This window comes from Streptomyces sp. NPDC003247, assembly GCF_042888135.1.
Taxonomy (GTDB): domain Bacteria; phylum Actinomycetota; class Actinomycetes; order Streptomycetales; family Streptomycetaceae; genus Streptomyces.
Map to the genome: position 1 here is coordinate 115,343 of NZ_JBIAPF010000009.1, position 56,652 is coordinate 171,994.

Below are 56,652 nucleotides of genomic sequence, written 5' to 3' on the forward strand. Positions count from 1 at the left end.
GGGCGACGAACGCGTCCGCCGGCCGCTGCCACACCTCCAGCGGCGTACCGGACTGGGCGATGTGCCCCTCCCGCATCACCACGACCCGGTCGGCCAGCGCGAACGCCTCGCCCTGGTCGTGGGTGACCGCCAGCACGGTGGTGCCCAACCGCCCGAACAGCTCCCGCAGTTCGACGACCAGCCGCTCCCGCAGCGACCGGTCGAGCTGCCCGAGCGGCTCGTCCAGCATCAGCAGCCGGGGCCGGGGCGCGAGCGCCCGGGCCAGCGCGACCCGCTGCTGCTCACCGCCGGAGAGCGCGGCGACGGCCCGGCGGGCGGCCCCCGGCAGCCCCACGAGATCGAGCAGCTCCGCCACCCGCTCCCGCTGCTGCCGCCCGGGGACGCCGTGCATCCGCAGCCCGAAGGCCACGTTGCCGCCCACGTCCCGCTGCGGGAAGAGCTGGTGGTCCTGGAACATCAGCCCGAGCTCCCGCCGGTGCGCGGGCACGCCCGTCTGGTCGCGCCCGTCGAGCAGCACCCGCCCGGCGTCGAGGGGCTGGAGCCCGGCCACCGCCCGCAGCAGGGTCGACTTGCCGCTGCCGCTCGGCCCCAGCACACACACCACCTCGTGCTCGGCGACGGCGAGGTCGACGGCGTCCAGCACCGGCCGCCCGCCGCCGAACCGCACGGTCGCACCTTCGAGCCGCAGCAGCATCTAGAACTCCCCCGTCCGGTCGGTCCGCAGCCGCTCCAGCACCAGCAGGGCCACCGCGCACACCAGCATCAGAATTGTCGAAAGGGCCATCGCCTGCCCGTAGTTGAGCTCACCGGCCCGGCCCAGCAGCCGCGCCACGGCGACCGGCAGCGTCGGGTTGTCGGGCCGTGCGATGAACACCGTCGCCCCGAACTCCCCGAGCGACACCGCGAAGGCGAACCCGGCCGCGACGAGCAGCGCACGCCGCACCATCGGCAGGTCCACCTCCCGCCACACCCGCCACGGCGACGCCCCCAGCACCGCCGCCGCCTCCCGCAGCCGTACATCCACCGCGCGCAGCACCGGCAGCATGGTCCGTACGACGAAGGGGACGCCGACCAGCGCCTGGGCCAGCGGCACCAGGATCCAGGTGCCGCGCAGGTCCAGCGGGGGCTCGTCCAGCGCGATCAGGAACCCGAAGCCGACGGTCACCGCGGAGACGCCGAGCGGCAGCATCAGCAGCGCGTCGAACCCGCGGACGAGGCGTCCGGCGTCCCGGCGGGTCAGCGCGGCGGCCGCCAGCCCGCCGATCACCACGGCGATCGCGGTGGCGGCGAGCGCGTACTGGAGGGAGTTGCCGATCGCGTCGATCGGCGGAACGAGGAAGACATGGCCGTCGTCGCCGGTCAGCGCCCGGTAGTAGGCGAAGTCCGGCGCGTCCAGCGAGCGCTGGACCAGGACCGCCAGCGGCAGCAGGATCAGCACGACGACGGTGGCCAGGACGCCGGCCAGCAGCGTCCACTGCCCGGCCCCGCGGGGCCGCCGCGCCGTCAGGGAGGCGTCCACCAGCCGCAGCGCGCTCTCCCGCCGCCGTACGGTCCAGGCGTGCACGGCGAGGACCGCGCCGACGGCGGTGAACTGGACGATCGTGAGGACGGCCGCCGTGGACAGCTCGAACAGCTCCGACGTCTGCCGGTAGATCTCGACCTCCAGGGTCGAGAAGGCGGGCCCGCCGAGGATCTGCACCACGCCGAAGGAGGTGAAGGTGAACAGGAACACCATGAGCGCGGCCGCGGCCACGGCGGGCCCGAGGGCCGGGAGGGTCACCCGGCGCCACGCCCGCCACGGCGACGCGCCCAGCATCCGCGCCGCCTCCTCCTGCCGCGGGTCGAGCTGCGCCCACAGCCCGCCCACCGTCCGCACCACGACCGCGTAGTTGAAGAAGACGTGCGCGGCCAGGATCGCCCACACCGTGGTGTCCAGCCGTACGCCCCACAGCTCGTCGAGGAGTCCGCCGCGCCCGACGAGCGCCAGGAAGGCCGTCCCTACGACGACCGTCGGCAGCACGAACGGGACGGTGACGACGGCCCGCAGGACCTGCTTGCCGGGGAAGGAGAGACGGGCGAAGACGTAGGTGGCGGGCAGGGCGACCAGCAGGGTGAGCGCGGTGGAGGCGAGCGCCTGCCAGGTGGTGAACCACAGCACGTGCCGGATGCCGGGGTCCCCGAGCACGTCGAGCAGGCGCCCGGCGTGCCACGTCCCGTCGGAGCCGAGCCCCCGCGCGACGATCGCGGCGACGGGGTAGGCGAAGAAGACCCCGAAGAACGCGACGGGCAGGGCCATGAGCCCGAGCCGCGCCGCGCTCCCGGAACGGCCCGTGCGGGCCGCCGGGCCGCCCGCCTTCGTCACTTCAGTACGAGTGAGGTCCACGACTTGACCCACTGGTCGCGGTGGGCGGCGATGTCCGCCGGGGCCATGGTCTCGGGGTCCTCGGCGGCGGGCCCGTACGCGGTGAACTCGGCGGGCACGGCCGCGCCCTTCAGCACCGGGTAGACGAACATGTTGAGCGGCATGTCCTCCTGGAAGCGCTTCGAGATCAGGAAGTCGATCAGCGCCTTGCCGCCCGCGCTGTTGGCCGCGTTGCTCAGCAGTCCCGCGAACTCGACCTGCCGGAAGCAGGTGCCGGTCGCGACACCGGTCGGGGCGGTGGTCGGCCGGGGGTCCGCGTAGATCACCTCGGCGGGCGGCGAGGAGGCGTAGGAGACCACGAGCGGCCGGTCGCCGCCGGCCTTCTTCCCGCCGGCCGAACCGGAGAACTCCTCGTTGTAGGCCTGCTCCCAGCCGTCGACCACCTTCACGCCGTTGGCCTTCAGCTTCTTCCAGTAGGCCTGCCAGCCGTCGTCGCCGTACCTGGCCGCTGTGCCGAGGAGGAAGCCGAGGCCGGGCGAGGAGGTGGAGGCGTTCTCGGTGACGAGGAGGTTCTTGTAGGCGGGCTTCGTCAGGTCGTCGAAGGAGGTGGGCGGGGCCAGCTTGTGGTCGGCGAAGTACTCCTTGTCGTAGTTGACGCAGATGTCGCCGTAGTCGACGGGCGTGACCCGGTGCTTGTCGCCGTCGAGCCGGTAGGCGGCGTCGACCTGGTCGAGCCCCTTCGCCTCGTACGGCTGGAAGAGGCCGTTGTCGAGGGCGCGGGACAGGAGCGTGTTGTCGACGCCGAAGAAGACGTCGCCCTGCGGGTTGTCCTTGGTGAGGACGGCCTTGTTCACGGCCTGCCCGGCGTCGCCGTCGGTGAGGACCTTCACCTGGTAGCCGGACTGCTTCTCGAACTCCGCGAGCACGTCCTTGGAGACGGCCCACGAGTCATGGCTGATCAGGGTGACGGTGGTGGAGCCGGAGCCGGACGCGGAATCGTCCGACGATCCGCACGCCGACAGCGTGACGAGGCCGAGGCCGAGGCCGACGGCCGCGGCGACGAACGTCCTGGTGTGCACTGGTTTTCCTCCTGGGGTTGACCAGGAAGAGACGCGGCCCCGCCCGGCGGACCCGGGCGGGGCACAACAGCTTGAGCGGTGACCGAACTTCCTACCCAGAATGACCTGGGCGAGGTTCAGAGGGTCTGCGGCCTGGTGCCGCACTCTCAGCGCTGTGGCGCTCCCCTGTCGGAATATGAAGATGTCGTCAGATCTACAGATGTCGGATGATGTGAAGATGTCGTACGGCGCTCAGACTACCGCTCGGTGGCCGCGAGCTGACCGCAGGCCCCGTCGATCTCCTGGCCCCGGGTGTCCCGGACGGTCACCGGCACCCCGTGCGCGGCGATGGCCTCGACGAACGCCTTCTCGTCCTCGGGCCGGGACGCGGTCCACTTCGAGCCGGGCGTCGGGTTGAGGGGGATCAGGTTGACGTGCACCGGTCGGCCCCTGAGGAGGCGTCCGAGGCGGTCACCGCGCCAGGCCTGGTCGTTGATGTCACGGATCAGGGCGTACTCGATGGACAGCCGCCGGCCGGACTTCTCGGCGTACTCGAACCCGGCGTCGAGCACCTCGCGCACCTTCCACCGGGTGTTCACCGGGACGAGGGTGTCGCGCAGCTCGTCGTCCGGGGCGTGCAGCGAGATGGCGAGCCGGCACTTGAAGCCCTCGTCGGCGAACCGGTGGATGGCCGGCACCAGCCCGACGGTCGACACGGTGATCCCGCGCTGCGACAGCCCGAGCCCGTCCGGTGTGGGATCGGTCAGGGCGCGGACGGCGCCGACGACCCGCTTGTAGTTGGCGAGGGGCTCGCCCATACCCATGAAGACGATGTTGGACAGCCGGGCCGGCCCTCCGGGGACCTCCCCGTCCCGCAGGGCCCGCATCCCGTCGACGATCTGGTGCACGATCTCGGCGGTCGACAGGTTCCGGTCGAGCCCGGCCTGCCCGGTCGCACAGAACGGGCAGTTCATCCCGCACCCCGCCTGCGAGCTGATGCACATGGTCACCCGGTCCGGGTAGCGCATCAGCACCGACTCCACGAGCGTGCCGTCGAAGAGCCGCCACAGGGTCTTGCGGGTGGTGCCCTGGTCGGTCGACAGATGCCGCACGACCGTCATCAGCTCCGGCAGCAGCGCCTCGCGCAGCTTCTCGCGGGCCCCCGCGGGGATGTCGGTCCACTCCGCCGGGTCGTGCGCGTACCGCGCGAAGTAGTGCTGCGACAACTGCTTCGCCCGGAACGGCTTCTCACCGATCCCCGCCACCGCCTCCTTCCGCTCGGCGGGCGAGAGGTCGGCGAGGTGCCGCGGCGGCTTCTTGGCTCCGCGGGGGGCGACGAAAGTGAGTTCTCCGGGCTTAGGCATGGCCTTACCAGTGTCGCAGATCGACTCGGGTGCCCCGGCTCGCCGTCGTGGCACCCCGCCCCGGGCCGTGACGACGGCGAGCCCCCGTCCGCCGGGGACGGGGGCTCGCTCGACGCGGGTGGGCGGGTTCCGTCAGGACGATCCCACGAAGAGCACCAGCAGCAGCCACACCACCGGAGCCGTGGGCAGCAGGGAGTCCAGACGGTCCATGATGCCGCCGTGGCCCGGGAGCAGGGTGCCCATGTCCTTGATGCCGAGGTCCCGCTTGATCATCGACTCGCCGAGGTCGCCGAGCGTGGCACTGGCGGCGACCGCGAGGCCGAGCAGCAGGCCCTGCCACCAGGTGCCGCCGTCGATGAGGAACTGCATGCACAGCGCACCCGCGACCATCGCGAACGACACCGCGCCCAGCAGGCCCTCGCGGGTCTTGCCGGGGCTGATGCGCGGGGCGAGCTTGTGCCGGCCGAAGCGCCAGCCGACCGCGTACGCGCCGGTGTCGCTGACCACCGTCAGGAGCAGGAACGTCAGCACGCGCTGCGCCCCGTCCTCGGCCGTGAGCATCATGGCGACGAAGGTGGCCAGGAACGGCACGTAGAAGGCCGCGAAGAGACCGGCCGTGACGTCCTTGAGGTAGCCCTCCGGCGGTTCCGTCATCCGCCAGACGAGAACCGCGAGAGCGGTCAGGGCCATGGCAAGCCAGGCGCCCTCGGCCCCCCGGACGTACCCGGCGACGACCATCGCCGCACCACCGAGCGCCAGCGGCACCAGGGGCGCCTTGATGCCCTTGCGCTCCTGGAGCCGGCTGGTGAGCTCCCACAGGCCCACCACCACGGCGATCGTTATGACGCCGATGAAGACGGCCTTCACCACGAACAGCGAGGCGACGATCACCGCGCCGAGCCCGACGCCCACCCCTATCGCCGCACCCAGGTCCCGGCCCGCGCTCTTCTTCTGCGGGGCGGGCGCCGGCTGCGGGGCGTCGGGCATGGGATCCGGATTCTGCGACACCGCCGCAGGGGGCAGCGCCGACGGGGTCTCGTCGCGGAACGGCTCGTTGCGGAACGTCTCCTCGCGGAACCCCCCGCCGGGGGGCATCCCGCCGGGGAACGTCCCGCCCGGGGGCGGCGTCCCCCCGCGGTACGGCTCACCGTGAGTCGCCTCACCGGGAACCGCACCGCCGCGGAACGTCTCGTCCCGGAACAGGGGGCCACCCCTCCGAGCGGCCCCCCGGTCGTCATCCTGGTGTCCGTCGTCGGCGGGGACGTCGGGGACGATGGGCATGGGGCGAGTCTGCTGCGCCTCAGGCGCATCGTACGCGGGACCCGCCGGGGAAGCCCCCTGGACAGGGCCCTGGTGAGTGGGCCCCCAGTACCCGGTCGGTGAACCGGCGTGCGGCGGAGCGCCCCAGGAAGAGTCGTTCATCAGACCTCGAGCAGCTCCGATTCCTTGTGCTTGAGGAGCTCGTCCACCTGGGCGACGTACTTCGCGGTGGTGTCGTCGAGCTCCTTCTCCGCACGGCGGCCCTCGTCCTCGCCGACCTCGCCGTCCTTGACGAGCTTGTCGATCGCGTCCTTGGCCTTGCGGCGGACGGAGCGGATGGACACCTTGGCGTCCTCGCCCTTGCCCTTGGCGACCTTGATGTAGTCGCGGCGGCGCTCCTCGGTGAGCTCGGGGAACACCACGCGGATGATGTTGCCGTCGTTGCTCGGGTTGACGCCCAGGTCGGAGTCGCGGATCGCCTGCTCGATGTTGCGCAGCGCGCTCTTGTCGAACGGGGTCACGACCGCCATGCGCGGCTCCGGCACGGAGAACGAAGCCAGCTGGTTGATCGGCGTCGGCGCGCCGTAGTAGTCGGCCACGATCTTGTTGAACATCGCCGGGTGCGCACGGCCGGTGCGGATCGCGGCGAAGTCCTCCTTGGCGACCACGACGGCCTTCTCCATCTTCTCCTCGGCCTCGAGGAGGGTCTCTTCGATCACCACTTGCTCCTGCGTGTCTTGAGTAGGCCCGGCTGCGGTTCCCTGTCGGTGGCGGCGGCCGGCTGCGTCGCGTCTTCTTCCTGCACGGTTCCCGACCGGCAGGACATTGTCCATCCCCCGACCAGGCTCCGTCCCCCGGTCAGGTGTTGTCGTACGAACCGGGGTCCTCGACCGTGGGACCGGGAGGTCCTGCGGTCAGGCCCGGCTGACTTCGTCACCCACCAGCGTGCCGATCTTCTCACCCTTGACGGCCCGCGCGATATTGCCCTCGGCGAGAAGCTCGAAGACGACGATCGGGAGCTTGTTGTCGCGGCACAGCGTGACCGCGGTGGCGTCGGCGACCTTCAGCTCACGGGTGATGACCTCGCCGTAACCGAGGGCGTCGAACTTGACCGCCTCCGGGTTGGTCTTCGGGTCGGAGTCGTAGACGCCGTCCACGCCGTTCTTGCCCATCAGCAGCGCCTCGGCGTCGATCTCCAGGGCGCGCTGCGCGGCGGTGGTGTCGGTGGAGAAGTACGGCATGCCCATGCCCGCGCCGAAGATGACCACGCGGCCCTTCTCCAGGTGGCGCACGGCCCGCAGCGGGATGTACGGCTCGGCGACCTGGCCCATCGTGATCGCGGTCTGGACCCGGCTGTCGATGCCCTCCTTCTCCAGGAAGTCCTGGAGGGCGAGGCAGTTCATCACGGTGCCGAGCATGCCCATGTAGTCCGAGCGGGCCCGGTCCATGCCGCGCACCTGGAGTTCGGCGCCGCGGAAGAAGTTGCCGCCGCCGATGACGACCGCGATCTGCGCGCCGTCGCGCACGACGGCCGCGATCTCGCGGGCGATCTTGTGCACCACGTCGGGATCCACTCCCAGGCCGCCACCGCCGGAGAATGCCTCCCCGGACAGCTTCAGCAGGAACCGGCCGCGTACCTTGCCGTCGTCGCTCTTCTGGGCCTTGGTGGTCATGGGAGATCCCGCCTCTTTCACGTGGTGCACATACGAAGAAGGCCATTGCCGGTGGGATGTCGTTCGCAACCCGTGCGCGGCAATGGCCTCCTCGTCAGATCTGCTGTCGTCCGTCACACGTCCCGTGACGACGTACGCGGACGACTGCTGCCGACCCTATAGGGGCCGGGCGTCCGTCGCGGTACGGACTCAGATGCCGACCTTGATGCGCGCGAAGCGCTTCAGGCTGACACCGGCCTCGTCCAGGACCTTCTGGACCGACTTCTTGTTGTCGAGCGCGTACGGCTGGCCGAGCAGCGTGGCGTCCTTGAAGAAGCCGTTGAGGCGACCCTCGACGATCTTGGCGATCGCGGCCTCGGGCTTGCCCTCGGCGCGGGTGGTCTCCTCGGCGATGCGACGCTCGGACTCGACGACCTCGGCCGGCACGTCCTCCTTGGAGAGGTACTTCGGCGCGAAGGCGGCGATGTGCTGGGCGACGCCCTTGGCGACCTCGGCGTTCGGCTTGTCCAGCTCGACGAGGACACCGATCTGCGGGGGCAGGTCGGGCATCGTACGGTGCATGTACGCGATCACGTAACCGTCGGTGAACTGCGCGAAGCGGTCCAGGACGATCTTCTCACCGAGGTTGGCGTTGGCCTCGTCCACGAACGCCTGGACGGTCTTGCCGGCCTCGATCTCGGAGGCGAGCAGGGCCTCGATGTCGGCCGGGGAGGTCTTGGCGACGTGCTCGGCGATCGCGGTGGCGACGCTCTGGAACTTCTCGCCCTTGGCGACGAAGTCCGTCTCGCACTTCAGCTCCACCAGGACACCGGAGGAGTTGTCGTCGGCGATGATCGAGACCACGGCGCCGTTCTCGGCGGAGCGGCCCTCGCGCTTGGCGACGCCCTTCTGGCCCTTGATGCGGAGCGCCTCGACGGCCTTGTCGACCTGGCCCTCGGCCTCGTCCAGCGCCTTCTTGCAGTCCATCATGCCGGCGCCGGTGAGCTCACGGAGCTTCTTGACGTCGGCGGCGGTGTAGTTCGCCATGAGTCTGTGAATCTTTCTCGAAGTCTGGAAGATCGGAGATCTGCACGGTCTGCGATCTACATGGAGATGTAGATCTCCGACTCTGCGCTGACCTACGGGTGAACGGCGGGAGCGGATCTCATGTCACCACTCCCGCCGTCGACGCTGACTGGACGGTCAGGCCTGCTCGCCCTCGGCGGCCGGAGCCTCGGCGGCGGGCGCCTCGGCGGCGGGGGCCTCGGCAGCCGGGGCCTCAGCAGCCGGGGCCTCAGCGGCGGGCGCCTCGGCGGCCGGAGCCTCGTCGGCCTTCTTCTCACCCTCGAGCAGGTCGCGCTCCCACTCGGCGAGCGGCTCGCCCGCGGCCTTCTCACCCTTGTCGCCGGTGGCGACGCCGGAACGGGCGATGAGGCCCTCGGCGACGGCGTCGGCGATCACACGGGTGAGCAGGGTGACGGAGCGGATCGCGTCGTCGTTGCCCGGGATCTTGTAGTCGACCTCGTCGGGGTCGCAGTTGGTGTCGAGGATGGCGACGACCGGAATGTTGAGCTTCCGGGCCTCACCGACCGCGATGTGCTCCTTCTTGGTGTCCACGATCCAGACGGCGCTCGGGACCTTGGACATCTCGCGGATACCGCCGAGGGTCTTCTCCAGCTTGGCCTTCTCGCGGGAGAGGACCAGGAGCTCCTTCTTCGTCAGACCGGACGCGGCGACGTCCTCGAAGTCGATGAGCTCGAGCTCCTTGAGGCGCTGCAGACGCTTGTAGACGGTCGAGAAGTTGGTGAGCATGCCGCCCAGCCAGCGCTGGTTGACGTAGGGCATGCCGACGCGGGTGGCCTGCTCGGCGATGGCCTCCTGCGCCTGCTTCTTCGTACCGACGAACATGACCGTGCCGCCGTGGGCGACGGTCTCCTTGACGAACTCGTAGGCGCGGTCGATGTACGACAGCGACTGGAGCAGGTCGATGATGTAGATGCCGTTGCGCTCGGTGAAGATGAAGCGCTTCATCTTCGGGTTCCAGCGACGGGTCTGGTGACCGAAGTGGACGCCGCTCTCCAGCAGCTCCCGCATCGTGACGACGGCCATGGCCGTTCTCCTTGGGTTTCTCGGTTGTGCCGCAAGAGCCGGACGGCTCCCGCGCCTGACGCCCGCAGTGCGCCGAGCCACGAAGGACCGAGGGGCGCGAGTACCGGCGGACCGACCGTGTCGGCCCTGGTACCGGGGCGTGCGAAGTCGACCCGGTGACCCGGATCGCCAGAAGAAGTGTACGGGACCCGGGGGGCACCGGGTGACGCCGCCGTCCACAAGCGGAAGGTTGTCCACAGGTTCCAGCCGTGATCGGCCCGGTCACGAGACCCTTTCCGCATGCACCCGAAGCGATGTACGGCCCTACTGCTGGGACTCCTGATCACCGTGGCGGCCCCCGTGGCCTGGGCGAATCCGCCCCCACCACCGCCCGCCACCCCTCCCCCGCCGGCCCCGGCCCCGCCCATCGGCCGGTCCTGGCCGGTAGGCACACGCCCCACGGTGGTACGCGGCTGGGAACCCCCGGCAACGGCGTACACCCGCGGCCACCGAGGCGTGGACCTCACGACGGCACCCGGCGCACCGGTGCGCGCCGCGGCGACCGGCCGCGTGTCGTACGCGGGCCGCGTCGCCGGGCGGGGCGTGGTCTCCGTGGAACTGACGGGCACAGACCTGCGCACCACCTACGAACCGGTGCGGGCATCGGTCACCAGGGGCGACGAGGTGGTGGCGGGCGAGGTCATCGGCACCGTGGAACCCACTGGCTCGCACTGCACGACGCCATGCCTGCACTGGGGACTGCTGAGGGGCCAGACCTATCTGAACCCGCTCACACTGCTGCCGCCAGGACTGCTGAGAAAGAGTCCGCCGCGACTGCTGCCGGTGGCGGGGGTACCGCTTCCGTAGGGGCGGGCATGCGGAGCGGGTCGGGGGCGGGGCTTGGGGCGGGCGGGATGGGAGGGGGGTGGGGGGAGGGGAGGGGAGGGGGGAGGGGCCCGATGGCGGGGACGGGTGCGGTGGCCCCACCGCGAGGTCGCCCCCGCCACCCTGCCCGGCCGGACTCAGCCGGTGACCCCCCGCAGCACCATCGCGACCGCCGCGTCCGTGATCACCGCGGGATCTTCCGCGGCTCCCAGCTCGATCCGGCGCACGGCCGCGTCCACGATGCCCTGGAGCAGCATCGCCGCCAGCCGGGGTTCCGCGTGCCCCATCTCGCCCAGTGCTTCGACGATCATCGCGACGAGTCCGCCGTGGGCGGCGCGGATCTTCTCCCGCGCCCCCGCGTCCAGCTCGCTCGCCGAGATCGCCACGACGGCCCGGTGCCGCCGGTCGCCGACCAGCGCCAGCTGCCGCCGTACGTACGCCTCGACCTTGGCCGCCGGCGTGTCGGCCGCGGCCATCGCCGCCTCGACCTCCGCCGCCCACACGGGGAAGTCGACCTCGCACAGTTCCTCGACCACGGCGGCGCGGGACCGGAAGTACTCGTACACGGACGAACGGGCGAGCCCCGTCCGCTCGGCTAGGGCGGGGAAGGTCAGCGCCTCCGTCCCGCCCTCGGACAGCAGCGAGCGGGCCGCGTCCAGCAGGGCGGCTCGCTGCATCGACCGGTGCTCGGCCACGGAGGCCGCTCGAATCCTTGGCACGTCGACCACTTTACGGACGCCGCACCGCCGACGGGAGTGACTCCGCTCCCACTTCCGTCGTCCGGCCAGGTCAACGACCGAAGCTCGCCAGTTTCGCGCGCAGCTGGAGCACCGATTTGGTGTGGATCTGACTGACCCGGCTCTCGGTCACCCCCAGCACGTTGCCGATCTCGGCGAGGGTCAGCCCTTCGTAGTAGTAGAGCGTGACCACCGTCTTCTCGCGGTCGGGCAGCGTGTTGATCGCCCGTGCCAGGAATCTGCGCAGTTCCCGGTCCTCGGCCACCTCCACGGGGTTGTCCGCGGCGGTGTCCTCCAGCGTGTCCATGACGCTGAGACCGTCCCCGCTCTCGCCCCCGACGTGCAGCAGCTCCTCGAGCGCCACCACGTTGGCCAGCGACAGCTGGCTGAACACCGTGTGCAGTTCATCGACCGCGATGCCCATCTCGGCGGCGACCTCGCACTCGGTCGGCGTCCGCCGCAGCCGCGCCTCCAGCGTCGCGTACGCCCGTTCCACGTTGCGGGCCTTCTGCCGCACGGACCTCGGGATCCAGTCCAGCGCCCGCAGCTCGTCGATCATCGCGCCCCGGATCCGGGTGATCGCGTACGTCTCGAACTTGATCTCCCGGTCGATGTCGAACTTCTCGATCGCGTCGATCAGCCCGAACACTCCGGACGACACGAAGTCCGCCTGCTCCACATTGGGCGGCAGGCCTACGCTGACCCGGCCGGCGACGTACTTCACCAGGGGCGAGTAGTGCAGGATCAGCTGCTCCCTCAGCCGGTCGTCCCCCGTCGCCTTGTACGAGCGCCACAGCTCCTCGAGCGTCGAGGGAGCGGGCGGCCGCGCGCTGCCACCGTCGCGGGCGGCTGGGGGGATCGCCGCCCGGTCGGACCCGGAGGTGTGCTGGGGCATTCGTCGCCTTGTGCCGTTCTGCCGTGACGTACGGGGGGTCGGAGGGGTACGGGGTGAGCTGTCGTCGTTGCTCCGTGTGCTGTCGTCTGGTGCCGGGTGGTGCCGAGTGGTGCCGTCCTGCGGGAAGTGGGCAGTGGGTGCCGTTCTGTGCCGGAATCCTTGTGAGCGTAGCGTGACTGGAGTGTCGCGGTGCGCGAAGAAGCGGGTCGGCCCTGTCCGCGGAGGCGTCGCCGCGGGCGGCGGGCCGGGGCGGTACGGTCGCCGCGGGTGACGGCCGGGACGCGTCAACTGCGGTCGTTTGCAAGGGGTTCGGCGTTCCCCCGGACGGCCGAACCCGTCGGTCAACACGGGTGTCGTCCTCCTCGGACGGAGAGCATCGCCTGGCGTGTCAACTTCCAGCTGTCGCCATGTCGTTCGACGTAGCCGAGTGCCCTGAGTTCGTACAGTCTCGCGATCGCGTCGTCCGGGGTGGTCCAGGCCTCGCGGGCGATCTCGTCGGCCGTCGCGGCCCGGTGGCCGGGGAGGGCGGCCAGGACCCGTCGGGCACCGGCGTGCAGGAGGTCGCGCGGCAGCACCGGCCCGCGCCGCTCCGGCGCCAGCTCGCCCATGTCACCGACCAGCTCGACGACCTCCGCGGCGTCGGTGACCAGCACCGCTTCCTGCCGCAGGAGCTCGTGCACTCCCGCGGACAGGGCGCTGGTGGCGGGTCCGGGCACCCCCATCGTGTGCCGGCCGAGCCGCAGGGCCGCCCGTGCGGTGACCAGCGAGCCGCTGCGGTGGGCGGCCTCGACCACCACCGTGCCGCGGGTGAGCGCGGCGATCACCCGGTTGCGCTGGACGAACCTGCTCGGTGTCGGGTGGTCGCCCGGCGGCAGTTCTCCCACGACCAGCCCCTGTGCCGCGATCCTGCCGATCAGTTCCGTGTGGCCGCGCGGGTAGGGCCGGTCGACCCCGCAGGCGAGGACGGCCACGGTGGCGCCGCCCGCGCCGAGGGCGCCCCGGTGGGCGGCGCCGTCGACGCCGTACGCGCCGCCGGAGACCACCACCCAGCCGCGTTCGGCGAGACCGGCGGCGAGGGTGACGGCCATGTGGGCGCCGTACTCGGTGCAGGCGCGGGCGCCGACGACCGCGACCGAGCGCAGCGCCCACATCCGCAGGCTGGGCCCGCCGCGGACCCACAGACCGAGGGGACGGGCGTCCCCGAGGTCGTCCAGGGGCCGGGGCCACTCGATGTCCCCCGGGCAGACGAACCGCACGCCCGCGTCCCGTGCGACGGCCAGGTCGCGCTCCGGTTCGGCCCGCGTGGCCCGCGCCAGGAGTCCGGCCCATTTGCGCGCCGTGACCCCGGGCAGGGGCTCTCCGCCGTCCCGCAGCCGCCGGGCCACCTCGGCGGCTCCGCGCTCGCGCACCCACCGCCCGCCGGTCTCGTCCCCGGGCTCGACGACCCGGGCCAGGAAGACCCGGGCGAGCCGCTCCTCGTCCGGGTCGCCGGCGCCGGTCACGTCAGGGCCCCCAGCGCCATCGGCACCCCGCGTGGCACGCCCGTGCGCAGTTGGAGCGCCAGGGCGACGTCCACGGCGTCGGGCCGGTCATGGCCGACGAGGTCGGCGACGGTCCAGGCGACGCGCAGGACCCGGTCCAGGCCACGGGCGGTGAGCACGCCGCGCTCCAGGTTCCGTTCCGCCTCGTCCATCGCCCCGGCCGCGGGTCGGAACCGGCTGCGCAGCTCCCGTCCGGGCACTTCGCTGTTGGTCCGCCAGGGGGTGCCGTCGAGCCGGGCCGTCGCACGCTGCCGGGCGGCTCGCACGCGGTCGGCGACGGTCGCCGTGGACTCGCCGCCGGGACCTCGGTGGGCGAGCTCCGCCCTGCCGACCGGGTCCACCTCGACGCGGAGGTCGACGCGGTCGAGCAGCGGGCCGGAGAGCCGGGCCTGGTAGCGGCGGACCGCCGAGGGCGGGCACTCGCACAGGGTGTCCCGCTGGGAGAAGCGACCGCAGGGGCAGGGGTTGGCCGCGAGCACCATCAGGAACCGCGCGGGGAACCGGACCACGCCGGCGCTGCGCGCGATCACGACGTGTCCCGCCTCGAGGGGCTGGCGCAGGGCGTCGAGGGCCCGGCTGCTGAATTCCGGGGTCTCGTCCAGGAAGAGCACCCCTCGGTGCGCCATGGAGACGGCGCCCGGGCGGGCGATGTTCGCGCCGCCTCCGACGAGTGCCTGCATGGTGGCGGAGTGGTGCGGGGCGCAGTAGGGGGGAACGTCGATGAGGGGCTTGCCGGGCGGCAGGAGCCCTGCCACCGAGTGGACCGCCGTGACCTCCAGGGACTCCTCCCGGGTGAGCCGGGGCAGTACGGCGGGGAGGCGTTCGGCGAGCATCGTCTTGCCCGCGCCCGGGGGTCCTTCGAGGAACAGGTGGTGTCCGCCGGCCGCGGCGACCTCCACGGCCGTCCGTGCCGAGCGCTGGCCCACGACGTCGGCGAGGTCGAGTCCTTGGTCGTGCCCGCCCGCGCCGAGCATGCCGGTGGCCGCTGCCGTGCCGGGCATCCGCAGGCCGGCCAGGAGCGGGTCCGGCCGGTCCGGGTCGTCCCGTTCCTCGTCCGGTACGGGCTCGTCGGCCAGGACGGCGATCAGCTGCCGCAGACTGCGTACCCCGAGCACGGAGACCCCTGGCACCAGCGATGCCTCGGCGGCGGCGCACTCCGGCACGACCACCTGCTCGTAGCCGGCCTCGGCGGCGGCCAGCACGGCGGGCAGCACGCCTCGCACCGGCCGTACGCGTCCGTCGAGCCCCAGTTCCCCGATCATCACGATGTCGGCGAGCACGCGGGGGTCGATCCGTTCGCTGGCGCCGAGCACGGCGCTGGCGATGGCGAGGTCGAATCCGCTGCCGCCCTTGGGTACCGAGGCGGGGCTGAGTCCGACGGTGAGTTTCTTCTGCGGCCACTCGGCTCCCGAGTTCACCACCGCCGCCCGCACCCGGTCCCGGCTCTCGCTCAGGCTCTTGTCCGGCAGCCCGACCAGGGTGAAGGCGGCCACTCCGGGCTCCAGGTCCGCCTGGACCTCGACCACGACCCCTTCGACGCCCACCAGCGCGACCGAGCACGTCCGTGCGAATCCCATCTCAGGCCACCCCCCGCGCGTGCTCGACGACGGGGGCTCCGCGGTCCGGCAGGACGACGCCGACCAGGTCGATGCGGACGCCGCCCGGTGGCGCTCCCCTGTGTGCCTGGATCCAGCGTTCGGCGAGGCCGCGCAGGCGCCGGGCCTTCGTGGGTGTCAGGGCCGCCATGGGGTGCTGGAAGCCGCCGCCCCTGCGGGTCTTGACCTCGCAGACGACCAGGACGTCGCCGTCCCGCGCGACGATGTCGATCTCTCCGGTCCTGCCGCAGCGCCAGTTGCGTTCCAGGACCGTCATCCCGGCCTCGGTCAGCCGTCGGGCGGCCAGTTCCTCGCCGTACCTGCCGAGCGCTCCGCGCGCCAGTTCCGTGCTCATGTGGGCACCACCTCCGGTGCCCACGTTCACGCATCCGCGACGAAGAGATGGATCTTGGTGTGCAACTCGGCGACTGTGGAAAACCCTGTCACCCACATGAGTGAGCAGCCCACCCGTACGGGGGAGCCCGTCACCCGCCCGGAAGCTCCAGGTCGCTCTTGTTCAGCTCCTCGATATTCACGTCCTTGAACGTGAGGACGCGTACCTGTTTCACGAACCGGGCCGGCCGGTACATGTCCCACACCCAGGCGTCCGCCATCGACACCTCGAAGAACACCTCGCCCTGGACCGAGTGCACCTGCATCTCGTAGTCGTTGGTCAGGTAGAAACGCCGCTCGGTCTCGATCACGTATTTGAACAGACCGACGACGTCGCGGTACTCCCGGTAGAGCTTCAGCTCCATCTCGGTCTCGTACTTCTCGAGGTCCTCGGCGCTCATGGCATGTTCCCCTTCAGCCGTGCGATCTCCCCATTGTGCGCCCGTCCCATGAGCCGTCAGACGATTTCCGTGTCGAGGGTTTCGGGGCGGGCCGGGGGACCTTCGTCGAGCAGCCGCTGCAGCAGCTCGGCGAGTCTGGTCGGATACACCGTCTCATGTGTCCGGGCGAGTTCCCGACACGTCCACCAGCGCGCTCCGGCGACGCTGCGCCGCTCCAGCTCGGTCAGGGCGGTGGCCCTGGTCACCGTCACGGCCGTACGGGCCAGGTAGTACCACTCGTCCTGGTCCCAGCGGCGGCCCGCGAACGGGAAGGAGCACCTGCGCCGCCACACCACCGGGCCGAGGTCGACGTCGGTGATGCCCGTCTCCTCGGCGAGTTCCCTCAGCGCGGCCTCTTCACGGGTCTCGTCGCCCTCCACTCCACCGCCGGGCGTGAACCACCAGTCGTCGGCCGGATCGTCCGGCTCGTGGCCGTGCAGCAGCAGGATGCGGTCCTCGGGGTCGAGCAGGACCACCCGGGCGACCCTGCGCAGCCCGCCCTCGTACGAGTCGGTGCTCGCGCGGCTCGTCTCAGCGGTCACCGGCTGACTCCGGCGGACTCCGGGCGGGAACGACGGGTGACGCGCTGGGCGATCGGGCCGTACGCGCCGCCGCCGAGGACGAGGGCCGCGCCGACGACGATCAGCCAGCCGATCGTGCTCAGCGGGCCCTGCCGGGACAGCGCGCCGAGCGGCTCGAAGCCGGTCGGGCGCTCGAGCATGCCCTCCATGGGCCAGACGACGGCGTCGACGCGGGCCTTGACGGCACCGCGCGCGACCGTGCCGGCGGCCGCGTCCGTGAGATGGGCGGTGGAGTCCAGTGAGCCCTGGCGCTCGTCGCCGAGCAGGAACAGCCGGCCCTCGGGGACCTCCACGCTGGCGAAGTTCTTGATCTCGGCGGGGCTGCCCTCGGGCAGATAGGACTCCTCGATCTGCCGGCCGTTGACGGTGAGCTTGCCGTCGGTGCAGCAGGAGACCGTGTCACCGCCGACCGCGACGACGCGCTTGACCACGGGCGCGTTGTCCGCCCAGGTCTTGTCGGTGAAGACCACGACGTCCCCGCGCCGCACCTCGTCGCCGTCCACCACCTGGGCCAGCACCCGGTCCCCGGCGTCGATCGTGGGGGCCATGGAACTGGTGGGCACGGTGTACGGCCGGTAGGTCAGCGCGGCCCACCCGAATCCGGCGAGGAACAGCACGAGGCCCAGCGCGACCGCCGCACCGGACAGACGCTGTCCGGTCCGGCTGCCCACCGGGCCACTGCTGGTGCCGCCGCCGCTGTGCGGGGCCGTACGTGTCGTGCTCTCGCCGCCCATGGATCCGCACCCTACCCGGCGGTACCGAGCCGGGTCAGCCGTTCGCCCCCGGCCGTGGCCACAAGCTTGGGAAAGGGTTTGCCGAGCGGGTACGGCGGGGCGGGCGACGGGTCAGCGGATACGACGGGACGGGCGACGGGTCAGCGGGTCCCGGACGCCTGTGCGCGCCGGCGCCGCCACAGCGCCAGCGGGACGACGCCGGCGAGGGCGAGGCCCTCCGGAGCGACCGTCAGGGCGGTGGAGGCAGCCGACCGGGCGTCGAGTCCGCTCTGGTCGAAGGTGTCCGGCACGGGCAGCGTGCCCCAGCGGTTGATGGGCCAGGCCTTGACGACGGCGCGGCCGACGACCTCGTCGACGGGGACCATGCCGTGGTGCTTGTCGGACTGGTTGTAGCGGGAGTCCCGCGAGTTCTGGCGGTGGTCGCCCATGACCCAGATGTAGCCCTCGGGGACCTTCACCGTGAACTGGCCGCCCTGGTCGTCCATGCTGCACGGCGTGTTGCCGGGGTACACGTACGGCTCGTCCAGCGCCTTGCCGTTGACCTTCAGCGGGCCGGTCTTGCTACAGGAGACGGTGTCGCCGCCGACGCCGATCACCCGCTTGATCAGGTCCTTCTCCTCCGCGGACGGCATCAGGCCGATCCAGCTGAGGACGGTCTGCACGGCGTTCGGTTCGAGGGTGGGCTCGCCCGCCAGCCAGTTGTCCGGGTCGTGGAAGACCACGACCTCGCCGCGCTCGGGCTCGGAACCGAACCACGGCGTCAGCTTGTCGACCAGGACGCGGTCACCCTCCTGGAGGGTGTTCTGCATCGAGTCGGAGGGGATCGAGAACGCCTGGACCAGGAAGGTCTTGATCAGCAGGGCGAGAACGAGGGCGATGCCGATGAGGATCGGCAGTTCCTTCCAGAAGGAACGCGGTTTCTTCGCCTGGGGTGCCCCGTCGTCCGGCCCCGGCCCGGTCGTGCGGGGCGGCCCGTCGCCGGGTCCGTCGCCTCCGGCCGCCGGGCCGTCATTGTCCGAGGTCACGATGTCGTCGGACACCGGGTCGGCCGCGTCCACGGGACGTCCGCGGTGCTCCTCGCCGTCGTGCCCGGACCGTGCGCCAACCGCCACATCCCCCACGCCAACTCCTCACTCTGTGCCGCTGCCTGCCCCAGGTACGACGCAGGCCCACCACTCCCATAACGAGCGGGAGTTCCGCAGGGCTCGGGAGTCGGATCGTTCCGTTCGGATCGTCGGGATCAACCCTATGCGACGTCTGGGAGGACGCCGCCGTCCCGGCGACCGCGTCGGTCACCGAAGAGAAGGTTTGCGGTTCCTTGAGGGTGTTCCAGTGGCCCAGCGGCCAGGCGATGACCATGGCCCGCCCGACCACCTCGTCCTCGGAGACGGTGCCGCCGTAGTCGGTGTTCTGGTGGGCGCGGGAGTCCGCGGAGTTGTCCCGGTGGTCGCCCATCACCCACAGCCGCCCCTGGGGGACGGTGATGTCGAACGAGGTGCCGGAGGGGGCGTTGCCGGGGTAGAGGTAGTCCCCCTCGTTCAGGGGAACGCCGTTGACGGTGACCCGCCCTTGCGTGTCACAGCACTTGACGCGGTCGCCGCCGACGCCGACGACCCGCTTGATGAGGTCCTTCTCGTCGTCGGACGGCAGCAGGCCGATGAAGGTGAGGGCCTCCTTGACCTGTTTGACGCCGACGGGGTCGTCCTTCTTGGTGGTGGTCTGCTCGTCGTTGAGCCAGCCACCGGGGTCCTTGAAGACGACGACGTCGCCGCGCTCCGGCTTGGAGCCGAACCACGGCGTGAACTTGTCGACCAGGACGCGGTCGCCGATCCGGATGGTCTGCTCCATCGAGCCGGACGGGATCACGAAGGCCTGCACGAGGAACGTCTTCAGCACCAGGGCGATGAGGACGGCGACCCCGACGAGGAGCGGGATCTCCCGGACGGCGCCGCGCCTGCGCTTGCGCTTGACCTTGCGCTGGAGCTTGCGCCGCTCCGCGCGGGTGCGGCCGGCCGAGGCGCCGGAGGCGCGCCGGGCTCCGGTGGGCAGGAGGTTGTCCGCGGGGCTGCTGGGGACGCCGCGGGGCTTGCCGCGGTTACCCATGGGCGTCCGCCCTGTCCGCCGGGGTACCCGCCGCGACGGTACGGGCGCCTGCCGCTTCCGTACGGGTGAACGCCTCTTCCGTACGGGTGACCACCGCGTCCGTACGCGTGACCACCGCGCCCGCAGGGGTGATCGCCGCACCCTTATGGGTGACCACCGCGTCCGCAGAGGTGATCACCGCACCCGTACGAGTGACCACCGCACCCGCAGAGGTGACCGCTACGCCCGCAGGGGTGACCGCCGTGTCCGTCGACGCACCCGTCGCCGCGGGCACGCGCGCGTAGGCGTCCGGGCGGTGCAGACGGGTGACGTCGAGGAGGGACCGCATGATCCAGTCGGCGCGGCCGATCACGTCGTCGACGGGGATCATGCCGCCGCCCGGTGAGCCCAGGTGGTCGCGGGAGTCGCTGGAGGCACTGCGGTGGTCGCCGAGGACGAACAGGGTGCCGTCGGGCACCTCCACGTCGAAGGGCACCGTGGACGGGCTGTCGCCCGGATACAGGTACGTCGACTCGTCGACCGGCCGGCCGTTCACCTGGATCCTCCCCTCGTCGTCGCAGCAGACCACGTGGTCTCCCCCCACACCCACAACGCGTTTGACGTAGTCGGCGTCCCCGAAATACCCGGTGCCGTCGAACACCACCACGTCACCGCGGCGCGGCTCCGCACCGAAACGGTACGCCAACCTATTTACGAGAACGCGGTCGCCGATCCTCAATCCGTTCTCCATGGATCCGCTGGGTATCTGGAACGGCTTGACCACGAAAGCGTTCAGGAGCAGCAGGAAGAGCAGGCAGATCAGCAGGGTGAGGCTGATCCGGCCGCCCGGGAGCAGGTCGGTGATCCGCGCCACCAACGCGAAACGCGACCGTCCCTCCGGCCCGTCCGGTCCCACGGCCTGCTGCGAGGCGTCCGCGGTGTCGGAAGGGCGGGAGGAGCGGTCGCGCTCCGTCGACTGTGCTTCGGTGTCCATCGGGGCCAGATGTTATCCGGCCCCGCTCTGAACTCCCGAGCGCGCTCAGTTGTCGCGCTTCTCCTTGATCTTCGCGGCCTTGCCGCGCAGCTCGCGCAGGTAGTACAGCTTGGCGCGACGCACGTCACCGCGGGTCACGAGCTCGATCTTCTCGACGATCGGGGTGTGCACGGGGAAGGTGCGCTCGACGCCGACGGAGAAGGAGACCTTGCGGACCGTGAAGGTCTCGCGGACACCGGCGCCCTGGCGGCGGATGACGACGCCCTTGAACTGCTGCACACGGGAGCGGTTGCCCTCGATGACGCGGACGTGGACGTTGACGGTGTCGCCCGGGCGGAAGGCCGGGACGTCGCTGCGCAGCGACGCGGCGTCGAGGGAGTCGAGCAGGTGGGACATGTCGTCTGCTTTCTTCGCTGATGCCACAGGTCATCAACGGGAACTAGGTGTACGGGGAAAGGGGCGTGCGCGTCGGGGCGGGCGTCGTGTCCCCCTGTGGCAGGGGCGCATACCGGACGGCGCACAACAGCGGCCTATTCTTCCACGCTCTCGGTCCTGCGCCAAAATCGGCCGTACGGCTCGCCCTCGGGGTCCGGCGCCCAGCCCAGGATGGAGAGCATCTCGCGGTCCTTCTTGTCGAAGGCCCTGGGGTCGCAGCGCTCGATCAGGTCGGGCCGGTGGGCCGTGGTCCGCCGCAGTGCCTCGTCACGGCGCCAGCGGGCGATCTTGCCGTGGTGGCCGCTGAGCAGCACCTCGGGGATGTCCCGGCCGCGCCAGGCGGGCGGCTTGGTGTAGACGGGGCCTTCGAGGAGGTTGGCCATGGTGCCGGGTGCGAAGGAGTCGTCGCGGTGGGACTCGGCGTTGCCGAGCACGCCGGGCAGCAGCCGGGCCACGGCCTCGGTGACGACCAGGACGGCCGCCTCGCCGCCGGCGAGAACGTAGTCGCCGATGGAGACCTCGTAGACGGGGATCCGGGTGGCGTACTCGTCGACGACGCGGCGGTCGATGCCCTCGTAGCGGGCCGGTGTGAAGATCAGCCAGGGGCGCTCGGAGAGTTCGACGGCGAGTTCCTGGGTGAACGGGCGGCCGCTGGGGGTGGGCACGACGAGCGCGGGGGCGTGCGCGCCGGTCTCGTAGCCGTCGGCCAGGACCGAGTCGAGGGCGTCGCCCCACGGCTCGGTCTTCATCACCATGCCGGGGCCACCGCCGTACGGGGTGTCGTCGACGGTGTTGTGCCGGTCGTAGGTCCAGTGCCGCAGGTCGTGCACGTGGACGTCGAGCTGTCCGCGCGCGCGTGCCTTGCCGACCAGGGAGAGGTGCAGGGGGTCGAGGTACTCGGGGAAGATCGAGACGACGTCGAGGCGCATCAGGCCTCGTCCCCGGACGAGTCGCGCGCGGAGGCGATCTCCGCGCGGTCGTCGATGAGGCCGGGCGGCGGGTCGATGACCGCGCGCTGCTCCTTCAGGTCGATCTCGGTGACGATCTCCTCGACGAAGGGGATCATCACCTCGCTGCCGTCGGCCCGCTCGACGATGAAGAGGTCCTGGGAGGGCAGGTGGGAGATCTCGGTGATCCGGCCGACCTCCACGCCGTCCTGCGTCACCACGTCGAGGTCGATGAGCTGGTGGTCGTAGTACTCGTCCTCGTCCTCGAGGAGTTCCTCGGGATCCACCTCGGCGATCAGGAGGGTGTTGCGCAGGGCCTCGGCCGCGGTGCGGTCGGTGACGCCCGCGAAGCGCAGGAGGAGGCGGCCGCTGTGCACCCGGCCGGTCTCGATCGTGAGCGGCCCCGCGGTGGCGGGGTCCGTGGACAGTACGGCGCCGGGGGCGAGCCGCAGTTCCGGCTCGTCGGTGCGGACCTCCACGGTGACCTCGCCCTTGATGCCGTGGGCGCGGCCGATCCGTGCGACTACGAGCTGCACTGTTCGAAGATCTCCTGTCGTCACGACGTCGGGCCGGGGACGGCCCAGTGGCCCTCCCCGGCCCGAGCCGGTGCTGCGAATTGCGTCAGCGGACGTGGTCGACGTCGACGAGGTCGACACGGACTCCACGGCCGCCGATGGCGCCCACGACGGTGCGCAGGGCACGTGCGGTGCGGCCGTTGCGGCCGATCACCTTGCCGAGGTCGTCGGGGTGGACCCGGACCTCGAGCACCCGCCCGCGGCGCAGGTTGCGCGAGGCGACCTGCACATCGTCGGGGTTGTCGACGATGCCCTTCACGAGGTGCTCAAGCGCCTCTTCGAGCATGCTGCTCAGGCCTCGGTCGACTCGGACTCGGCAGCGGCCTCGTCCTTCTTCTCAGCCTTCTTCTTCTGGGTGATGGCCTCACCCTTGCCCTCGTCGTCGCCACCGAGGGCGTCGAACGACACACGCGCCTTCTTCGGCTCGGCGACGAGCAGCGGAGCCGGGGCGGGCTCGCCCTTGAACTTCTGCCAGTCGCCGGTCTTCTTCAGGATGGCGAGCACGGGCTCGGTCGGCTGGGCGCCGACGCCGAGCCAGTAGGCCACGCGGTCGGCGTCGACCTCGATGACCGACGGGTTGTACGTCGGGTGGTACTTGCCGATCTCCTCGATCGCACGACCGTCACGACGGGTACGGGAGTCGGCGACGACGATGCGGTAGTGAGGCGAACGGATCTTGCCCAGACGCTTCAGCTTGATCTTGACTGCCACGGGAGTGGGTTCTCCTGGATTGACGTGGTGGGGCACGGCGGGACGCCGCGTGGGGTTGCGGTACCCGAGTGCCCGACGGACGCGTCAGCCGGAGGAGAGAGGGGTCCTGTGCGGCTGTCGAGTACAGCCAGCCATTCTGCCACACGCTCCGGGCCGCTTCCGGACGAGGGGTCGGGGAGGTCCGCCCGGGCACGCCTGTGAGGCACCCGGCGGTTCGGGTGCCTCACAGGCGTGCCCGGGAGCGGGGCGCGGGGAAGTGCGCGCTCAGTCCCCACGCGCCCGCGGCCGGTGCCGGCCCCCTGCCCCGCGCCCCCGGCAGCCACGAGATGCCGGTACGTGACGGGCGGGCCGTGACGGCCCTCGGGTCATGCCGCGCCGGCCACCTCGGGGATGCGGAACGGCTTGCCGCACCCTCCGCACACGATGGGGGCCTGGGCGAGGACCGACGGCACCACCCGGACGTTGCGGCCGCAGTCGCAGACCGCCTTGACGCGGACGCCGCCGCCGGAGGAGCCGTGGCGGGCGGCCGGGCCGCGGAAGGCGCGGGTGGTGTCGGCGGAGGTGGCCGCGGTGTGGGCCTTGAGGGCCCGCTGGAGGCGCTCGATCGTCGGACGGTAGCGGCGCTTGGCCTCGGGATTGAGCGTGACCAGCGAGAAGCCGCTGCTGGGATGCGGTTCCTCGGGGTGGTCCAGGCCCAGTTCCTCGGCGATCGCGAGGAATCTGCGGTTGTGGTATCGGCCGGCGCGGGAGGTGTCGCGGACGCCGCGCGCGGCGGCGATCCCGTGGACTGCCTCATGGAGCAGTCGCTCGAAGGAGAGCTCGTGACCGCAGGCGGACGACGACTCCCCGATCAGGGACTCTGGCGCGGCAAGGTCCGGCAGCTCGGGGTGGTACCGCTGAATGTCGGCCCACGCCTGCGCCAGCTCTGCGGCGAGAACAGGTGGTGTCTGTGTCGTGCTCACGTAATGACAACGAGCGGGGGTGCCCCTGTGTTCCTATTCCGGGGCATCCCAAATAATTTGCACGTACCCGTCAGTTGCCGCTGATGCGTCCTGACGAGGGCGGGTGCGCTGATCTGCGGAGAAGCCTCACAGCTCGTGCCAAGGTGGTGCGTAGTCCGCCATACGCCGTCGGGCCGCCCCTTCCGCCCCGGCGCGTAGACGATGCCCACGCGCCGGGGTACAGATGCGCGGCGGAGGCGCAAGAGGTGTTTCGGCCGCCGTCTCGCCGGAGGGGGTCGTCTCAGTAAGCGCGCGCGACGATCGCGACGTTACCGGGCGCGTCGCCGTCCTCGGGCACCGACCCGTCCTCGGCGACCAGACACCGTACGGTCACCGCGTGGTCGGCGAGCCTGGCCTCGCCCTCCTCGCCGAGCGTCGCCCACGGGATGCGCGCCCAGCCGCCGGCGGTGGCCGCCTCGACGGCCTCCTCGACCGTGGACACGTCCGCCGTACGGGACGCGCGGCGCTCGCGGGCCTGCCGCAGCAGCAGGGCCTGGTCGTCCTCGAGGACCTTGGGCAGCAGATCGGCCAGCGCGTCCAGGGCCACCGGCTCCTTGCCTCCCGGGATGCGGCGCGCCAGCATCGCGGTGCCGTTCCCCAGGTCACGGGGGCCGATCTCGACACGGACGGGCACGCCCTTGAGCTCCCAGTCGACCGCGCGCCGCCCGAAGGGCACATCGGTGCGGTCGTCGACCCGGACGCGGATGCCGGCCGCCTTCAGCCGGGCGCCCAGCTCGTGGGCCTTGGCCAGAACCGCCTCGTCGTCCTTGACCGCCAGGACGACGGCCTGGACCTGCGCCAGCCGCGGCGGCACCCGCAGACCGTCGTCGTCGCCGTGCATCATCACCAGGGCGCCGATCATGCGCGTGGTCGAGCCCCAGGAGGTCTGCCAGACCAGTTCCTGCGTGCCGTCCTTCGACAGGTACGAGGTGTTGAAGGCCCGGGCGAAGTTCTGCCCCAGCTCATGACTGGTGGCCATCTGGAGGGCCTTGCCGTCGCCCATCATCCCTTCGAGGGTGAGGGTGTTGACCGCTCCGGCGAACCGCTCCCTGGCGGTCTTGCGGCCGGCGACGACGTCCATGGCGAGGACGTCCACCATGAAGTCCTCGTAGACCCGGCGGTGGATGCGGGAGGCGAAGTCGCGCGCGTCCTCGCGGGTGGCGTGCGCGGTGTGGCCCTCCTGCCAGAGGAATTCGGTCGTGCGCAGGAAGAGCCGCGGCCGCAGCTCCCAGCGCACCACGTTCGCCCACTGGTTGATGAGCAGCGGCAGGTCGCGGTAGCTCTGCACCCACTTCGAGAAGGACGCGTTGATGATCATCTCGGAGGTGGGGCGGACCACCGCCGGCTCCTCCAGCTCCTTGCCGCCGCCGTGCGTGACCACCGCCAGCTCGGGCGCGAACCCCTCGACGTGGTCGGCCTCGCGCGTGAGGTACGACTGCGGGATCAGCAGGGGGAAGTACGCGTTCTGGGCGCCCGTCTCCTTGATGCGGGCGTCCATCTCCGCCTGCATCCGCTCCCACAGTCCGTACCCGTACGGTCGGATCACCATGGTGCCGCGCACCGGTCCGTTGTCGGCCAGCTCGGCCTTGGCGATCAGATCCTGGTACCAGCGGGGGAAGTCGTCCGCCCGCGGGGTGAGAACGGGTGCCGTTGCCATGGCGCGATGGTACGGCCCCAGGTTGCCGCCATGTGAAATCTCGCCACTCGCACGGGTGGACCGTACTCCGGGCGCCGCAACCCCTGGACGCGGGGTCGGGTGGGGAGTTACCTGACATACGGGGGGAGTGCGGACGACTGACGGGGGCCACATGAAGAACGGGCACAGCGGCAACTCTCGGCGGATTGGGGCGCTTTTCCATGACACCTACGCTCGTGCGGCAGCACCTTCCTCACACGGGGCCGGTGCCCCGCGCGGATCCGGGTGCCCGCGCGCGTGACTGGTCCGAGATCCAGGAGCGGATGCTGGTCCCGCTCTACGAGGCCGTCCACGAGCGGCTGGAAGTGGGCCCCGGCACACGGCTGTTGGGCCTCGGGTGCGGATCCGGGCTGGCCCTGCTGATGGCGGCCTCCAGAGGCGCCGCCCTGACCGGCGTCGAGACCCGGCACCCCGAGCGGCTGGCCCTCGCCCGCCGGCGGCTGCTGCCGGAGACCCCGGGCGGACCCGCGCCCACCGGCATGCGGCTCGTCGACGGCACGCCCGAGGACGCGGCCGGCACCACCGGCGCCGGGGAACCCGCGTACACCCTGGTGACCGCCTTCGAACCCGTCGGCTGCCTCGCGGGCGACTCCGAGGGGCTCGGCGACCTGCTCGCGGCCGCCACACCGCTGGCCGAGCGGGGCGCGCCCGTGGTGCTCGTCGGCTGGGGGCCGCCGGAGCGCTGCGCCACCTCCGCCGTGTTGCGGGTCGCCACCAAGCTGGCCGATCCCCTGCACGCCGGCGGCGGTTGGCGCCCCGCCCTGCGCGACGACCTGGAGGACGTCGCCCGGCGGGCCGGGCTGAAGCCGGACGGTTCCGGACGGGTGGCCTGCCCCTTCGGGTACGCGGGGGTCGACAGCGCCCTGAGGGGTCTGCTGTCCACCGGCCTGTTCGACGCGGCGATCGCCGCGACCGACCAGGTGCAGGTGGAGAAAGAGGTGACCGAGGCGCTGCACCCGCACCGGCGCGAGGACGGCACGGTCTGGATGCCGAACGTGTTCCGGTACCTGATCGCCCGGACTCCCTGAGCGGGACCTCTGAAGCGAGAGCTCCGAAGCGAGAGTCCCGAGCGAGAGCTCTGAGGCCAGATCTTCGAGGCGAGATCTCTGAGGCGGTATCTCTGAGGCGAGAGCTCCAGCGGGGCTACGCCTCCCTCTCCCCCTCGCCCTTGGTCAGCCGGGTGATCCCCGCGACGCGGTACGCGTGCGCCTCCTCCAGCGTCTCGTGCTCCAGCAGCGCTTCGGCGAGGGCGTCCAACTGGCCGCGGTGGTCGCGGAGTTTGCGGCACGCCTCCTCGTAGCACGCCTCGACGATGCGGCGCATCTCGTCGTCGATGACGTCGAGGGTGCGCGGGGCGGCGGCGAGGCCGTACGCCTGCTGGGCGTCGCCGGGCAGCGCGGAGAGGCGGCCCACGCGCTCGCTCATGCCCCACCGCGCGACCATGCCGCGCGCGATGTTGGTGACCTGTTCGAGGTCGTTCTCGGCGCCGGTCGTGACGACCCCGTAGATCACCTGTTCGGCCGCCATCCCGCCGAGGGCGCCGATGATGCGGCCGCGCAGGTACTCCTCGGAGAGCGCGTACCGCTCCACCTCGGGCGTCGACATGGTCACCCCGAGCGCCCGGCCGCGCGGCACGATGGTGACCTTGCGGACCGGGTCGGCGCCGGGCTGGAGCATGCCGAGGAGGGCGTGACCGCTCTCGTGGTAGGCGGTGCGACGGCGGTCTTCCTCGGGCATCACGAGCGTGCGCTCCGCCCCCAGCTGCACCTTCTCCAGCGCCTCCGACAGGTCGGTCGGCGTGACCCGCTCCTGCTTGCGCTTGACGGCGAGCAGGGCGGCCTCGTTGGCGAGGTTGGCCAGGTCCGCGCCCGTCATCCCCGGGGTCGTGCGGGCCACCCGGGCCAGGTCGACGTCCGGGGCGAGGGGGATGTCGCGCGTGTGGATGCGCAGGATCGCCTCGCGGCCGGCGCGGTCCGGCGGGGAGACGTTGACCACCCGGTCGAAGCGGCCCGGCCGGGTCAGTGCCGGGTCGAGGATGTCGGCGCGGTTCGTCGCCGCGATGACGACGACGCCCTCCGAGCCGGTGAAGCCGTCCATCTCGGTGAGGATCTGGTTCAGGGTCTGCTCGCGCTCGTCGTGGCCGCTGACCGACGCGCCGGCGCCGCGGGCCCGCCCGATGGTGTCGATCTCGTCGATGAAGATGATCGACGGCGCGACCTTGCGGGCCTCGGCGAACAGCTCACGGACCCGGGACGCGCCGACGCCGACGATCATCTCGATGAACTCGGAGGCGGAGGCCGAGAAGAACGGCACGCCCGCCTCGCCCGCCACCGCGCGCGCCAGCAGCGTCTTGCCGGTGCCGGGCGAGCCCGCCAGCAGCACGCCGCGGGGCATCTTCGCGCCCATCCTGCGGTAGACGTCCGGGTGCTCCAGGAAGTCGACCACGTCGTCGAGCTCCCCCTTGACCTCGTCGATCCCGGCCACGTCGGCGAACGTGGTGCGCCCGGTGCCCGACCGCAGCTCGACCGGCCGGGGCGGCGCCTTGCGGCCGAGCATGCCGCCCGCGCCGCCCAGGCCGCCGCGCAGCCGCCGGGCGAAGAAGACCCACACCGCGACCAGGACGACGATCGGCACCAGCGAGATCAGCAGGTTGGCCAGCAGACCGCGCTCCTGGACGACCGGCCGCGCGGTCACCGTGACGTCGTGCCGGCTCAGGTTCTGCCAGAGGGCGTCGTCCGCGAAGGCCGGGCGCTGCGTCCTGAACCGGGTGTACTCGCCGCCGCCCTCGGGATCGTCCCGGGCCTGTTTGAGCCGGCCCTGGATCGCGTCGCCCTTGGAGTAGATGGTGTCGACGTTGCCCCGGTCGACCTGCCGGCTGAACTCCGTGTAGGAGATCGTCGGCTCGTTGCCCCGGCCGTAGAAGTGCAGTCCGCCGTAGACCAGCAGGAAGACGATCACGGCGGTGACGGCGAGCGCCCACCAGCGGGCGCGCGGTCTTCTGCCGCCGGACGGCCGTGGTGCCTCGTCCGGGGTGCCTTCGGTGCGCCACGGCTGGTCGGGAGCCCTGCGCCGGGGAGCGGAATCGCTCATATCTGGACGTTACGGCACAGCACGGGCCTCGGCATGCGCTGAGGGCGCCCACCCGTGCGGGTGGACGCCCTCAGCGCCGTACGGCTCGGAGCGGGTCAGCCCATGAACTTCTTGAACTCGTCCGGGAGCTCGAAGTCCTGGCCGGCCTGCTGGCCCGGCAGGCCGAAGGCGCCGCCGGGAGCGCCGCCCTGGGCACCGGCCGCGCGGCGGGCGGCCTCCTCCTGCTCCTGCTGCTTGCGCTTCATCGGGTTGCCGGAGCGCTGCTTGCCCTTGGCCTTCTTCGGCTGCTTCTTGGCGCGGCCGGGGCCGCCGCCCATGCCCGGCATGCCCGGCATCCCGGGCATGCCGCCGCCCTGGGCCATGCGGGACATCATCTTGCGGGCCTCGAAGAACCGCTCGACCAGGCCCTTGACCGCGCTGACCTCGACACCGGAGCCCTTGGCGATACGGGCGCGGCGGGAGCCGTTGATGATCGTGGGGTCCTGGCGCTCGCCCGGGGTCATCGACTTGATGATCGCGGCGGTGCGGTCGACGTCCCGCTCGTCGAGGTTGTTGATCTGGTCCTTGATCTGCCCCATGCCCGGCAGCATGCCGAGCAGCTTGGAGATCGACCCCATCTTCCTGACCTGCTCCATCTGGGACAGGAAGTCGTCCAGGGTGAAGTCCTGGCCCTTCTTGGACGCCAGCTTGGAGGCCATCTTCTCGGCCTCTTCCTGGCTGAACGTCTTCTCCGCCTGCTCGATCAGGGTGAGCAGGTCACCCATGTCGAGGATGCGGGAGGCCATCCGGTCGGGATGGAAGGCGTCGAAGTCGTCGAGCTTCTCGCCGTTCGACGCGAACATGATCGGCTTGCCGGTGATCTGCCGGATCGACAGGGCCGCGCCGCCGCGGGCGTCGCCGTCGAGCTTGGAGAGCACCACGCCGTCGAAGCCGACGCCGTCACGGAAGGCCTCGGCGGTGTTGACCGCGTCCTGGCCGATCATGGCGTCGACGACGAAGAGGATCTCGTCGGGCCGGGTCGCGTCCCTGATGTCCGCGGCCTGCTGCATCATCTCCTGGTCGATGCCGAGGCGGCCGGCGGTGTCGACGACGACGATGTCGTGGACGCGGGACTTCGCGTACTCGATGGAGTCCTTGGCGACCTGCACCGGGTCACCGACGCCGTTGCCCGGCTGCGGCGCGTACACGGCCACGCCGGCGCGCTCGGCGACGACGCTGAGCTGGTTGACGGCGTTGGGGCGCTGGAGGTCACAGGCGACGAGCAGCGGCGAGTGGCCCTGCTCCTTCAGCCAGCGGCCCAGCTTGCCCGCGAGGGTGGTCTTACCGGCGCCCTGGAGACCGGCCAGCATGATCACGGTCGGCGGCTGCTTGGCGAAGCGCAGGCGCCGGGTCTCGCCGCCGAGGATCGTGACGAGCTCGTCGTTGACGATCTTCAGGACCTGTTGGCCCGGATTGAGCGCCTTGGAGACCTCGGTCCCGAGCGAACGCTCCTTGACGTTCTTGATGAACGTACGGACGACAGGCAGGGCCACGTCGGCTTCGAGGAGAGCGATGCGAATTTCGCGGGCCGTGGCGTCGATGTCCGCCTCGGACAGCCGACCCTTGCCCCGCAGAGACTTGAAGGTGGCTGACAGGCGGTCGGAGAGAGTGTCGAACACGGCGGCGTCGGTCCTTGGGGTCGGCGACAGTCTGGGCTGTCCTCCAGGGTATCCGGCCCCTCGACGAAATCGTCCCCGCCTGCCGCAGTCGACGGGCGGGGACAGAAACCCCGCTGTCGCGGGGAGCACGCGTTGCCGATCTTGAAGACCTGCTGCGCGGGTGGACCATCCCCGCAACGGCGGGGACTACGTCCGCTTAACGCATGACACGACCGCCAGGTCACCCCCGCAGCATCTCCTCCAGCTTCCGCGCCACCGCCGTGGCCTCGTCCCCCGGCAGGGGCGCGCCCTCCGGCCCGGTGACGTAGAAGGCGTCGACGGCGTTGGCGCCGAGCGTGCTGACGTGCATGCTGCGCACCCGGACCGTCGCGTCCTCCAGCGCGGCCCCGATCCGGAACAGCAGCCCCGGCGCGTCCTGGGCGCGGACCTCGATCACCGTGGCGAGACGGGAGGCCGCCGGGGCCACCGTCACGCGCGGCGGGGGCGCGACCACGCCGCGGCGCCGCGGATAGGCCGCGTCGCGCTCCGCCAGCCGGTTCGCGATGTCCAGGGTGCCGTCCAGGGCGCGGACGAGGTCGGCGCGGAGCCGGGCGGCCTGGGGCAGTGAGCCGTACTCGGCGGCGACCCGCCAGTTCAGCAGCAGGACGGAGCCCTCCACACCGGCCGGCAGGTCCAGGGCCCGCAGTTCGGCGGTGCGCACGGTCAGCCGGTGCATGGCGAGGACGCCGGCCACCGCGGGCAGCACGCCCGCCTGGTCGGGTACGGCGATGAGGAGTTCCACGCCGAGCGGCTCGGGGCCGCCGATCGGCTCGGGACCGCCGGGCGGCTGTTCCGCCGCGGACTCGGCCGGCGGCTCGGTCTGCGCGCGCAGGGCCAGCACCGGGCTGCCGGTCGCGACCGCCTCGATCGCCAGCCGCTCCTGTTCGGCGGTGGCCGCGGCGGCCGCCGGCTCCTCGGGGGCCTCCCCGGCGAGCACCGCCGAGACCCGTCGGACCAGGTCGGCGACGAGCGAGCCGCGCCAGGAGGACCAGGCGGCCGGACCGGTGGCCTGGGCGTCCGCCTCGGTGAGCGCGTGCAGCAGCTCCAGCGTCCCCTGCGCGCCGACCGCCTCGGCGACCGACCGCACGGTGGCCGGGTCCTCCAGGTCGCGCCGGGTGGCCGTCTCGACGAGCAGCAGGTGGTGGCGGACGAGGGTGGCGAGGACGGCGACGTCGGCGCGGTCGAAGCCGATGCGGGCGGCCACGTCCCGGGCGATGATCTCGCCGGCCACGGAGTGGTCGCCGGGCCAGCCCTTGCCGATGTCGTGCAGCAGTGCGGCGACCAGGAGGAGGTCGGGGCGGCTGACGCGGCGGGTGAACTCGGAGGCGCGCACGGCGGTCTCGATGAGGTGCCGGTCGACGGTCCAGACGTGCACGGCGTTGCGCTGCGGCCGGCAGCGGACCCGCTCCCAGTCGGGCAGCAGGCGGGTGATCAGGCCCTCGGCCTCCAGTGCCTCCCAGACCTCGATCGTGGGCCGGCCGGAGCCGAGCAGGGTGACGAGTTGTTCGCGGGCCTCGGCGGGCCAGGGGGTGGGCAGGGGGCGCACGGTGGCCGCGAGACGCCGTACGGCGTACAGGGAGAGCGGGAGGCCGGCCTGGGCGGCGGCGGCCGCGGCGCGCAGGGGGAGCACGGGGTCGCGTTCGGGGCGTGCGGCGCGGGCGAGCACCACCTCGCCGTCCTGCTCCACCACGCCTTCGGCCAGCGGGGAGCGCTCGGCGACCGGCTTTCCGCCGCCCAGCATGGCGCGCAGCCGCGGCCGCACGGCGCGCGACCGGAGCACCCGCCCCACCTCGCGCCAGGTGACGTCACTGGCGTAGGAGACGACGCGGGCGGCCTCGTAGACCTGGCGCAGGAGGGTGTCGGCGTCCAGGAGGCCCAGCTCGGCCGCGACCTGGTCCTGCTCCTGGAGGGCCAGGCGGTCGGTGGCGCGGCCGGTCGCCAGGTGGAGGGCGTCCCGGACGTCGAGCAGCCGGCGGCGGGCGTCGTCGAGGCCCTCGCGCGGGGCGTCGGCGAGCCAGGAGGCGGCGACGGCGCGCAGGGCGGTGGCGTCGCGCAGGCCGCCGCGGGCCTCCTTGAGGTCGGGTTCCAGCAGATATTGCAGTTCGCCCTGGCGTTCGGCGCGCTCGGCGCAGAGTTCCTGGAGTTCGGGCAGGCGCTTGGGTGCCTGGTTGCGCCAGTCGGCCAGGACGGCCGTACGCAGTCCGGCGGTCAGTGCGAGGTCGCCGGCGAGGTGGCGGGCGTCCAGCAGACCGAGCTGGACCTTCAGGTCCTCGCCGGCCGTTCTGCGGGCCTCCGCCGGGGTGCGCACGGAGTGGTCGAGCGCGAGGCCGAGGTCCCACACCGGGTACCAGAGGCGGTCGGCGAGGGCGGCGACCGCCTTGGGGTCGGTGCCGTCGTGCAGCAGGAGGAGGTCGAGGTCGCTGCGCGGGGACAGCTCACCGCGGCCGTAGCCGCCGACGGCGACCAGGGAGACGCCCTGCGGGACGCCCCGTCGTCCGCCCGCGTCCTGGCGGGGGAGCCGGTCGGCGCCCTCCTCGTCCCGGGCGCCCGCGGTGAACAGGCCCGCGAGCCAGTCGTCGGTCAGTTCGGCGAGGGCCGCACGGCGCGGCGGCCCGGACCGCGCCCCCTCGGTGAGGAGGCGCAGCCGGGCCGCCGCGTAGCCGCTGGGTCCCGAGTCCTCTGCTTCGTTGCGCACGTCCGTACTCGTCACCCAGCGACTCCTGTTCTCTTCTTCGGTCAGAGCGCGTCCGGGCCGCGCTCGCCGGTGCGGACCCGTACGGCGGTCTCGACCGGCAGGGACCAGACCTTGCCGTCTCCGATCTTGCCGGTGCGGGCCGCCTTGACGATGACGTCGATCAGCTGCTCGGCGTCGTCGTCCTCGGCCAGCACCTCGATGCGGATCTTGGGGACCAGGTCGACCGTGTACTCGGCACCGCGGTAGACCTCGGTGTGTCCCCGCTGACGACCGTAACCGCTGGCCTCCGTGACCGTCAGGCCGTGGACGCCGAAGGCCTGGAGGGCCTCCTTGATCTCGTCGAGCCGGTGGGGCTTGACGACGGCGGTGATGAGCTTCATGCGTCCACCTTCTTGCTCGCAGTGTCGGCGACCGAGGCCGGGACGGCCGTGGTGCGGGCGGCTCCGCCGCCGGCACCACTGAAGTCGTATGCGGTCTCGGCGTGCTCGGCCTGGTCGATGCCGGCCACTTCCTCGTCCTCGGAGACGCGCATCCCGATCGTCTTGTGGAGGACGAAGGCGAGGATCGCGGAGACCACCAGCGAGTAGGCGAGGACCGCGAAGACACCGGCGCACTGCTTCCAGAACTGGTCCAGGCCGCCGCCGTAGAAGAGGCCCGCGACGTCGGACTGGCCCTTGCCGGTGGCGAAGAAGCCGATCAGCAGGGAGCCGACGACACCGCCGACCAGGTGGACGCCGATGACGTCGAGCGAGTCGTCGTAGTTGAACTTGTACTTGAGGCCGACGGCCATGGCGCACAGCAGGCCGGCGATGGCGCCGACGGCGATCGCGCCGAGCGGGGAGACCGCGCCGCCCGCGGGGGTGATGGCGACCAGGCCGGCGACCGCGCCGGAGGCGGCGCCCAGCGTGGTGAACGCGCCGTGGCGGATCTTCTCGTAGACGAGCCAGGCGAGCATGGCGGCGGCGGTGGCGACCTGCGTGTTGACGAACATCAGCGCGCCGACGCCGTCGTCGTTGCCGAGCCACGAACCGGCGTTGAAGCCGAACCAGCCGAACCACAGCAGGCCCGCGCCGAGCATGACCAGCGGGAGGCTGTGCGGGCGCATCGGGTCCTTCTTGAAGCCGACGCGCTTGCCGATGACCAGGATGACGCCGAGGGCGGCGGCACCGGCGTTGATGTGGACGGCCGTACCACCGGCGAAGTCGATGACGCCGAGCTCGAAGGCCCAGCCGCCGGCGCCCCAGACCCAGTGGGCGACGGGGAAGTAGACGACGGTGACCCACAGGGCGATGAACAGCGCCCAGGCGCTGAACTTCACCCGGTCCGCGAGGGCGCCGCTGATCAGGGCGGGCGTGAGGATCGCGAACATCATCTGGAAGACCAGGAAGACGAAGACGGGGATGGTGTAGCCGTCCCACAGCTCCGTCAGGCCGATGTCACTGAGGCCGACCCAGTCGGAGTTCCATCCGATGATGCTGCCGGAGTCCGTACCGAAGGCCAGGGAGAAGCCGTACAGCACCCACAGGATGGTGACGATGCCCAGGCTGATGAAGCTCATCATCAGCATGTTGAGGGTGCTCTTGACGCGGACCATGCCTCCGTAGAAGAAGGCCAGCGCCGGTGTCATGAGCATCACCAGGGCGGAACAGATGAGCATGAAGCCTGTGTTGGCGGACGACAGCGTGGGTGCGTCCGCCGCAAGCGTGATGGCAGCTGCCATCGGCGTCTCCTCGTCGTAGGTACGGCCCCGTGCGGGCGAAGCCTGAGCGGATTGAGGGGTGGGCCGGTTATGCGCCATGAGATTGGCGCAGCGCGGTTTCGGTCGAAGCCCCTCGTTGTTTCGCGGCCGTGACGAAGGCACCGTGCGTGTTACGCGTCGATGAACTGGCGGATATCGCCCGCGCCGATCGTTATCGTGGCGCAACCTTCACCGGGGGAAGGGAACCGGCCGCGGTCGGCCTTCCGATGACCTGGCTGGGGGAGCCGAGTCGGGCAGTTCGGGAGGGCCGGCCGCGGCCGGGGCTCTGGGGACGCTCGCCGGGTCACACCGCTTCCGCGGTCTCCGGCAGTTCGACGGCGAGCCGGTCGGTGAGATCGACGACCTCGCTCAGGTCCCCGAAGTCGCGTACGGCGGTGTCGACGGTCTTTCGGATACGAGTGTTGACGCGTTCGGAGCGGACCTTCTTGGCTTCTTTCATCGCCTGCGCGGCGAGGACCGCGCTCTGCTCGGGCTCGCGCCGCAGCAGGTGGACGGTGGCCATGCCGATCAGGTTCAGCACGTACGACCGCTGGTGGTCGCGGTCCTCGGCGAACAGGTCGACGGCCCTCCGCATCAGGGGCTGGGCCAGCGAGGCGTAGGTGGGGCTGCGTCCGGCGACGTAGGCGAGGTCGCGGTAGGAGTGGGAGTTCTCGCCGTGGAGTTCGGCCTCGGAGAAGAAGCGGATCCAGTCGGGGTCGGGCTCGTCCCACTCCTCCGCGTCGGCGAAGGTGTCCTCGGCCATCCGGACCGCCCGCTTGCACCGGCCGGGCTGTCCCATGTTGGCGTAGGCGCGGGCCTCCATCGCATACAGCATGGACTGGGTGCGCGGGCTCGCGCAGTCCCGGCTGCCGTACTGGGCGAGGTGGATCAGCTCCAGGGCGTCCTCGGGCCGCCCGAGGTGGATCATCTGGCGGCTCATGCTGGAGAGGACGTACGACCCGAGCGGCTTGTCGCCGGCCTCCTTGGCGGCGTGCAGGGCGAGCACGAAGTACTTCTGCGCGGTCGGCTGGAGCCCCACGTCGTACGACATCCAGCCGGCCAGCTCGGCCAGTTCGGCGGCGACCTTGAAGAGCTTGCGCGCGGTCTCCTCCGGCTGGGGCTCCTGGAGGAGGTCGGTCACCTCGTGCAGCTGTCCGACGACCGCCTTGCGGCGCAGTCCGCCGCCGCACTGGGCGTCCCACTGCCGGAACATCACGGTGGTGGACTCCAGCAGCTCCAGCTCGGGCCGGGAGAGCCGGCCGCGGGCGCGGCTGGTCGGGACGGACGCCGCGTCCTCCCGCGGGGCGGGCGGGGAGGGGACGAGCCAGCGCTGCATGGGCTCGATGAGGGACGGGCCCGCGGACAGGGCCAGCGAGGTTCCGAGGAAGCCGCGCCGCGCCAGCATCAGGTCGCTGCGCGAGAACTCGCTGAGTTGGGCCACCGTCTGCGGGCCCGTCCAGGGCAGGTCCACGCCGGTCGCGGCGGGTGTCTGCCGCATGGTGCGCAGACCGAGGTCCTCGACGGAGACGACACAGCCGAACCGCTCGGAGAACAGCTCGGACAGGATCTTCGGGATCGGTTCGCGGGGGTTCTCGCCGTCCAGCCAGCGGCGGACGCGGGAGGTGTCCGTGGAGATGTGGTTGGCGCCCAACTGGCGGGCACGGCGGTTCACCTGGCGGGCGAGCTCGCCCTTGGACCAGCCGCTGCGCACGAACCAGGAGGTGAGCAGCTCGTTGGGGCGCTTGTCAGCGTGCGCAGCGCTCCCCGCACCCGTCCCGCTTCCGCCGTTGCCGCTCACTGGAACGCCCCCATCCCTGAGACCACTTGTCGCCCGAGTGCGCCAAGCCTTATCAGAATGCCGGTGATCGCCGCTCGCCGTCCGTCGGTTGCCACCCTTCGAACGGAGGGACGCCTTGCCCCCGGCATACCCACGGGGGCATGTGCCCCCGGGTCTCGCACACTCAACGTAGTCCCACGATCACGCGTCCAGCCATGGCGGTCCCGGAATCGCCACCATTCGCCACCCCTTCGAATGAACTCACGATGGCAGGTACGCGATTCACTTGACAGAGGACGGCCGGAAGCGGGCGGAGCGATGCGCCCAGGGGCGCGCACGGCCGACCACACCACCCGCGACGCTTCAGTGCGCTGCCTGTTTTCGGCGGCACGGGGAAGGGCGTCAGTACACAGAGTGACGGAGAGCGTCCGTTACGTAACCATCGGTGCGTCGGACCCGTTGGAGGGGGCATGGGCTTCACGATCGGCGGCATTCGCGACATCCGCTCCGGCGCGCGCAGGCGCGGTCGCTCGTCCGAGTGCACCGCCGTCGCCGAGTTCACCGGCCTGTGGGGCTGGGACGTGGTGCCGGGCGCGCGCGCCACGGCGGGCACCTGCTCGTGCGGACGCGGCGACTGCCGCGCGCCGGGTGCGCACCCCCTGCCGTTCGCCCCACGGGTCCCGGCGGGCGCCACGCTCGACGACGTGACGCGGACATGGGCGGAGTTCCCGGGTGCCGCGGTGATGCTGCCGGTCGGGCGCGCCTTCGACGTGATCGAGGTGGCCGAGCCGGCCGGGCACCGCGCCCTGGTCCGGCTGGAGCGGATGGGGCTGCCGGTCGGTCCGGTGACCGCGACCCCCGAGGGCCGCGCCCAGTTCCTCGTCGCCCCCGGAGCCGCCCACGACCTCACCGGTCTGCTCTACCGCATGGGCTGGGACGACCCGGGCTCCCTGGACCTGCGCGGCCTCGGCCCGGGCGCGCACCTCACGGCCCCGCCCTCCGACCGGGGCGGGCTCGGTCCGGTGCGCTGGCTGCGTCCGCCCGCCCTGGACGGGGCGACCCGCCCGCCGGAGGCCCGGCTGCTGCTGGGGACGCTGGCGTACGTGGCCCACCGCTCCCGCGCCCCGCACTGAGTCCGCCACGCGGTACGCCGCACGGCGCCCGCCGTCCGGTACGCCGCGCCGGGTCCGCCGCCCGGTACGCGCCGTGCCGACCCCGCCGTCCGTCACACCACGCTCGACCGGCCGTCCGACACGCCGTACCGGACTCGCTGTCCGATACGCCGCGCCTAGTCCGCCGCCGCCGCGTATGCCGCGCATGGGGATGTCCGCCCCGTACGCCGAAGCGCCCGCCCCCACTGCACTCGGGGGGCGGGCGCTTCTCGGCGGCGGGCGCGCTCAGCGGCCGGTCACGCTCCGACAAGGGCGTCAACGAACGCCTCCGGCTCGAACGGCGCCAGGTCGTCGGCGCCCTCGCCGAGCCCGACCAGCTTGACGGGCACGCCCAGCTCGCGCTGGACGGCGACGACGATGCCGCCCTTGGCCGTGCCGTCGAGCTTGGTCAGCACGATGCCGGTGATGTCGACGACCTCGGCGAAGACCCGGGCCTGGACGAGGCCGTTCTGCCCGGTGGTGGCGTCGAGGACGAGCAGCACCTCGTCGAGCGGGGCGTGCTTCTCCACGACGCGCTTGACCTTGCCGAGCTCGTCCATGAGCCCGGTCTTGGTGTGCAGCCGGCCGGCGGTGTCGATGAGGACCACGTCGACCCCCATCTCCTTGCCCTCCTTCACCGCGTCGAAGGCGACGGAGGCGGGATCGCCGGCCTCCGGCCCGCGCACGGTGTGGGCGCCGACGCGTTCGCCCCAGGTCTGCAACTGGTCGGCGGCGGCGGCCCGGAAGGTGTCGGCGGCGCCCAGCACGACCGTGCGGCCGTCGGCGACCAGGACGCGGGCGAGCTTGCCGGTGGTGGTGGTCTTGCCGGTGCCGTTGACGCCGACGACCATCACGATGCCCGGCTTGCGGTTCTCGGGCTCGGTCTTCACGGTGCGGTCGACGTCGGTGCCGACCAGCTTGAGGAGCTCCTCGCGCAGCAGGCCGCGCAGTTCCTCGGGCGTGCGGGTGCCGAGCACCTTGACCCGTTCGCGCAGCCGCTCCACCAGCTCCTGGGTGGGCAGGACGCCGACGTCGGCGGTGAGGAGTGTGTCCTCGACCTCCTCCCAGGTGTCCTCGTCGAGGTGCTCGCGCGAGAGCAGCGTGAGCAGGCCCTTGCCGAGGGCGTTCTGGGAGCGGGAGAGGCGGGCGCGCAGGCGGACCAGGCGTCCCTCGGTGGGCTCCGGGATCTCGATCGCGGGAGCCTCGACGACAGGAGGCTCCTCCACGGCGGTGGGAGCGCCGCCGCCCGGGAGGTCCACCTCCTCGATCGTGCGGCGCGGTTCGTCGCGCGGCGTCTCGGCCTCGTCGCCGACGTGCGGCTCGGCCGGAGGCGCGGTGATGTCGGGGGCGGAGGGCGGTGGCGGGGGCAGCGGCTTTCTGCGCCGGCTGCCGACGATGAGCCCGCCGATCGCGCCGAGCACGACCACGGCGATGACTACAGCAAGGATGACGGTTTCCATAACCCGTCCAGTATCCATCCCTGCCCGCGGCGGGGGCCTGCTCCACGGGGGGTGTCTTGGGCATGGGAAGCGTGTACGGCGTACCGCCCCGGCTCGGGTGACGAGCCGGGGCGGTACGCCGTACGGGGCGAGGAGAGGGGCAGCGGGGATGAGGCCCCGTCTCCTCGGGTTCGAGGGGGCGGTCAGCCCATCTCCTCCAGCGCCTTGCCCTTCGTCTCCTTGACGTACCTGAGGACGAACGGGATGGAGAGCGCGGCGAAGACCGTGTAGATCACGTAGGTGCCGGAGAGGTTCCAGTCGGCCAGGGACGGGAAGCTCGCGGTGATGGCCCAGTTGGCGATCCACTGCGCGGCGGCGGCCACGCCCAGGGCGGCGGCGCGGATCTTGTTCGGGAACATCTCGCCGAGGAAGACCCAGACGACCACACCCCAGGACAGGGCGAAGAAGAGGACGAACACGTGGGCGGCGATCAGGGCGATCCAGCCCTGCGTGGCCGGCAGCTTGCCGTCGACCAGGTCGAAGGAGAACGCCCAGGCCTCCAGCGCGAGGCCGATCACCATGCCGACGGAGCCGATGAGGGCGAGCGGCTTGCGGCCGACGCGGTCCACGAAGATCATCGCGATCACGGTGCCGACGATGTTGATGATCGACGTGGTGAACGAGTAGAAGAACGAGTCCGTCGGGTCGACGCCGACCGACTGCCACAGCGTCGAGGAGTAGTAGAACGCGACGTTGATGCCGACGAACTGCTGGAAGACCGACAGGCCGATACCGATCCAGACGATCGGCTTGAAGAAGAAGGAGCCGCCGAGCAGGTCCTTGAAGCTCGACTTGTGCTCGCTCTTCATACCGTGCTCGATCTCGGCGACGCGCGCGTCGAGGTCGATGTTCCGGCCCTCGACCTCGGTGAGGATCTCGCGGGCCCGCTCGTGCTTGCCGACGGAGATCAGGAAGCGCGGCGACTCGGGGATGGCGAAGGAGAGCAGGCCGTAGAGGACGGCCGGGACGACCATGACGCCGAGCATGACCTGCCAGGCCTCCAGGCCCATCAGCTCACCGCGCTGGTCACCGCCGGCGGCGTTCAGCAGGCCCCAGTTGACCAGCTGCGAGATCGCGATGCCGACGACGATCGCGGCCTGCTGGAAGGAGCCGAGGCGGCCGCGGTAGGCGGGCGGGGCGACCTCGGCGATGTAGGCCGGGCCGATGACCGAGGCCATGCCGATGGCGAAGCCGCCGACGACGCGCCAGAAGGCGAGGTCCCACAGGGCGAAGGGGAGGGCGGAGCCGACCGCGCTGATGGTGAAGAGGACGGCGGCGATCTGCATGCACCGGATGCGGCCGATGCGGTCGGCTATGCGGCCGGCGGTCGCGGCGCCGATGGCGCAGCCGATCAGGGCGATGGCGATGACCTGGGCCAGGGCCGCGGAGCCGACGTCGTAGCGGTCGCGGATGGCCTCGACCGCGCCGTTGATCACGGAGCTGTCGTAGCCGAAGAGGAAGCCTCCCATCGCGGCCGCCGCGGCGATGAAGATGACGTGCCCGAGATGATCGGGGTGAGCCGTCCCGGCTCCTGACTTGGGTGCCTGCGCTGTGCTGGTCACGTGTACTCCTCGGGACACCGGCAACGCCGCCGGTGTGGATCTGCCCTTCGCGGTAGGTCATACCTGAAGGTGAAAGCAACGTTTCCGAGAGTATGCCTTCAAGTTTCGAAGTCAATAGGTGAGCGGGTGTGAGAAAAGCGGCACGCGTGAGGGTGGCGTGTTCAAGTCTTGAAGAGATGATCTCGTGCGAGCCCGGCAGGGGCCGCCCCGTGCGGCCGCCCCGTGCCGTGCGGTCCAGGCCCCGGGCTCCGGGCCCGAGGCCCTAGCGGAGCCGCTGGGAGATCACCTTCGACACGCCGTCGCCCTGCATGGAGACGCCGTAGAGCGCGTCGGCGACCTCCATCGTGCGCTTCTGGTGCGTGATCACGATCAGCTGCGAGGACTCCTGGAGCTCCTGCATGATGCGGATGAGCCGTTGCAGGTTGGTGTCGTCGAGAGCGGCCTCGACCTCGTCCATCACGTAGAACGGGCTGGGCCGCGCCTTGAAGATCGACACCAGCATCGCGACGGCGGTGAGCGACCGCTCGCCACCCGAGAGCAGGCTGAGCCGCTTGACCTTCTTGCCCGGCGGCCGGGCCTCGACATCGACGCCCGTGGTCAGCATGTTGTCCGGGTCGGTCAGGACCAGCCGCCCCTCTCCCCCGGGGAAGAGCCGGCCGAACACGCCCTCGAACTCCCGGGCGGTGTCCTGGAACGCCTCCGTGAAGACCCGCTCGACACGCTCGTCGACCTCCTTCACCACCTGGAGCAGATCGGCGCGCGTCTTCTTGAGGTCCTCCAGCTGCTCGCTGAGGAACTGGTGGCGCTCCTCCAGCGCGGCGAACTCCTCCAGGGCGAGCGGGTTCACCTTGCCGAGCTGCTGGTAGGCGCGTTCCGCCGCCTTCAGCCGCTTCTCCTGCGCGGCCCGCACGAAGGGGGTGGGCCGGTTGCGCGGATGCTCGGGGTCGTCCGGCAGCTCCTCGCCCTCGGCGGGGGGCGAGGGCGGCACCGGTTGGTGCGGTCCGTACTCGGACACCAGCCCGGCCGGTTCGACACCGAGTTCCTCCAGCGCCTTGGTCTCCAGCTGCTCGATCCGCAGCCGTTTCTCGGCGCCGAGTACCTCGCCCCGGTGAACTGAATCCGTCAACTTGTCGAGCTCGGCCTTGAGGTCGCGCCCGGCACCGCGGGCGGCGGCCAGCTCCTGCTCCCGTCGGGCCTTGGCGGCCTCGGCGGCGACGCGTCCGGCGTCGGCCCGGCGGACCGAGACCTCGACGTGCGCGAGCAGCTGCCGGGCGCCGGAGGCGACGGCCTCCGCCACCGCGGCCTCGTGCCGCAGCCGCGCCCGCCGCCGCTCGGCACGCGCGCGTGCCTCGCGTTCCGCCCGCGCGCCCCGGTCCAGCGCGTCGGCCCGCCCGGCCAGCCCCTTGACCCGCTCCTCGTGCGTACGGACCTGGAGCCGGGCCTCCATCTCGGTCTGCCGCGCGTTGGCCCCGTCGGCGGCGAGCCGGTCGCGCACCGAGGTGTCCGGCTCCTCCTCGACGGGCATCTCCTCGGCGACCGCCAGCCGCTCGGCCAGTTCCTCGGCCTCCTCGACGGCCCTGTCGAGCGCCTCCTGCGCGCGGGCGGCGGCGGCCGTGGACCGCTCCGCCTCCCCGGCGGCGCCGCGGGCCTGCCCGGCGAGCCGCCCGAGCTGCTGGGCGACGGCCGACTTCTCCCGCTCGGCCGCCCGCCCGCGCTGCCCGAGCTCCTCGACGCGCCCGGCGCACTCCCCGCGCCGCTCCCCCGCCGCCCGCTGGGCCTCGGCCAGTTCCTCGCACCGCACCGCCAGCTCCTCCAGCTCGGCGGCGGCCTCGTCCACCGACGCCTGCACCTCCAGCAGGCTCGGCGCCCCGGCGGACCCGCCCTGCGCGAAGTGCGCCCCCAGCAGGTCGCCCTCCGCGGTCACGGCGGTCAGCTCGGGCCGGGCGTACACGAGGTTCTCGGCGTCCTCCAGCGTCCCGACGACGACGATTCCGCGCAGCAGCCGTCGTACGGCGGGCATGAGGTCGGCCGGGGCACGGACGAGATCGGCGGCGAAGGGGGGTGCGGCGGGTCGGCGGGGGGCGGCACCGGGGTGGGCGCAGGGGCCGGTGGCGGCACCGGTGGCGGCATCAGGGTCGGCGGTGGTGCCGGAGCCGGGGACGGCACCAGGGGCAGCAGTGGTGCCGGAGCCGGGGACGGCACCAGGGGCAGCAGTGGTGCCGGTGGTGCTCTCCGGAGGGGCAGCGGGGTCGGCGGGTGCGGCGTCCGACGGCGTGGCGGTGCTGTCCGGTGTGTCCGTGGCCAGCAGCAGGGCCGCCCGTCCCGCGTCCTGCTTGCGCAGCAGGCGGAGGGCGTCCGCGGCCGCCGACGGGGTGGTCACGGCGAGGGCGTCGGCGGCGGCGCCGAGGGCGGCGGCGAGGGGGACCTCGTAGCCGGGGGTGACGGTGAGGAGTTCCGCGGCGGGGCCGAGCAGGCCGGTGAGACGGTCCCGCGCGCCGAGCAGGGCGCCCGTGCCGTCCTTGCGGCGCAGGCCCAGGGCGAGAGCCTCGTGCCGGGCCTGGGTCGCGGCCCGCCTGCGTTCGGCGGCGGTGGCCGCCTCGCGGGCGGTGCTCAGCGCGGCCTCCGCCTCGGCGAGCTGCCGCTTCGCCGCCTCGTGCTGTGCGGTGAGCTCGGCGTCGCCGGCGTCGAGGCCGTCGACCTCCGCCTTCAGTGCCTCGTACTCCTCCTGCGCGACGGCGGCCCGTTCCCGGGCCTCGTCCCGGGCGGCGGCCAGGCGGCCGATCTCGGCCTGGGCGGACGCGGCGCGGGAGCGGGCCGCGTTGACCTGGCCGTGCAGCCGGGCGAGCCCTTCGCGGCGGTCGGCGATGGCCCGGGCGACGTCTTTCAGGCGCCGTTCCTCGACGGCCAGTTCACGCTCCAGGTCGGCGCGGTGGGCGACGGTGTCCTCGAGGGCCCGCTGCGCCGCCTCCAGAGCCGCCTCCAGCTCGGCCTCCTGTTCACGGATGCGGGCGGCCTCGCGCTCCATGTCCTCGGGGTCGCGGCCCCGCCGTTCCTCCGGCGGCGCGGAGGCGGCGCTCTTCACGCGCGCGTCGGCCAGCGAGATCGTCCCGCGGACCCGTTCGGCGAGCTGGGACAGCTCGTACCAGGTCTGCTGGGCGCGCTGGAGCCGGGGCGTCAGCCGGCGGACCTCGTCCTCCAGGTGCGCCTCCCGCCGGAGGGCCTGTCCCAGCTCCCGCTCGGCGGCCTCCTTGCGCTCCTTCAGCGCGGCCTCGTCGGCCACCTCCGCCCGCAGTGCCTCCCGCAGCCGTACGAGATCGTCGGCGAGCAGTCTCAGGCGGGCGTCGCGCAGGTCGGCCTGGATGACGGCGGCGCGGCGGGCGACGGCGGCCTGCCGGCCGAGGGGCTTCAGCTGGCGCCGCAGCTCGTCCGTCAGGTCCTGCACGCGCGCGAGGTTGGCCTGCATCGCGTCCAGTTTCCTGAGCGCCTTCTCCTTGCGCCTGCGGTGCTTGAGGACGCCCGCGGCCTCCTCGATGAAGGCGCGGCGGCCCATGGGGTCGGCGTGCAGGACGGAGTCGAGCTGGCCCTGGCCGACGATGACGTGCATCTCACGGCCGATGCCGGAGTCGCTCAGCAGTTCCTGGATGTCCAGCAGACGGCAGGTGTCGCCGTTGATCTGGTACTCGCTGCCGCCGTTGCGGAACATGATCCGCGTGATGGTGACCTCGGCGTACTCGATGGGCAGGGCGCCGTCGGAGTTGTCGATCGTCAGGGACACCTCGGCGCGGCCCAGCGGGGGGCGCCCGGTGGTGCCGGCGAAGATGACGTCCTCCATCTTGCCGCCGCGCAGGGATTTCGCGCCCTGTTCACCCATGACCCAGCTGAGCGCGTCCACCACGTTGGACTTGCCCGACCCGTTCGGTCCGACGACGCACGTGATCCCCGGCTCGAACCGGAGTGTGGTGGCCGAGGCGAACGACTTGAACCCGCGGAGGGTCAGGGCCTTGAGGTGCACGGCGGTGGACTCTACCGCCCGGGAATGTCCCACTCCATGAACCCGCGGTTTCACCCATGAACGCGCAGGGCACACCACTCGTTAAAGAGACTGAAAGGATGCGCGGGGGAAAGAAAGAAGGGACGCCGAAGCGTCCCTTGCAACTTCTGTCAACTAAGCGGTCCGACGCGGCTGAGAAAGTCGCCCGACCACTGCGTGTGCTGTTGTGGAGCGTGCAGCGATCAGGTGAGCGCAGGCTCCGCCTGGTGTGCGTCGATGCTCTCCATGATCCTGTCGTGAGAAGCGGCAGCCGTCAGGGCGTCGTTCTCGGCCTGAATCCGTACGAGCTCGGATTCGAGGTCCTGGACGCGCTGCTGGAGCCGTCGCATCTCGGCGAGGAGTCGCGGGTCGGAGCCGCCGACGTAACCGAGAAGCGCCTTTGCCATGATGGATGGTCCTCCACACTGAGTGACCGACCGAAGCGGTGTGGGTCGTGAGGGATTCGCACCCGCGGTGCTTGGCAGGAATCTTGTTCGTGCTGCCGTTGATCCATGCCAAACTGCTAGGTGCGCGGGGTGCTTTCAGCGTCTCACCAAAAAGTTTGACGGTCAACACGATCACGCCCCGTATCGGCGGGTAACCCCGGGCACGCGGCCGGAAACGGCGGCGCTGCGACTCGTGCGGGGCCCCAGGGGGCGTGGCGATCATCCTTACGTGCGGAGCCTGCCACCACAAGCGATTCTTGGCAATAACCTGCTCGTTTCCACTTCGGGCAGATGCCGGTGGCATGTCCCTCCGCTTTTCCGGGGCGTCTCCGCGCCGAGTCGTCAGCGGATCGCGAAGCCGTCGTAACCGCCGCGCGGTGTGTCCCATATCTCGGTGACTCCGTCCACGCGCCCGGGCGTGTCGTCACCCTGGAGCCAGTCGAGCAGCGCTTCGACGTTCTTGTGCGGCCCCTCGGCCACCACGTGGACGCGCCCGTCGGCCAGATTGAGAGCAAAACCACTCACGTCGCCGATCTCCAGCGCCTTGGCCCGCGTGAACCAGCGGAAACCCACACCCTGGACGTGTCCGCGCACCCAGGCGACCAGCCTTACATCCTCGCTCATGGGTGCAACCTAACCAGGCAATGTCTCTGGGGACACTTCCTCCCCCAGCGCCATGCGGTACCGTCCCCACCCGATGAATCTCATATGAAACTCACTCGATCGAGTGAGTCAGGTTGACCATGAGAAGTCATGCGCCCCAGGGCGTCGGGTCGACCGCGGGGGGACCGCTCAGACCAGTTGGACGAGGAAGGCCAGGACATGGGACGCCACCGACGCTCCGCCGCCGGCGGCGCCGCCACGGGCCGCGCCACGGGGGGCACCCGCATCGACGGCTCGCACCCGGAAGGGCACACCCGGCCGGGCGGGTACACCGGCGATCACCCGGCGACGGGGATCGCTCCGTACCTGAACCCGGAGGCGTACGCCGAGTCGGTGGCCAGGAGCCAGGAGTACCTCTTCGCGACGGACGACGCGCATTCGCGGGCGTCGGCGGGCTCGGCCGAGACCGCGGTGCTCTCCTCGGACGGGTTCACGACGGACGACGCACCGGGCCGGTCCGGCCCGGGACACGCCGGCGCGGAGCCCGCCGGATCGGGGCGCCGCCGCAGGAAGAGGGCGGTGACGCCGGTCCGTACGGGCCTGCTCGGGGTGTCCGCGGCCGTGGCCCTCGGCACGGTCGCGGTGGCCACGGGCGCCGTGCCGGGCCTCGACAACTACCGGTTCGGCGGCGGCTCGGCGGACAAGGTGCGGGCCGCCGACTCGCCGACCAACTCCGCCTCCGGACAGGGCGGCACCTCCGATCCCCTGGCGACCGGCCGCGACGGCGCGTCGGCCGGCAGCGGCGCCGGACGGTCCACGTCGCCCTCGGCCTCCGCTTCGGCGTCACCCGCCCCCTCGGCCTCCAAGGCGTCCCCGAGCGCCTCGCCGACGGCCGGGACGTCGAAGGCGGCCCCGGTGGAGGAGCCGCAGAAGACCCCGCAGAAGACGGCAGAGGAGACCCCCTCGAAGACGGCCTCGGAAGCGCCCGAGGAGACCAGCGCCCCGGTGACGGTCTCGGCGGAGGCGCAGGCGGCGGCGGAGGTGCTGAAGCTCGTCAACGAGGAGCGGTCCAAGGTCGGGTGCAGCGCCCTCTCCGCCAACAGCGCGCTGGCCGGCCTCGCCCAGAGCTTCAGCGAGGACATGGCCGCGCGCGGCTTCTTCGACCACACCGACCCGGACGGGGCGACCCCGTGGGACAGGGCGGCGAAGGCCGGCATATCCGACCTCGGCGGCGAGAACATAGCGCGGGGCCAGGCCGACGCCGCGGCGGTGATGGAGGCCTGGATGAACAGCCCCGGCCACCGCGCCAACATACTGAACTGCGACTTCACCACGCTGGGCGTGGGCGTCCACTTCGGGTCCGGCGGCCCTTGGTGGACCCAGGACTTCGGCTACTGACCCGACCGCTCCCGCCCTGCGCGACGGTCCCCGCGACCCCGCGCACGCCCGACACCCTCACTAACCCTCGGTTAGCGCAAGCTGTTGGCCAGCGCTGCCCTCACGTACGCTGGTGCCATGACCCGCAGCAAGGAGCGTACGGAGGAGCAGGACCTCCCGTACAACGTGTTCGCCAGGGCCTGCCCCTCGCGCGGCACGCTGGAGCACGTCACCGGACGCTGGGGCGCGCTCACCCTGGGAGCGCTGCACGAGGGCTCCCTGCGCTTCAACGAGTTGCGCCGCCGGGTCGACGGCGTGAGCGAGAAGATGCTCTCCCAGACGCTGCACGCGCTGGAGCGCGACGGCCTGGTGCACCGCGAGGCCCAGCCGACCAACCCGCCCCGCGTGGACTACGAACTCACCCCGCTGGGTCACGAGGTCACCGAGCGGCTGCTCGGGCTGATCCACCTGGTGGAGGGCCGCATGGACGACGTCCTCGCGGCCCGCTCGCGCTACGACGGGACGCGCGGCGCCCTCTGACACTTCGGGCAGAAGTAGCTGGACCGGTTCATCCACGGCCGCCGGCGCATCGGTGTGCCGCAGCGCTTGCAGGGCAGGCCCTCACGCCCGTAGGCGTCCAGCGACCGGTCGAAGTAGCCCGACTCGCCGTTGACGTTGACGTACAGGCTGTCGAAGCTGGTGCCGCCGACGGCGAGGGCGGCGTTCATCACGTCCCGGACGTGTCCGAGGAGTTCGGTCGTGCGGGGACGGGTGAGGGTCGTGGTCGGGCGCTCGTAGTGGAGGCGGGAGCGCCACAGGGCCTCGTCGGCGTAGATGTTGCCGACGCCGCTGATCAGGGACTGGTCGAGCAGCGCCCGCTTGATCGTCGTCCGCTTCCGGCGCAGCGCCCGGTGGAAGGCCTCGTCGTCGAACAGCGGGTCGAGGGGGTCGCGGGCGATGTGCGCGATGACGTCGGGCAGGCCGTCCGGTGTGGTGTCGTGCAGCGACAGCCCGCCGAAGGTGCGCTGGTCGACGAAGCGGAGCTCGGTGGCGAGGGCGTCGGCGAAGCGGACACGGATCCGCAGGTGCTTCTCGTCGGGCGATCCCTGCGGCTGCACCAGGAGCTGACCGCTCATGCCCAGGTGGGCGAGGATCGCCTGGGCGGTGTCCTCCAGCGGCAGCCAGAGGTACTTGCCGCGACGGCTGGGAACGCCGACGCGGTGGCCCTTGAGGCGGTGCGTGAAGTCGTCGGCGCCGGCGAGGTGACGGCGTACGGCACGCGGGTGCAGCACCTCCGCCTCGGCGACCGTGCGATGGGCGACCCACCGCTCCAGGCCGCGCCGGACGACCTCGACCTCGGGCAGCTCGGGCATGGTCTCCCTGTCATTCCCTCTGTACGAGTGTGGCTCCGCACGAGCCGAGCGCCCACCCCGGAGCGGGGCGGGCGCTCGAACGCGCTGCACGTCGGTGCGCCGCGGGCGGACCCGCGGCTCAGGCGGAGGCGGACTCGGGGCCCGCGCTGCCGTCGACGGCCTGGAGGGTGGTGGCCTCCTTGGCCCGCTCGTCCGCCGCGGCCCGGATGGACCGCCACGCGGACTCGGCAGCCTGCTGCTCCGCCTCCTTCTTGCTGCGGCCGGTGCCGGTGCCGTACGAGACGCCTCCGACGCGGGCAGCAGCAGTGAAGGTCTTCTCGTGGTCGGGACCGGTCTCCGTGACCAGGTACTCGGGAACGCCGAGCCCCTCGGTCGCGGTGAGCTCCTGGAGGCTGGTCTTCCAGTCCAGGCCGGCACCGAGGTTGGAGGACTTCTCGATCAGCGGGTCGAACAGGCGGTGCACCAGTTCGGAGGCCGCGTCGAGGCCCTGGTCGAGATAGACCGCGCCGATCACCGCTTCCAGGGTGTCGGCGAGGATGGACGCCTTGTCCCGGCCGCCCGTGCCCTCTTCACCACGGCCCAGCCGGATGAAGGAGCCCAGGTCGAGGCCGCGACCGACCTCCGCCAGCGCACGCGAGTTGACCACCGCGGCCCGCAGCTTGGCCAGTTGGCCCTCGGGCAGGTCGGGGTGGGTGCGGTACAGCGTGTCCGTGACGACGAGGCCGAGCACGGAGTCCCCGAGGAACTCCAGCCGCTCGTTCGTCGGCAGACCGCCGTTCTCGTACGCGTAGGAGCGGTGGGTCAGCGCACGCACCAGAAGGGCGGACTCGACGTGGTAGCCGAGCCGCCCTTCCAGAAGCGTGTGGGACGAGGCCGTGGTGTCCGCCTTCTTCCTGGCGGTCGAGTCCGCCTTGGCGTCAGACATGAAGCCTCTCACCAGCCGCTCAGACCTCGAGGACCTGGCGCTTGTTGTAGGTGCCGCACGACGGGCACGCGATGTGCTGCTGCTTGGGCTCGTGGCAGCGCTCGCACGCAACCAGGGTGGGGACCGCAGCCTTCCACTGCGACCGGCGGTGGCGCGTGTTGCTGCGCGACATCTTCCGCTTCGGAACAGCCACGGCTACTTCTCCTGCTTCTCGTCGACGTGCGCTGAAGGAAGCGCGCCGCCGCTCATCTCGTCCTTCTCGCCGTCTTCGAGTGAACCGGCGAGTCCCTGCAATGCCGCCCAACGGATGTCGACGGCGTCATGGTGGTGGTCCGGGTCGTCCGCCAGCCGTGCTCCGCACTCGGAGCACAGGCCGGGGCAGTCGTCCTGGCACACCGGCTGCATCGGCAGTGCGAGCACCACCGCATCACGCAGCACGGGCTCGAGGTCGAACAGGCCGTCCTCGAGAAAGAGCCTGTCCTCGTCTTCCTCGGCGTCGTCGGCCGGTTCCGCCTTCACGCGGCCCCGGTCGTCGGCGTCAGGGTACGAGAACATCTCCTGGAAGTCCGCTTCGAGCGTGAACTCCAGCGGCTCCAGACACCTTACGCACTCCCCCTCGGCCCGTGCACGGGCGGTGCCTGTGACAAGCACCCCTTCCATGACCGACTCGAGGCGGAGCTCCAGCTCCACCGGGGCGCCTTCCGGCACTCCGATGACTCCCTGGACACCGAGGTCCCGGGGGGCGTCGATCGTACGGGTCAGGCGCTGCAGCGCACCTGGCCGCCGACCCAGCTCGTGCGTGTCGAACACGAGGGGGTTGCGGTGGTCGAGGCGGGCGTTGGGTGCCATTCCTGCTTTCGATCTTCCGAGCTGACGAGGGTGCTGCCCTCCGGTGTTCCGGGCAGCGGCGATCACGGACGTCTGCGAAGTCAGCGAAGCGCACACGCGACCGAAGAGCCAGGATACTGGAGCTTTCGCTCTCAGCCCAATCCGGTGTCCGCCGCCTTCGCCGTCACGGACCGATCCGGTGCCGCGGGCCCGTCCGTCACAGTCCGCGGCCCTGCTCGTAGGCGCGCAGCTGCTCGGCGCTGATCATGCTCGTGTCGAAGAGGCTGGTCTCGTCGAGCGCGTACGCGTCCTGCTGCGGGACGTGCCCGTCCTGCTGCTGCGGGATGTGCGCGGGCTGCTGAGCGGCCTGGTTCGGGTCGTACGGCGCCTGGTGGGCGTCGTAGCCCTGGAAGGGGGCCCCGCCGGCCGCGGCGTAGCCGGGGGCGTACGGGTCGGCCTGCGGGTAGCCGTAGGGGTCCTGCTGCCCGCCGTAGGTCTGCTGCTGGTAGCCGCCGGCGTAGGGGTCCTGCTGCTGGTAGCCGTACGCGGGCTGGGGCTGGGCGACCTGCTGGTCGTACTGCTGCTGGTGCTGCGCCGGCTGCTCGGCCGGGGTGTCCTGCTCGGCGAGGGCGGCCAGGTCGGCGAGGTAGTCGGCGTCGGAGGAGTGCTGGTAGGTCGTGGTGTCGTCGGCCAGGGCGCCGAGGTCGTCGGTGGCGATCCGGCCGTGCAGCTTCTGGCGGCCGCGGCCGACGGCCTCCAGCGTCTTGGCCAGGACCGCCTCGAAGGCGCGCAGCTTGGCGTCGACGTAGGCGTCGGCGTCGCGGCGCAGGGTCTCGGGGTCGTGGCTGCGCTCGGGGGCGTCCTCGTCCTCGTAGCCGTTCTCGTCGACGCCGGACCCCGTGCCGAGGAGCTTCTCGCGGCCGCGGCCGACGGAGCCCAGCGTCTTGGTGAGGACGACCTCGAAGTTGGCGAGCTTGGAGTCGACGTAGTCGTCGGCCTCGGCGCGGACCTCCTCGGCCTCGGTGCGGGCCTCGGCGAGGATGCGGTCGGCCTCGGTCTGGGAGCGGCGGGCGATCTCGGTGTCGGAGATGAGGGAGCCGCGTTCGGCGTGCGCGGTCTCGATGATCCGCTCGGCCTCCTGGCGGGCCTGCTCGACCATCTGCTCGCGGCCGCCGATCAGTTCCCGGGCCTCGGCGAGGGAGTCGGGCAGGGCCGCGCGCACCTCCTCCAGCAGGGCGAGCAGATCCGCGCGGTTGACCACGCACGAGGCCGACATCGGCATGGATCGGGCGCTGGAGACCGCCGTGACGATCTCGTCGAGCTTCTTCTGCACGTCCACCGGTTGCTCGCCACTCTCTACAGCTGTGTTGGAGACGGACGGGACGACTGTAGCCCCATCAGGTGGCGCGCAGGCGCTTGTCGAGGGCCTCCAGGACCACCGGGGGCACCAGGTGCGAGACGTCGCCGCCCCAGGTGGCGACCTCCTTGACCAGAGAGGAGGAGAGGAAGCTGTAGGTGGGGTTGGTGGGCACGAAGAGCGTCTCGACGCCCGAGAGGCCGTTGTTCATCTGGGCCATCTGCAGCTCGTAGTCGAAGTCGCTGACCGCGCGCAGGCCCTTGACGATGGCCGGGATCTCGCGTTCCTTGCAGAAGTCGACGAGGAGGCCGTGGAAGGCCTCGACGCGGACGTTCCCGTACTCGGAGGTCACCTCGCGGATCAGGTCGATCCGTTCGTCGATCTCGAACAGGCCCTTCTTGGCCTTGTTGATCATCACCGCGACGTAGACCTCGTCGTAGAGGCGGGAGGCGCGGGAGATGATGTCGAGGTGTCCGTTGGTGATCGGGTCGAACGACCCGGGACAGACGGCGCGGCGCACTTGTGATCCCTCGCTCTCCGGTCCGGTCATCGTGCGTCTTCGCACGTAGAGGCGGCGCGACCGTACCAAAACGTTCCCTCGCCGTAGCGACGGGACCGGATCTCCTCGAAACCGTCCGGCCAGCCGAAAGTGCCGCCTCTGGTGCTGCGCTCCACGGTGACGAGGGCTTCCGGCGCGAGCCACCCCTCGGAGCGGAGTGTGAGCAGAATCTCCCGAAGATCGTCGTCGGAGACGGCGTACGGGGGGTCGAGGAAGACCAGGTCGTACGGGGTGGGCGGGGGCGTCTGGATGATCTGGCGGGCCTTGCCCGCGCGGACCTCGGCGCCGGGCAGGCCGAGGCTGCGGACGTTCTCCCGGACGGTGCGGGCGGCGCGGGCGTCGGCCTCCACGAGCAGGACGTGTCCGGCGCCGCGGGAGAGTGCCTCCAGGCCGACGGCGCCCGAGCCGGCGTAGAGGTCGAGGACGCGTTCGCCGTCCAGGGGGCCGCCGAGGAGGGACTGCCAGGTGGAGAGGAGACCCTCGCGTGCGCGGTCGGAGGTGGGGCGGGTGCCGCTCCCTGGCGGGACCGCCAGGCGGCGTCCGCCGGCTGCGCCGGCGATCACGCGGGTCATCTCGGGTCCTTCTCGGTGTGCTCGGACGGCTCGGACGGGTGCCCGAGCGGTGACCTGTCCCAGTCTGTCAGCCCTTCTCCAGGTACTGCTCCCTCTCCTCGTCCAGCAGCGCGGCCAGGGCGGTGCGCAGGCCCGGGAGGCCGGTGAGTTCGGGGTCGGCCGCGACGATCGCCGTGGCCTCCTGGCGGGCCTCGGCGATGACTTCCTCGTCCTCGATGACGGCGAGGACGCGCAGGCTGGAGCGGGCGCCGGACTGGGCCTGGCCGAGGACGTCGCCCTCGCGGCGCTGTTCGAGGTCGATGCGGGAGAGCTCGAAGCCGTCGAGGGTGGCGGCGACCGCGCCGAGCCGGCGCCGGGCGTCGGCGGCCTCCGGTGCCTCGGTGACCAGCAGGCACAGGCCGGGTGCCGAGCCGCGTCCGACGCGGCCGCGCAGCTGGTGGAGCTGGGAGACGCCGAAGCGGTCGGCGTCCATGATCACCATGGCGGTGGCGTTCGGGACGTTGACGCCGACCTCGATGACGGTGGTGGCGACGAGGACGTCGGTGTCGCCGGCGGCGAAGCGGCGCATGACGGCGTCCTTGTCGTCGGGGGGCATCCTGCCGTGCAGGACCTCGATCCGCAGGTCCTGGAGGGGGCCCTTGGCGAGTTGGCCGGCCACGTCGAGGACGGCGAGCGGCGGGCGCTTGCCGTCCTCGTCCTCGGCGGGCTTCTTCCGGGACGTGCGCGGGTCGTCCTCCTCGTCGCCGATGCGCGGGCAGACGACGTAGGCCTGGTGGCCGCCCGACACCTCCTCGCGGACCCGCTCCCACGCGCGGGCGAGGAAGTGGGGCTTGTCGGCGGCGGGGACGACATGGCTGGCGATCGGGGAACGGCCGGCCGGGAGCTGGTCGAGGACGGAGGTCTCCAGGTCGCCGAAGACGGTCATGGCGACCGTGCGCGGGATGGGCGTGGCGGTCATGACGAGCAGGTGCGGGGGCTGCTTGCCCTTGCCGCGCAGGGCGTCGCGCTGCTCGACGCCGAAGCGGTGCTGTTCGTCGACGACGACCAGGCCCAGGTCGTGGAAGGCGACCTTGTCCTCGATCAGCGCGTGGGTGCCGATGACGATGCCGGCCTCCCCGGTGACGAGGTCGAGCAGCGCCTGCCGGCGCGCGGCCGCGCCCATCGACCCGGTGAGCAGCACCACCTTGGTGGCGTGCTCGGTGCCGCCCAGCATGCCGCCCTCGGCCAGGTCGCCCATCATCTCCACGACGGAGCGGTGGTGTTGCTGGGCGAGGACCTCGGTGGGGGCCAGCATGGCGGCCTGTCCGCCGGCGTCGACGACGGCGAGCATGGCGCGGAGGGCGACCATGGTCTTCCCCGATCCGACCTCCCCCTGGAGCAGCCGGTGCATCGGATGTTCCGTCGCCAGGTCGTCGAAGATCTCCTTGGACACCTTCCGCTGGCCCTCGGTGAGGGTGAAGGGGAGGCGGTCGTCGAAGGCGGTGAGGAGGCCGTCGGGGCGGGGCCGGCGCGGGACCGCGGGGAGTTGGCCGTCGGCGTGGCGGCGGCGGGCGAGGGCGACCTGGAGGACGAAGGCCTCGTCCCACTTCAGCCGGGCGCGGGCGTCGGCGATGTCGGCCTTGGTGTGCGGGCGGTGGATCTTGAGCAGTGCCTCGGGGAGGGAGACCAGGCCACGGCCCTCGCGGAGGGGGCCGGGGAGGGGGTCGAGGGCCTCCTGGGCGCTGGGCAGGACCGTCTGGACCGCCTTGCCGATCTTCCAGGACTCCAGTTTGGCGGTGGCGGGGTAGATCGGGATGAGGGCGCCCGCCCAGGTCTCGACGGCGTCGCCGGTGTCCCCCGCGTCGCGCAACAGTTCGTAGGCCGGGTGGGCCAGTTGGAGGCGGCGGTTGAAGACGGAGACCTTGCCCGCGAACAGCGCGCGGGTGCCCGGCAGGAGCTCCTTGTGGGGCTTGTGGACGCCGTTGCCGAAGAAGACCAGCTGGAGGCGGCCGCTGCCGTCCGTGATGGTGACCTCGAGGCGCTGGCCCTTGCCGCGGGGGGCCTTGGCGGAGGCGAAGGTGTGCAGGCGGGCGTCGGCGACCTGGGCGACCACCGTGACGTGCTCGTCCATGGGGAGGTCGGCGAGGTGGGTGAGCTGGCCCCGCTCCTCGTATCTGCGCGGGTAGTGGTGCAGGAGGTCGCCGACGGTGTGCAGGCCGAGGTGCTCGGCCATCACCTTCGCGGTGGGTGGGCCGAGCACGCTTTTCAGTGGTTCTTCGAGTGCGGGCACGAGATCCATTGCACACCACACCACTGACATTGCCGTATACGTGGCTTGAAACCCCTGGTCAGACGGCTCGTTGGGGCTCTAGGATGGCGCGCTCCGGCCATCCCCCGCGGTCACCGCCCCACAGGGACCGCCCGACCCCGCGCCGTCGACCCTCCCCCACCCCGCGGCGCTGACGCGATGGACTCCCAGACCTCACAGTCATCCCAGGCATCACCGTCTCCTCATACGTTCCAGGTCGACCTGCGTGGTCTGGTGGACCTGCTCTCCCATCACCTCTACTCCAGTCCCAGGGTCTACCTGCGCGAACTGCTCCAGAACGCCGTGGACGCGATCACCGCCCGGCGGGCCGGGGAGCCCGGCGCGCCGGCGCAAGTGCGGCTGTTCGCGTCGGGGGACCGGCTGCGGGTGGAGGACTCCGGAGTCGGTCTCACGGAGGCCGACGTGCACAGCCTGCTGGCGACCATCGGGCGCAGCTCCAAGCGGGCCGAGGGGGTGCAGGAGGCCCGCTCCGACTTCCTCGGGCAGTTCGGCATCGGACTCCTGGCGTGCTTCGTGGTCGCCGAGCGGATCCGGGTGGTCAGCCGCAGCGCGCGCACGCCGGACGCGCCGCCGGTGGAGTGGACGGCCCGGGACGACGGTTCGTACACCGTGCGGACGCTGCCCGACGAGGAGCGTCCCGAGCCGGGCACCACCGTGCACCTGGTGGCGCGGGCGGGGGCCGGGGAGTGGCTCACCGAGCGGCGGGTCCGGCAACTGGCCCGGGACTTCGGCTCGCTGCTGCCGTACGACGTCCGGGTGGGCGACGAGGCGGTCACCGACCTGCCGGCGCCCTGGGACCGGCCGTACCCCTCCCCGGCCGGCCGGCGGGCGGCGCTGGCCCGGCACTGCCACGAGCTGTTCGGTTTTGCACCGCTGGACTCGATCGAGCTGAACGTGCCGCTGGCGGGGATCCGCGGGGTGGCGTACGTGCTGCCGGCGGCGGTCAGCCCGGCGCAGCGGGCGGGCCACCGTGTGCACCTGAAGGGCATGCTGCTGACCGAGCGGGCCGAACAGCTGCTGCCCGACTGGGCGTTCTTCG

The 56,652-nt window shown here is 71.8% G+C and carries 51 protein-coding genes, 1 pseudogene and 1 riboswitch (2 of these 53 only partly in view); of the genes and pseudogenes, 6 read left to right on the plus strand and 46 right to left on the minus strand.

Annotated elements, in window-relative coordinates; translation table 11 throughout:
* The 9 genes from ACFYWQ_RS28680 to rpsB all read right to left on the minus strand — a co-directional run.
* Positions 1 to 694, minus strand: partial view of an ABC transporter ATP-binding protein gene (locus ACFYWQ_RS28680; RefSeq protein WP_389520230.1) — the 5' portion only. It extends 329 nt beyond the left edge of the window; the window shows 694 of its 1,023 coding nt (coding positions 1–694); the start codon lies at positions 692 to 694; its stop codon lies beyond the left edge, outside the window.
* Entirely contained in the window at positions 695 to 2,383 is a 1,689-nt protein-coding gene (locus tag ACFYWQ_RS28685; RefSeq protein ID WP_389520231.1) for an ABC transporter permease, read from the minus strand.
* Complete coding sequence (locus ACFYWQ_RS28690; RefSeq protein ID WP_389520233.1) at positions 2,359 to 3,441, minus strand: thiamine ABC transporter substrate binding subunit; 1,083 nt, start codon at positions 3,439 to 3,441, stop codon at positions 2,359 to 2,361. Before ACFYWQ_RS28690 ends, ACFYWQ_RS28685 begins: the two co-directional genes overlap by 25 nt.
* Before the next feature lie 70 nt (positions 3,442 to 3,511).
* Positions 3,512 to 3,618, minus strand: a riboswitch (TPP riboswitch).
* A 59-nt stretch (positions 3,619 to 3,677) separates the two neighbouring features.
* Positions 3,678 to 4,784: a 23S rRNA (adenine(2503)-C(2))-methyltransferase RlmN gene (gene rlmN / locus ACFYWQ_RS28695; RefSeq protein WP_389520235.1), complete on the minus strand. Its 1,107-nt coding sequence runs from the start codon at positions 4,782 to 4,784 to the stop codon at positions 3,678 to 3,680.
* A 132-nt stretch (positions 4,785 to 4,916) separates the two neighbouring features.
* A complete protein-coding gene (locus tag ACFYWQ_RS28700) occupies positions 4,917 to 6,206 on the minus strand; it encodes a phosphatidate cytidylyltransferase (RefSeq protein WP_389520237.1) in 1,290 nt (429 codons plus the stop codon).
* The gene (gene frr, locus ACFYWQ_RS28705) at positions 6,206 to 6,763 is read right to left on the minus strand and encodes a ribosome recycling factor (RefSeq protein ID WP_389520238.1); all 558 of its coding nucleotides are present in this window, start codon (positions 6,761 to 6,763) and stop codon (positions 6,206 to 6,208) included. The genes ACFYWQ_RS28700 and frr overlap by 1 nt, the downstream gene beginning before the upstream one ends.
* A 195-nt stretch (positions 6,764 to 6,958) precedes the next feature.
* The gene (gene pyrH / locus ACFYWQ_RS28710; RefSeq protein ID WP_389520240.1) at positions 6,959 to 7,717 is read right to left on the minus strand and encodes a UMP kinase; all 759 of its coding nucleotides are present in this window, start codon (positions 7,715 to 7,717) and stop codon (positions 6,959 to 6,961) included.
* A gap of 189 nt (positions 7,718 to 7,906) precedes the next feature.
* A complete protein-coding gene (gene tsf, locus ACFYWQ_RS28715; RefSeq protein ID WP_389520241.1) occupies positions 7,907 to 8,743 on the minus strand; it encodes a translation elongation factor Ts in 837 nt (278 codons plus the stop codon).
* Between the two features lie 156 nt (positions 8,744 to 8,899).
* On the minus strand, positions 8,900 to 9,805 hold the full coding sequence (rpsB, locus tag ACFYWQ_RS28720; RefSeq protein WP_389520243.1) for a 30S ribosomal protein S2: 906 nt from the start codon (positions 9,803 to 9,805) through the stop codon (positions 8,900 to 8,902).
* Positions 9,806 to 10,084: 279 nt separating this feature from the next.
* Between rpsB and ACFYWQ_RS28725 the strand changes: the two genes are divergently transcribed.
* A complete protein-coding gene (locus ACFYWQ_RS28725; protein ID WP_389520244.1) occupies positions 10,085 to 10,651 on the plus strand; it encodes a murein hydrolase activator EnvC family protein in 567 nt (188 codons plus the stop codon).
* Between the two features lie 155 nt (positions 10,652 to 10,806).
* Here the strand turns inward: ACFYWQ_RS28725 and ACFYWQ_RS28730 are convergent, their stop codons facing one another.
* The 18 genes and pseudogenes from ACFYWQ_RS28730 to proS all read right to left on the minus strand — a co-directional run bounded on the left by ACFYWQ_RS28730 (position 10,807) and on the right by proS (position 25,987).
* Positions 10,807 to 11,364, minus strand: a complete 558-nt coding sequence (locus tag ACFYWQ_RS28730) for a TetR/AcrR family transcriptional regulator (protein WP_389520569.1) — start codon at positions 11,362 to 11,364, stop codon at positions 10,807 to 10,809.
* A gap of 94 nt (positions 11,365 to 11,458) precedes the next feature.
* The gene (whiG, locus tag ACFYWQ_RS28735; RefSeq protein WP_389520245.1) at positions 11,459 to 12,301 is read right to left on the minus strand and encodes an RNA polymerase sigma factor WhiG; all 843 of its coding nucleotides are present in this window, start codon (positions 12,299 to 12,301) and stop codon (positions 11,459 to 11,461) included.
* A 341-nt stretch (positions 12,302 to 12,642) separates the two neighbouring features.
* Positions 12,643 to 13,803: a DNA-processing protein DprA gene (gene dprA / locus ACFYWQ_RS28740; RefSeq protein WP_389520247.1), complete on the minus strand. Its 1,161-nt coding sequence runs from the start codon at positions 13,801 to 13,803 to the stop codon at positions 12,643 to 12,645.
* Positions 13,800 to 15,419, minus strand: a complete 1,620-nt coding sequence (locus ACFYWQ_RS28745; protein WP_389520249.1) for a YifB family Mg chelatase-like AAA ATPase — start codon at positions 15,417 to 15,419, stop codon at positions 13,800 to 13,802. The genes dprA and ACFYWQ_RS28745 overlap by 4 nt, the downstream gene beginning before the upstream one ends.
* A gap of 1 nt (position 15,420) precedes the next feature.
* Positions 15,421 to 15,822, minus strand: coding sequence for a YraN family protein (locus ACFYWQ_RS28750; RefSeq protein ID WP_389520251.1), 402 nt, complete (start codon positions 15,820 to 15,822; stop codon positions 15,421 to 15,423).
* Positions 15,823 to 15,922: 100 nt separating this feature from the next.
* A complete protein-coding gene (locus ACFYWQ_RS28755) occupies positions 15,923 to 16,231 on the minus strand; it encodes a DUF2469 domain-containing protein (protein WP_003965949.1) in 309 nt (102 codons plus the stop codon).
* Positions 16,232 to 16,287: 56 nt separating this feature from the next.
* Positions 16,288 to 16,812, minus strand: coding sequence for an NUDIX hydrolase (locus tag ACFYWQ_RS28760; RefSeq protein ID WP_389520252.1), 525 nt, complete (start codon positions 16,810 to 16,812; stop codon positions 16,288 to 16,290).
* Positions 16,809 to 17,585: a signal peptidase I gene (gene lepB, locus ACFYWQ_RS28765; protein ID WP_389520254.1), complete on the minus strand. Its 777-nt coding sequence runs from the start codon at positions 17,583 to 17,585 to the stop codon at positions 16,809 to 16,811. Before lepB (ACFYWQ_RS28765) ends, ACFYWQ_RS28760 begins: the two co-directional genes overlap by 4 nt.
* Before the next feature lie 140 nt (positions 17,586 to 17,725).
* On the minus strand, positions 17,726 to 18,706 hold the full coding sequence (gene lepB / locus ACFYWQ_RS28770) for a signal peptidase I (RefSeq protein ID WP_389520255.1): 981 nt from the start codon (positions 18,704 to 18,706) through the stop codon (positions 17,726 to 17,728).
* Entirely contained in the window at positions 18,594 to 19,688 is a 1,095-nt protein-coding gene (gene lepB, locus ACFYWQ_RS28775) for a signal peptidase I (RefSeq protein WP_389520256.1), read from the minus strand. The genes lepB (ACFYWQ_RS28770) and lepB (ACFYWQ_RS28775) overlap by 113 nt, the downstream gene beginning before the upstream one ends.
* 253 nt (positions 19,689 to 19,941) lie before the next feature.
* Positions 19,942 to 20,661, minus strand: a pseudogene (gene lepB / locus ACFYWQ_RS28780) (signal peptidase I); the annotation flags it as partial.
* A 45-nt stretch (positions 20,662 to 20,706) separates the two neighbouring features.
* Positions 20,707 to 21,057, minus strand: coding sequence for a 50S ribosomal protein L19 (rplS, locus tag ACFYWQ_RS28785; protein ID WP_264936867.1), 351 nt, complete (start codon positions 21,055 to 21,057; stop codon positions 20,707 to 20,709).
* Positions 21,058 to 21,191: 134 nt separating this feature from the next.
* Positions 21,192 to 22,025, minus strand: a complete 834-nt coding sequence (gene trmD, locus ACFYWQ_RS28790; protein ID WP_389520258.1) for a tRNA (guanosine(37)-N1)-methyltransferase TrmD — start codon at positions 22,023 to 22,025, stop codon at positions 21,192 to 21,194.
* Entirely contained in the window at positions 22,025 to 22,579 is a 555-nt protein-coding gene (rimM, locus tag ACFYWQ_RS28795) for a ribosome maturation factor RimM (RefSeq protein ID WP_389520260.1), read from the minus strand. The genes trmD and rimM overlap by 1 nt, the downstream gene beginning before the upstream one ends.
* A gap of 85 nt (positions 22,580 to 22,664) precedes the next feature.
* Positions 22,665 to 22,904, minus strand: a complete 240-nt coding sequence (locus ACFYWQ_RS28800) for an RNA-binding protein (RefSeq protein ID WP_003973401.1) — start codon at positions 22,902 to 22,904, stop codon at positions 22,665 to 22,667.
* A 5-nt stretch (positions 22,905 to 22,909) separates the two neighbouring features.
* Positions 22,910 to 23,329 carry a 30S ribosomal protein S16 gene (rpsP, locus tag ACFYWQ_RS28805; RefSeq protein WP_389520261.1) on the minus strand — a complete coding sequence of 140 codons (420 nt, stop codon included), beginning with the start codon at positions 23,327 to 23,329 and terminating at the stop codon, positions 22,910 to 22,912.
* 365 nt (positions 23,330 to 23,694) lie between these two features.
* Positions 23,695 to 24,291, minus strand: a complete 597-nt coding sequence (locus ACFYWQ_RS28810) for a hypothetical protein (RefSeq protein WP_389520263.1) — start codon at positions 24,289 to 24,291, stop codon at positions 23,695 to 23,697.
* Between the two features lie 280 nt (positions 24,292 to 24,571).
* Positions 24,572 to 25,987 carry a proline--tRNA ligase gene (gene proS / locus ACFYWQ_RS28815; protein WP_389520265.1) on the minus strand — a complete coding sequence of 472 codons (1,416 nt, stop codon included), beginning with the start codon at positions 25,985 to 25,987 and terminating at the stop codon, positions 24,572 to 24,574.
* A gap of 200 nt (positions 25,988 to 26,187) precedes the next feature.
* On the opposite strand from proS, the gene ACFYWQ_RS28820 reads away from it, so the two are divergent.
* Complete coding sequence (locus tag ACFYWQ_RS28820; RefSeq protein ID WP_389520267.1) at positions 26,188 to 27,054, plus strand: SAM-dependent methyltransferase; 867 nt, start codon at positions 26,188 to 26,190, stop codon at positions 27,052 to 27,054.
* Between the two features lie 115 nt (positions 27,055 to 27,169).
* On the opposite strand, the gene ftsH is transcribed toward ACFYWQ_RS28820, so the two are convergent.
* The 6 genes from ftsH to ACFYWQ_RS28850 form a co-directional block, all read right to left on the minus strand.
* On the minus strand, positions 27,170 to 29,116 hold the full coding sequence (ftsH, locus tag ACFYWQ_RS28825; protein WP_389520269.1) for an ATP-dependent zinc metalloprotease FtsH: 1,947 nt from the start codon (positions 29,114 to 29,116) through the stop codon (positions 27,170 to 27,172).
* A 95-nt stretch (positions 29,117 to 29,211) separates the two neighbouring features.
* On the minus strand, positions 29,212 to 30,774 hold the full coding sequence (gene ffh / locus ACFYWQ_RS28830; protein WP_389520270.1) for a signal recognition particle protein: 1,563 nt from the start codon (positions 30,772 to 30,774) through the stop codon (positions 29,212 to 29,214).
* Between the two features lie 220 nt (positions 30,775 to 30,994).
* Positions 30,995 to 33,523 (minus strand): [protein-PII] uridylyltransferase, encoded by a 2,529-nt coding sequence (locus ACFYWQ_RS28835; RefSeq protein ID WP_389520272.1) that lies wholly within the window; start codon positions 33,521 to 33,523, stop codon positions 30,995 to 30,997.
* 26 nt (positions 33,524 to 33,549) lie between these two features.
* Positions 33,550 to 33,888 (minus strand): P-II family nitrogen regulator, encoded by a 339-nt coding sequence (locus ACFYWQ_RS28840; RefSeq protein WP_003997576.1) that lies wholly within the window; start codon positions 33,886 to 33,888, stop codon positions 33,550 to 33,552.
* The gene (locus ACFYWQ_RS28845) at positions 33,885 to 35,228 is read right to left on the minus strand and encodes an ammonium transporter (protein ID WP_389520274.1); all 1,344 of its coding nucleotides are present in this window, start codon (positions 35,226 to 35,228) and stop codon (positions 33,885 to 33,887) included. The genes ACFYWQ_RS28840 and ACFYWQ_RS28845 overlap by 4 nt, the downstream gene beginning before the upstream one ends.
* 322 nt (positions 35,229 to 35,550) lie before the next feature.
* On the minus strand, positions 35,551 to 37,044 hold the full coding sequence (locus tag ACFYWQ_RS28850; RefSeq protein WP_389520276.1) for a hypothetical protein: 1,494 nt from the start codon (positions 37,042 to 37,044) through the stop codon (positions 35,551 to 35,553).
* 449 nt (positions 37,045 to 37,493) lie between these two features.
* Between ACFYWQ_RS28850 and ACFYWQ_RS28855 the strand changes: the two genes are divergently transcribed.
* On the plus strand, positions 37,494 to 38,156 hold the full coding sequence (locus tag ACFYWQ_RS28855; protein ID WP_389520278.1) for a bifunctional DNA primase/polymerase: 663 nt from the start codon (positions 37,494 to 37,496) through the stop codon (positions 38,154 to 38,156).
* 275 nt (positions 38,157 to 38,431) lie between these two features.
* Here ACFYWQ_RS28855 and ftsY read toward each other — a convergent pair whose 3' ends face one another.
* The 5 genes from ftsY to ACFYWQ_RS28880 all read right to left on the minus strand — a co-directional run bounded on the left by ftsY (position 38,432) and on the right by ACFYWQ_RS28880 (position 46,335).
* Positions 38,432 to 39,634: a signal recognition particle-docking protein FtsY gene (ftsY, locus tag ACFYWQ_RS28860; RefSeq protein ID WP_389520280.1), complete on the minus strand. Its 1,203-nt coding sequence runs from the start codon at positions 39,632 to 39,634 to the stop codon at positions 38,432 to 38,434.
* Positions 39,635 to 39,816: 182 nt separating this feature from the next.
* A complete protein-coding gene (locus ACFYWQ_RS28865; RefSeq protein ID WP_389520281.1) occupies positions 39,817 to 41,235 on the minus strand; it encodes a sugar porter family MFS transporter in 1,419 nt (472 codons plus the stop codon).
* A gap of 262 nt (positions 41,236 to 41,497) precedes the next feature.
* Positions 41,498 to 45,247 carry an AAA family ATPase gene (locus ACFYWQ_RS28870; protein WP_389520283.1) on the minus strand — a complete coding sequence of 1,250 codons (3,750 nt, stop codon included), beginning with the start codon at positions 45,245 to 45,247 and terminating at the stop codon, positions 41,498 to 41,500.
* Between the two features lie 221 nt (positions 45,248 to 45,468).
* Positions 45,469 to 45,672 (minus strand): hypothetical protein, encoded by a 204-nt coding sequence (locus ACFYWQ_RS28875; RefSeq protein ID WP_058922942.1) that lies wholly within the window; start codon positions 45,670 to 45,672, stop codon positions 45,469 to 45,471.
* Between the two features lie 381 nt (positions 45,673 to 46,053).
* Positions 46,054 to 46,335 (minus strand): acylphosphatase, encoded by a 282-nt coding sequence (locus ACFYWQ_RS28880; protein ID WP_389520285.1) that lies wholly within the window; start codon positions 46,333 to 46,335, stop codon positions 46,054 to 46,056.
* Positions 46,336 to 46,533: 198 nt separating this feature from the next.
* Between ACFYWQ_RS28880 and ACFYWQ_RS28885 the strand changes: the two genes are divergently transcribed.
* The gene (locus tag ACFYWQ_RS28885) at positions 46,534 to 47,712 is read left to right on the plus strand and encodes a CAP domain-containing protein (RefSeq protein WP_389520287.1); all 1,179 of its coding nucleotides are present in this window, start codon (positions 46,534 to 46,536) and stop codon (positions 47,710 to 47,712) included.
* A gap of 117 nt (positions 47,713 to 47,829) precedes the next feature.
* Positions 47,830 to 48,231, plus strand: coding sequence for a winged helix-turn-helix transcriptional regulator (locus ACFYWQ_RS28890; protein WP_389520288.1), 402 nt, complete (start codon positions 47,830 to 47,832; stop codon positions 48,229 to 48,231).
* Here the strand turns inward: ACFYWQ_RS28890 and mutM are convergent.
* From mutM to recG, 8 genes are all read right to left on the minus strand, one after another.
* On the minus strand, positions 48,204 to 49,064 hold the full coding sequence (gene mutM / locus ACFYWQ_RS28895) for a bifunctional DNA-formamidopyrimidine glycosylase/DNA-(apurinic or apyrimidinic site) lyase (RefSeq protein ID WP_389520290.1): 861 nt from the start codon (positions 49,062 to 49,064) through the stop codon (positions 48,204 to 48,206). The genes ACFYWQ_RS28890 and mutM overlap by 28 nt on opposite strands.
* A gap of 118 nt (positions 49,065 to 49,182) precedes the next feature.
* On the minus strand, positions 49,183 to 50,001 hold the full coding sequence (rnc, locus tag ACFYWQ_RS28900; protein ID WP_389520292.1) for a ribonuclease III: 819 nt from the start codon (positions 49,999 to 50,001) through the stop codon (positions 49,183 to 49,185).
* 7 nt (positions 50,002 to 50,008) lie between these two features.
* Complete coding sequence (rpmF, locus tag ACFYWQ_RS28905) at positions 50,009 to 50,182, minus strand: 50S ribosomal protein L32 (protein WP_003951102.1); 174 nt, start codon at positions 50,180 to 50,182, stop codon at positions 50,009 to 50,011.
* Between the two features lie 2 nt (positions 50,183 to 50,184).
* Positions 50,185 to 50,838, minus strand: a complete 654-nt coding sequence (locus tag ACFYWQ_RS28910; RefSeq protein ID WP_389520294.1) for a YceD family protein — start codon at positions 50,836 to 50,838, stop codon at positions 50,185 to 50,187.
* Positions 50,839 to 51,034: 196 nt separating this feature from the next.
* The gene (locus ACFYWQ_RS28915) at positions 51,035 to 52,156 is read right to left on the minus strand and encodes an ATP synthase F0 subunit B (RefSeq protein WP_389520296.1); all 1,122 of its coding nucleotides are present in this window, start codon (positions 52,154 to 52,156) and stop codon (positions 51,035 to 51,037) included.
* 58 nt (positions 52,157 to 52,214) lie between these two features.
* A complete protein-coding gene (coaD, locus tag ACFYWQ_RS28920) occupies positions 52,215 to 52,694 on the minus strand; it encodes a pantetheine-phosphate adenylyltransferase (RefSeq protein ID WP_389520571.1) in 480 nt (159 codons plus the stop codon).
* Positions 52,695 to 52,720: 26 nt separating this feature from the next.
* Positions 52,721 to 53,305 carry a 16S rRNA (guanine(966)-N(2))-methyltransferase RsmD gene (rsmD, locus tag ACFYWQ_RS28925; RefSeq protein ID WP_389520298.1) on the minus strand — a complete coding sequence of 195 codons (585 nt, stop codon included), beginning with the start codon at positions 53,303 to 53,305 and terminating at the stop codon, positions 52,721 to 52,723.
* A gap of 67 nt (positions 53,306 to 53,372) precedes the next feature.
* Positions 53,373 to 55,583: an ATP-dependent DNA helicase RecG gene (gene recG, locus ACFYWQ_RS28930; RefSeq protein ID WP_389520300.1), complete on the minus strand. Its 2,211-nt coding sequence runs from the start codon at positions 55,581 to 55,583 to the stop codon at positions 53,373 to 53,375.
* A gap of 168 nt (positions 55,584 to 55,751) precedes the next feature.
* On the opposite strand from recG, the gene ACFYWQ_RS28935 reads away from it, so the two are divergent.
* Positions 55,752 to 56,652: the start of an HSP90 family protein gene (locus ACFYWQ_RS28935; RefSeq protein WP_389520301.1), read on the plus strand. 956 nt of this gene lie beyond the right edge of the window; the window shows 901 of its 1,857 coding nt (coding positions 1–901); its start codon is at positions 55,752 to 55,754; its stop codon lies off the right edge, out of view.

Bases quoted from the DNA above. Each gene is read 5' to 3' on its own strand.
- ACFYWQ_RS28875 (WP_058922942.1), bottom strand. From the start codon at position 45,672: ATGGCAAAGGCGCTTCTCGGTTACGTCGGCGGCTCCGACCCGCGACTC.
- ACFYWQ_RS28890 (WP_389520288.1), top strand. From the start codon at position 47,830: ATGACCCGCAGCAAGGAGCGTACGGAGGAGCAGGACCTCCCGTACAAC.
- ftsH (WP_389520269.1), bottom strand. From the start codon at position 29,116: ATGAGCGATTCCGCTCCCCGGCGCAGGGCTCCCGACCAGCCGTGGCGC.
- pyrH (WP_389520240.1), bottom strand. From the start codon at position 7,717: ATGACCACCAAGGCCCAGAAGAGCGACGACGGCAAGGTACGCGGCCGG.
- ACFYWQ_RS28755 (WP_003965949.1), bottom strand. From the start codon at position 16,231: ATGAGCGCCGAGGACCTCGAGAAGTACGAGACCGAGATGGAGCTGAAG.
- recG (WP_389520300.1), bottom strand. From the start codon at position 55,583: ATGGATCTCGTGCCCGCACTCGAAGAACCACTGAAAAGCGTGCTCGGC.
- mutM (WP_389520290.1), bottom strand. From the start codon at position 49,064: ATGCCCGAGCTGCCCGAGGTCGAGGTCGTCCGGCGCGGCCTGGAGCGG.
- ACFYWQ_RS28880 (WP_389520285.1), bottom strand. From the start codon at position 46,335: ATGAGCGAGGATGTAAGGCTGGTCGCCTGGGTGCGCGGACACGTCCAG.
- ACFYWQ_RS28885 (WP_389520287.1), top strand. From the start codon at position 46,534: ATGGGACGCCACCGACGCTCCGCCGCCGGCGGCGCCGCCACGGGCCGC.
- ACFYWQ_RS28800 (WP_003973401.1), bottom strand. From the start codon at position 22,904: ATGCTCGAAGAGGCGCTTGAGCACCTCGTGAAGGGCATCGTCGACAAC.
- rpsB (WP_389520243.1), bottom strand. From the start codon at position 9,805: ATGGCCGTCGTCACGATGCGGGAGCTGCTGGAGAGCGGCGTCCACTTC.
- lepB (WP_389520254.1), bottom strand. From the start codon at position 17,585: ATGGGCGGCGAGAGCACGACACGTACGGCCCCGCACAGCGGCGGCGGC.
- ACFYWQ_RS28845 (WP_389520274.1), bottom strand. From the start codon at position 35,228: ATGGCAGCTGCCATCACGCTTGCGGCGGACGCACCCACGCTGTCGTCC.
- rplS (WP_264936867.1), bottom strand. From the start codon at position 21,057: ATGTCCCACCTGCTCGACTCCCTCGACGCCGCGTCGCTGCGCAGCGAC.
- proS (WP_389520265.1), bottom strand. From the start codon at position 25,987: ATGGCAACGGCACCCGTTCTCACCCCGCGGGCGGACGACTTCCCCCGC.
- ACFYWQ_RS28700 (WP_389520237.1), bottom strand. From the start codon at position 6,206: ATGAACGACTCTTCCTGGGGCGCTCCGCCGCACGCCGGTTCACCGACC.
- ACFYWQ_RS28840 (WP_003997576.1), bottom strand. From the start codon at position 33,888: ATGAAGCTCATCACCGCCGTCGTCAAGCCCCACCGGCTCGACGAGATC.
- ftsY (WP_389520280.1), bottom strand. From the start codon at position 39,634: ATGGAAACCGTCATCCTTGCTGTAGTCATCGCCGTGGTCGTGCTCGGC.
- tsf (WP_389520241.1), bottom strand. From the start codon at position 8,743: ATGGCGAACTACACCGCCGCCGACGTCAAGAAGCTCCGTGAGCTCACC.
- ACFYWQ_RS28910 (WP_389520294.1), bottom strand. From the start codon at position 50,838: ATGGCACCCAACGCCCGCCTCGACCACCGCAACCCCCTCGTGTTCGAC.
- rsmD (WP_389520298.1), bottom strand. From the start codon at position 53,305: ATGACCCGCGTGATCGCCGGCGCAGCCGGCGGACGCCGCCTGGCGGTC.
- ACFYWQ_RS28745 (WP_389520249.1), bottom strand. From the start codon at position 15,419: ATGGGATTCGCACGGACGTGCTCGGTCGCGCTGGTGGGCGTCGAAGGG.
- rlmN (WP_389520235.1), bottom strand. From the start codon at position 4,784: ATGCCTAAGCCCGGAGAACTCACTTTCGTCGCCCCCCGCGGAGCCAAG.
- lepB (WP_389520256.1), bottom strand. From the start codon at position 19,688: ATGGGTAACCGCGGCAAGCCCCGCGGCGTCCCCAGCAGCCCCGCGGAC.
- trmD (WP_389520258.1), bottom strand. From the start codon at position 22,025: ATGCGCCTCGACGTCGTCTCGATCTTCCCCGAGTACCTCGACCCCCTG.
- ACFYWQ_RS28855 (WP_389520278.1), top strand. From the start codon at position 37,494: ATGGGCTTCACGATCGGCGGCATTCGCGACATCCGCTCCGGCGCGCGC.
- ACFYWQ_RS28820 (WP_389520267.1), top strand. From the start codon at position 26,188: ATGACACCTACGCTCGTGCGGCAGCACCTTCCTCACACGGGGCCGGTG.
- ACFYWQ_RS28725 (WP_389520244.1), top strand. From the start codon at position 10,085: ATGCACCCGAAGCGATGTACGGCCCTACTGCTGGGACTCCTGATCACC.
- whiG (WP_389520245.1), bottom strand. From the start codon at position 12,301: ATGCCCCAGCACACCTCCGGGTCCGACCGGGCGGCGATCCCCCCAGCC.